We start from the raw sequence: 52,069 nt of genomic DNA, 5'->3' as shown, positions 1-52,069 counted from the left end.
CAAGGCCGCTGACGTCGGCGCCGACCTCGTCGGCAAGGTCGAAGCGGGCATTCCGGAAGACGATCCTCGCAACCCGGCCACGATCGCCGACAACGTCGGCGACAACGTCGGCGACGTCGCCGGCATGGGCGCCGACCTCTTCGAGTCCTACGCCGGATCGATCATCGCCCCGGTTGCTCTCACCGCCTTCGCGGGTGGCGGCCTGGCGGCTGCCGACGCGGACAACGCCGGCATCATCGAGTTCCTCGTGTTCCCGATGGCGATCGCCTTCGTGGGCATGGTCGCCTCGATCATCGGATCCTTCCTGGTGAAGGGCGGCGACAGCACCGACAGCAAGGCGCTCAGCAAGGCGCTGCACATGGGCACCAACGTGGCCATGGGAATCACGATCGTGGGAACGATCGGTGTTGCGTACTGGATGTTCGGTGACATCGCCGATACCGCCGACGGCAATCCGATCGGTCTTGCGATCAGCGTGATCGGCGGCCTCGTCATCGGTTGGGCACTCGGCAAGACCGCCGAGTACTACACCTCCGATCACTTCGGCCCGGTCAAGAAGATCGCCGCGCAGACCGAGACCGGTCCTGCCACGACGATCCTCTCGGGCATCAGTGCTGGCATGATCTCGGTCGCTACTTCGGTCGTGTTGATCCTTGCCGGTGTGGGCATCGCCTACTGGGGCGGCGAATTGACCCTCGGTGACGGTGGCGGCATCTACGGCATCGCGGTAGCCGCCATCGGCATGTTGGCCACCACCGGCGTGGTTGTTTCGGTCGACGCCTATGGCCCGATCGCCGACAACGCCGGCGGCATTGCCGAAATGGCCGGGCTCGACCCGTCCGTGCGTGAAGTGACCGATGCGCTCGACTCCCTCGGCAACACCACCGCGGCAATCGCCAAGGGCTTCGCCGTCGGCTCGGCGGCGCTCACCGCACTGGCGCTGTTCAAGAGCTTCGAATTCGCGGTCCTGCAGGAGGGCGGCACGCTCAACCTCGACATCGGCGAGGTCGACGTTTTCATCGGCCTGTTCCTCGGCGCCGGTCTGCCGTTCCTGTTCGCGGCCCTCACGATCGACGCCGTCGGTCGCGCTGCCGGTGTCATGATCGAAGAGGTTCGTCGACAGTTCCGGGAGATCCCGGGCCTGCGTGAGGGCAAGGAGGGCGTCGTGCCCGACTCCGCCCGTTGCGTGGCGATCTCGACCGACGCCTCACTCAAGGAGATGATCATCCCCGGTGCCCTCGCCGTGGTCGTCCCACTCGCCGTCGGCTTCATCGACGTCGATGCCCTTGGTGGTCTCCTCGCCGGCGCGCTGGTGACGGGCTTCGCGCTCGCCATCTTCATGGCCAACGCCGGTGGCGCGTGGGACAACGCCAAGAAGTACATCGAGGCCGGCGCCCATGGTGGCAAGGGCAGCGAGCAGCACAAGGCCGCCGTGGTCGGCGACACCGTCGGTGATCCGTTCAAGGACACCGCGGGCCCGGCGATGAACATCCTCCTCAAGGTGATGACCATCGTCTCGTTGGTGTTCGCCAGCGCCTTCGTCTGAGCCGACCGGCCCGACGAACCGATCTGATCCACCGGACGGGAGCCCCCCGGGGGCTCCCGTCCCGCGTTCGGGCCATTCGGCCCCTTTCACGTTTGGCCCACGCCGCTACCGTGCGAACGGTGAGCGACACCGCAGCGGCCCGCCAGGCGATTCGACGTGCGCTGCGACAGCAGCGGGCCGACCTCGACGACGACGACCAGGCGGCCGCCTCGATGGCCGTGATGGCGCGACTGGCCCGTGTCCCCGTGCTCCGCCGGGCCGACACCGTCGCCGGCTATCGCGCCGTTCGAGGCGAACTCGACATCGACGCGGCGCTCATCCTCGTCGCCGAACGCGGCGCCACCGTGACGGTGCCGCGGGTCATCGGTGAGCACCTCGAGTTCGTCGTCTGGGACACCGATCACGTCCTCGCCGATGGCGCGTTCGGCATCCCCGAGCCGGCGCACGGCCCGTTGCTCGCCCTGCGCAACCACGACGTCGTCCTCGTACCCCTCGTGGCCTTCGACGGCGCCGGCCATCGCCTCGGACAGGGGGGCGGCTTCTACGACCGGGCCCTGGCCGGTTGCGGGGATCGCCGCCCGACGGTGATCGGCATCGCACACGGCTTCCAGGAGGTCGATGCGATTCCGACAGAAGCCTGGGACATCGGGCTCGACGCGGTGATCACCGAGGACGAGGTACGCGAGTTCCGGCCCGGCGCGCTCGACCCCGCGGTCCCGGACCCCGGGATCTGACCCGAGCGACGCAGAAGGGGCTAGAAAAGAGCAGTGCACGTGATTGTCGTCGGAGCCGGTGAAGTCGGCTCGTATGTGGCCGAACGACTCAGCCGCGAGGGCCACGACGTCGCCGTCGTCGAGCTCGACGCCCTCCGCCTCCGTGCACTCAGCGACGATCTCGACGTCCTGACGGTCCAGGGGAGCGGCACCCATCCCGCCACGCTGCGCCGTGCCGGAGTCGAACAGGCCGAGCTCCTGGTCGCCGTCACCAGCAACGACGAGGTGAACCTGATCTCGTCGCTGCTCGCCAAGTCGCTCGGCGTCGAGCGCACCATCGTGCGCATTGAGGCGCCCGAACTCCGCGGCGCCGACGCCGAGGGCGTTCGCCTGGCGTCGGGCGCCGATCTCGTGATCGATCCCGACGCCGAGGCGGCGGCCGAGGTCCTCGAGCTGCTCGACTTCCCCGGGGCCGATGAGGTCGCCTACATGGCGGGCGGTGAGGTCATCGTCATCGGCGCCCGCCTCCCGGCTGACGCACCGCTCATCGGACGCTCCCTGAAGGACATCGGCGAGGAGTTCGAGCCCGACTGGGACTTCGTCGTCGGTTCGATCGGTCGTGGTGAGGAGACCGTCATCCCTCGCCGAGACCACCGCCTGGAGCCGGGCGACCACGTTCGTGTCGCCATCAAACGGCGGGCCCGACGGATGGTCACCGAGCTCCTGGGGCTCGAACGGGCCAGCCTGAACCGGGTCATGCTCCTGGGCGGTGGCCGCACCGCCGAGATCCTGGCCGAGAAGCTCACGAGCCGAGGGGTCGAGGTCGTCATCGTCGAGCGCAACCCGGTTCGGGCCCGCGTTCTCGCCGAACGCCTCGACGACACGCTCGTCCTCGAGGGCGACATCGCCGATGCCGACCTGCTCGAGGAGGCCGACGTCGGCCGCTACGACATGGTCGTCGCCCTCACGGGTGAAGACGATGCGAACATCCTGGCCTGCCTCTATGCGAAGGCTGCGGGGGCAGGCGAGACCGTCGCCGTCGTGCACCGCCTCGCCCTGCTCACGCTCCTCGGCCAGGCCGGCATCGACGTCGCCCTCTCTCCTCGCACCGCCACCGCCAACGGCGTGCTGCGATTCGTTCGGGGCGACGTCACCGCCGTCGCCACCTTCCTGCAGGGCGACGCAGAGGTGATCGAGCTCGAGATCGCCCCGAAGAGTCCCGCCGACGGCGCCCTCGTCAAGGACCTCGGCCTGCCGAAGGACGTCCTCATCGGTGCGTTCGTGCGCGACGGGAAGGCGCAGATCGCCCGCGGTCGTAGCCGCCTTCGCGGCCGGGACCACATCGTGGCCTTCGCCATTCCCGGCGCGGTCGACGAGGTTCACCGAGTCCTGGGGTGAGCAAGCGCAGCCTGCCGGGCACACCGAGGGACCGGCTCGCTCTCGGTCGTCCGGTGCGCTCGTCCTACACGCGCCTCGCCATCGCCGACGGCGTCTACGCCCTGGGCTTCCTCAGCGTGGTCTGCGGGCTCCTCGGCGCCTGGGACGACGCAGGCGATGCGCTGGTGCTCGTCATCGCCGGCGCCGGCGCGCTGCTCGTCGGTCATCTCACCCGTGGTTCGCTGTCGCTCGCCGCCCGTCCGGTGCCGGGTCGGATACTCGTAGCCCTCGCCCTCAGCTGGCTCGTTCTCGTGGTCCTCGGCACCCTCGTGTATCTGGCCACCGGCACGATCGAGCGCGTCGACAACGCCTTCGTCGAAGCGGCGGCCGGCTTCAGCACGGTGGCGATGACCACCGTCGACCCCACCGAACTCACCCTGCCGATGCAACTCTGGCGGGGGGCCACACAGTGGCTCGGCGGCCTGATCGGCGTGGTGGTCGGCGTCGTCGCGCTGCCGCTCGCGTTTCGCGGCACCCAGCTCAACGCGACCGCATCTCATCAGACGTCGGACCGACTGGCGCCGACACCGACCATCGGCGGCCGCCGCGTCGCGATCGTCTACTCGCTCCTCACGGGTGTCCTCGGCATCGGCTATATCGTCACGGGCCTGGGCCCCCGCGACGCCGCCGTGCACGCCATGACCACGATCTCCACCGGTGGCTTCTCCTCACAGCTCGACTCGTTCGCCGGATTCGGCACCGGACCGCGCACCGTCGCCACCCTCGGCATGATCGTCGGCGGATCCAGCTTCTTCGTGATCTGGTGGATCATTCGCGGCCGACTCCGCCCGGTCTGGCGCAGCACCGAGCTTCGGCTCTACCTCGGGCTACTCGCGTCAGGTGCGATCACGATCGCTCTCGGCGCCGACGACATCAGCATCCTCGACGCGAGCTTCACGGCCGCCTCGGCGCTGAGCACCACCGGCTACGCGGTGGGCGACTGGACCGTGTTCGACGACGCGCTGCTGGTGGTCCTGCTCGTGTTGATCAGCACCGGCTCGATGGCGTCCAGCGCCGGTGGCGGGCTGCGGGTGGTGAGGGCGTGGACGCTCGTCGGGTTCGCCCGACGCGAGCTGCGTCGTCAACTCGACCCGCACTCCATCGTCGTGGTGAAACAGGCCGATGCACCCATCGGGGAACGAATACTCGAACGCACCACCGGATATCAGATCGCGCACATCGGTTTGTGCGGCGTGGCGGCATTCGCCCTGGCAGCCGCCGGTCTCGACGTGGTGGGCGCGATCTACACCGGTGCCTCCGTGATCTCCACCCACGGCCCCGGTGTCGGCGCCGGGCCCTACGGCGACATCTCCGACTGGTCCCCGGCCGCTCGCCTCCTCCTCACACCCTTCATGCTGGCCGGCCGGATGACCATCCTGCCGCTGTTGCTGGCGGTCTCGTCGATCTTCGCGGCCCGCAGGGCCGGCGTTCGCCAGGCTCGTCGGTTCATGGCTCGCCGGTGGCGCCGATGAGGACGGCCTCTCGCTCCGGCACGAACCCGGTCGAGCTCATCAGCCGTCTCAGCGACGAGCCGCGTGGGTTGCCCAACACCGCACTGCACGTCAGCGGCATCGCGCTCTCGTTCGTGGCGCTCGGAATGGGCCTGTCCACGATCGTCGAATGGGCGTCGACCGACACCGACACCACGGCCATGCTCGCGTCCACGCTCATTTGTGCCGGGATCGGCCTCGGCCTGTGGCGAGGAACGCGGGCCGACTCGGTCCGCACGCGGGCGATCTTCGCCGCCGTCGGCTGGACCTGGCTGATCGTCACGCTCGGTGGGGCGATTCCCTACGTCCTGGCCGGGACCTTCGCCACGACGGGGGACGGCCTCGTCGAGCAGATCGTCAATGCCGTCTTCGAGTCGGCCTCGGGATTCAGCTGCACGGGATCGACGGCACTCAACGACTTCGAATCGCCCGGCCGCGGCCTGATGATGTATCGCCAGTCGACCCAGTGGTACGGCGGCATGGGCATCGTGGTGCTCGCCGTCACCATCCTCCCGTTTCTGGGCGTGGGTGGTCTCGACCTCATCACGGCCGAGGCCCCCGGCGAGGCCGGCGACCGCCTCACCCCGAGGGTCTCGGAGACGGCGCGCAATCTCTGGACCATCTATGTGGTCTTCACCATCCTGGTCACGGTCGCCCTCTTCGCGGTGCCGGGTCCGAGCTTCTACGACAGTGTCGCGCATGCGCTCACCACCACGTCCACGGGCGGGTTCTCGCCCTACGGCCAGTCGATCGGCTACTACGACAGCGCCATCGTCGAGCTCGTGATCATCGCGGGAATGCTCTATGGCGGCGCCAACTTCGCCCTGCACTGGCGCGCGGCACAGGGCGACATGTCGGCGTATCGCCGCGACCCGGAGTTCCGCGGCTATCTCGTGATCGTGGCCGGAGCCGTGATCGTGGTCAGCACGATCCTGCTCCTCGATTCGGACTACTCGGCCACGACCGCGATCCGCACCGGCGCCTTCAACGTCGTCTCCCTCGGCACGAGCACGGGGTACGGAAACGCCACCTCGTCGGGCGCCCCGGGGGACTTCGTCACCTGGGCCCCGGCCGCGCAGATGGTGCTGCTGTTGCTCTTCGTGTCGGGTGCGTCGACCGGCTCCACCTCGGGCGGTATCAAGGTGATGCGTGTCCAGGTGCTGTTCGCGCACACGATCCGGACCATCCGTCGCACCGAGAAGCCCCGCGCCGTGCTCCCCATCAAGCACGGAACCACGGCGGTCGCCGAGGACATCGTGTCGCGAATGGCGGGCTTCTTCGTCCTCTACGTCCTGATCGTCCTGGCCGGCGTCCTGGCCGTGACCGCCCTCGGTGGCGATCTCGACGCGTCCATCGGCGGCGTCATCGGTTCCCTCGGCAACATGGGACCGTCCCTCGGCAACGCGGGACCCACGGCATCGTTCTCGACCGCGTTCTCGCAGCCCGCTCGTCTCGTCCTCGCGCTGCTGATGCTCGTCGGACGCCTCGAGATCTTCCCGATGTTGCTGATGTTCGCGGCGCCCTATCGCGTCGTGAAGGACGGTCTCAGGCGCTGAGCAGCGCCACGATCGCGGCCTGGAACCACGCCGGGTCGTGGCTGCCGGCCATCTCGCGGGCCGAGTGCATGGCGAGCTGCGCACACCCGGCGTCGACGACGGCCATCCCGAGCCGGCCGGCCGCGGCCGGGCCGATCGTGGAGCCGCAGGCAAGGTCGGTACGGGTGACGAATCGCTGCATCGGCACCTCGGCACGCTCACAGGCGAGGGTGAACGCGGCCGCGGTCTCGGCATCCGTCGCGTAGCGCTGGTTGGCGTTGACCTTCAGCACCGGGCCCGCGTTGACCGCCACCATGTGGTCGGGCTCGTGGCGATCGGCGTAGTTCGGGTGCGTCGCGTGGGCGCCGTCGGCGGAGAGCACCAGGCTGTCGGCCCGGCTCCGGGCGCGGTCCTCGAGGTCGCCTCCGAGTGCGGCACCGATGCGGTCGACGATGTCGCCGAGCAGGGGCGATGCCGCGCCGGTGCTGCTGACGCTGCCGACCTCCTCATGGTCGAAGAGGCACAGGACCGGGATCGACGGGCCGGGGGCGGCGGCCACCTCCCGCAGGGCCTCCAGGCCGACGAAGCACGACAGCAGGTTGTCGATGCGGGCGGACGCGAGGAACTGCTCGTCGAGACCGGTGAGCGCCGCCGGGGTGAGGTCGTGGGCCATGACCTCCCACGACACGATGTCGTCGGGGGCGACATCGAGCTGTCCGGCGAGATAGCTCGAGAACGACGGTGCGTCCTGACCGGCCGCCCAGATCGGGGCCATGTGGACCTGCTTGTTGAGCATCAATCCCTTCTCGTGGATCTCACGGTCGAGGTGGATGGCCAGCTGGGGTAGCCGCAGCAGCGGTCGATCGTCTCGCAGGAGGCGGGTGGACACCCCGTCGCCGTCGCGCACCACGACCCGCCCGGCGAGACCGAGATCACGGTCGAGCCACGAGTTGAGCAGTACGCCGCCGTAGATCTCGACACCGAGTTGGCGCCACCGCTCATCGCCCGAGTCGGGCTGGGGCTTGATCCGAAGGTTGGGGCTGTCGGTGTGGGCGCCGACGACCCTCACCGGGCTGGACGCATTGTGGGCTTCGTCCACCACCCACGCCACGAGGGCACCGCCTCGCCGGACGAACGAGCGGCCCCGGACGGGGATGGCCGTGCCCGCTGCGATCTCGGAGAATCCGTCGTCGGCCAGCACGGCGGCGGCGGTTGCGACCGCGTGGAACGGGGTGGGGGAGTCGTCGAGGCGGCCCAGAAGCCGCCGGGAAACCGAGAGGTCAGGTGCTCGCATCGGCCTATGATGACCCACCGACGGCCCGAGTTGGTCGTCCCTGATGGGGAATCGCTACGGTTTCTCGTCCTGGAAGCCGGGCCAACGTCGTCCCTGCTCCACACATGTCCGGGCCCGCGCCCGGACGCTGGAGACCCTGAGGAGACCAATGGCCGGCGCCCTGCCACCCCGTCAAGGACTGTATGACCCCCGCAACGAGCACGACTCGTGCGGCGTCAGCTTCGTGTGCGACATCCACGGCCGGGCCAGCCACGACACCGTGCTGAAGGGCATCGGTGCCCTCTGCAACATGGAGCACCGCGGTGCGCAGGGAGCCGACATCAACACGGGCGACGGCGCGGGAATCCTCATCCAGATCCCCGACCGCTTCTATCGCGACGTGCTGTCGTTCGACCTTCCGCCGAGCGGCGAGTACGCCACCGGCATCGCGTTCCTACCCCAGGACGACGAGTCCGCGTCCGTCGCCGAACGGGCCGTCGAGGCCATCCTGCGCGACGAGGGACTCGAGGTGCTCGGCTGGCGCGATGTCACCGTCGACGAATCGATACTCGGATCCGCGTCGCTGATGACGATGCCGACGTTCCGGCAGGTCTTCGTGGCGGGCAGGGCGGCGGATGGCAGTCCGCTCACGGGCCGAGGACTCGATCGCCTCGCCTTCATCGCCCGAAAGCGCATCGAGCACGAGACTTCGGTGTCCGCAGGCCCCGACGAGGTCAACGAGGCGATGGGTGGTGCCTCCGAGGCCCACGACGGCGTCTATTTTCCGTCGCTCAGCAGCGCCACGATCGTCTACAAGGGCATGCTCACCACCCCGCAATTGGCGGCGTTCTACCCCGATCTCACCGACCGGCGCGTCGAGAGCGCGATGGCGCTCGTCCATTCGCGCTTCTCCACCAACACGTTCCCGTCCTGGCCGCTCGCCCACCCGTATCGGATCGTCGCCCACAACGGCGAGATCAACACCATCCAGGGCAACCGCAACTGGATGCGGGCCCGAGAGGCCCTCCTCTCGACGCCCAACCTTCCCGGACTCGAACGTGCCTTCCCGATCTGCACCCCTGGTGCGTCGGACACAGCCGGATTCGACGAGGCCCTCGAACTCCTCGTCCTCGGCGGCATTCCGCTCGAAGAGGCCGTGCTCATGATGATCCCGGAGCCCTGGGAACACCACGAGGAGATGGGCGAAGCCCAGAAGGCCTTCTACCGGTACAACGCCGCTCGGATGGAACCGTGGGACGGGCCGGCCTCGATCGCCTTCACCGACGGCCGGGTCATCGGGGCGGTCCTCGACCGCAACGGGCTGCGCCCGTCGCGCTACTGGGTCACCGACGACGGCCTCGTGATCATGGCCAGCGAGGTCGGCGTGGTCGAGATCCCCCAGGACAAGGTGGTCGAGAAGGGCCGTCTCCAGCCCGGCCGCATGTTCCTCATCGACACCGAAGAGGGTCGCATCGTCCGCGACGACGAGATCAAGCAGCGCATCGCCGACGCCCGGCCCTACGGCGAGTGGATCGACCAGCATCTCGTCACGCTCGCCGACCTTCCCGAAGGCACCCCCCGTCCGCGTGGCGAGGGTACGCTCGTCCAACGCCAGCAGACCTTCGGCTACACGCTCGAGGAGAAGAGGCTCCTCATCGCGCCCATGGCCATCGACGGCAAGGAGGCGATGGGTTCGATGGGCACCGACACGCCGATCGCCGTGCTGTCCACACGGTCACGCCAGCTGAGCGACTACTTCCAGCAGCTCTTCGCGCAGGTGACGAACCCGCCGCTCGACGCCATCCGCGAGAAGATCATCACCTCGACATTCGCCCGCGTCGGCCCCGAAGGCAACCTGTTCGATCCTCAGCCGGACTCGTGCCGCACGATCCATCTCGACAACCCGGTCATCAGCGACAGTGACCTCGCTCGCCTCGTCGCCCTCGACGGTGGCGACGGCCCGGGCGGCTTCCGTACCGAGGTCCTCTCGGCGCGGTTCCCGGTAGCCGAGGGCGCCGACGGTCTCGCTGCCGCGCTCGCCCGTCTACGGTCCGAGGCATCGGCCGCGATCGACGCGGGCGCCACGGTGATCGTCCTCTCCGATCGTGGCACCGACGACACCATGGCGCCGATTCCGTCACTGCTCGCCACCAGTGCCGTCCATCACCATCTCGTGCGGGAGAAGTCCCGCAGCCGCGCCGGACTCGTCGTCGAGAGCGGCGACGTGCGCGAGTGTCATCAGGTCTGCTTGCTGATCGGCTACGGGGCCAACGCGATCAACCCCTATCTGGTGTTCGAGACCATCGAGGACATGATCGCCAACGGCGACCACGGACTCGACCCCTCGATGGACCCCGACGTCGCCCACGCCAACTTCGTGAAGGCGGCCGGCACGGGCATCCTCAAGGTGATGTCGAAGATGGGCATCTCGACGGTCGCGTCCTACACCGGGGCCCAGATCTTCGAGGCGATCGGCCTCGATGCGAGCGTGGTCGACGAGTACTTCACCGGCACCGTCAGCCGTCTCGGCGGCGTCGGACTCGACGTGCTGGCCGAGGAGATCGCCTCGCGCCACCGTCTGGCGTTCCCGATCAACGCAACCGAGCGAGCGCACCGCACGCTCGAGGTGGGCGGCGAGTACCAGTGGCGCCGCGAAGGGGAGTATCACCTCTTCAATCCCGAGACCGTCTTCAAACTCCAACACGCCACCCGCGAAGGCCGCTACGACGTCTTCAAGGACTACACCGGCCGGGTCAACGACCATGCGACGGATCTCGGCACCCTCCGCGGCCTGTTCAAGTTCCGCACCGACGCCCGGCCGTCGGTACCCCTCGACGAGGTCGAGTCGGTCGAATCGATCGTGCGCCGCTTCTCCACGGGAGCGATGAGCTACGGCTCGATCTCCGCCGAGGCGCACGAGACGCTCGCCATCGCCATGAACCGCATCGGCGCGAAGTCCAACACCGGGGAGGGCGGCGAGGACGCCCGCCGTTTCGTCCCCGACGAGAACGGCGATCTGCGCCGCAGCGCCATCAAGCAGGCGGCCAGCGGGCGTTTCGGCGTGACCAGCGAGTACCTCGTGAACGCCGATGACATCCAGATCAAGATGGCCCAGGGCGCCAAGCCCGGTGAGGGCGGTCAGCTGCCCGGCCACAAGGTGTACCCGTGGATCGCCGAGACCCGACACTCCACCCCGGGGGTCGGGCTCATCTCTCCGCCGCCGCACCACGACATCTATTCGATCGAGGATCTCGCCCAGCTGATCCACGATCTCAAGAACGCCAATCCGAAGGCCCGCATCCATGTGAAGCTCGTGGCCGAGGTCGGCGTGGGCACCGTGGCCGCCGGAGTGTCGAAGGCGCATGCCGACGTGGTGCTGATCTCCGGTCACGACGGCGGCACCGGCGCCTCACCCCAGACCTCGATCAAGCACGCCGGCGCGCCCTGGGAGCTCGGCCTGGCCGAGACCCAGCAGACCCTGCTGCTCAACGACCTTCGCGATCGCATCGTCGTGCAGTGCGACGGACAGCTCAAGACCGGCCGTGACGTGATGATCGCCGCGCTCCTGGGCGCCGAGGAGTTCGGCTTCGCCACGGCCCCTCTCGTCGTCATGGGCTGCGTGATGATGCGGGTCTGCCACCTCGACACCTGCCCGGTGGGCGTGGCCACGCAGAACCCGGAGCTTCGCAAGAAGTTCTCCGGTTCGCCCGAGTTCGTGGTCAACTTCTTCGAGTACATCGCGGAGGAGGTCCGCGAACTCATGGCCGAGCTCGGATTCCGCAACCTCGACGAGGCCGTCGGCCAGGTCGAGGTTCTCGACGTCACCGACGCCGTGAACCACTGGAAGGCCGACGGGCTCGATCTGTCGCCCATCCTCCATCTCCCCGAGATCGCCCGCGAGGCACGTCGGCACCAGTGGAAGGACCAGGACCACGGCCTCGAGGCCGCCCTCGACCAGACGCTGATCCAGCTGGCCGAGGGCGCCCTCGACGAGGGACGCCCGGTCACGATCGACATCCCCATCCGCAACGTGAACCGCACGGTCGGCACGCTGCTCGGGTTCGAGGTGACCACCCGTTACGGCAGCGCCGGCCTTCCCGACGACACGATCGTCGTCAACTTCACCGGATCGGCAGGCAACAGTCTCGGCGCGTTCCTCCCGAAGGGCATCACCCTCCGCCTCAGCGGCGACGCGAACGACTATGTCGGCAAGGGGCTGTCCGGCGGGCGCGTGGTCGTGCGACCGCCCGACGACGCCCGGTTCGTGGCCGAGGAGAACGTCATCGCCGGCAACGTCATCCTCTACGGCGCGACCGGGGGAGAGGTGTTCCTGCGCGGCGCGGTCGGTGAACGGTTCTGTGTCCGCAACTCGGGGGCCATCGCCGTGGTCGAGGCCATCGGTGACCACGGATGTGAGTACATGACCGGTGGTCGAGCCGTCATCCTCGGCCCGACCGGGCGCAACTTCGCCGCCGGGATGAGCGGGGGAGTGGCGTTCGTCCACGACCCCACCGGCGTGTTCCCGAAGCGGCTCAACCGCGAGATGGTCGAGCTCGAGAGCCTCGACGACGAGGATCTCGGCTGGCTGCGGGACCGCATCGAGAAGCACCGCCACGAGACGGGCAGCGAGGTTGCCGCTCGAATCCTGGCCGATTGGGGCACCACCGCCGGCGAGTTCGTCAAGGTGATGCCCACCGACTACCGACGGGTGCTCGAGGCCGCGGCCGCGGCCCGCGAATCCGGCGGCGACGAGACCGAGGCGATCATGGCCGCCTCCCGGGGCTGAGGACGACACATGGCTGATCCACGAGGTTTCATGAAGCACGACCGGGAGCTGCCGACGCGGCGACCGGTACCGGTGCGGTTGAAGGACTGGAAAGAGGTGTACGAGCCGTTTCCCGAGGAGAAACTGCGCGAACAGGCGAGCCGTTGCATGGACTGCGGCATCCCGTTCTGCAACAACGGGTGCCCGCTGGGCAACATCATTCCCGACTGGAACGACCTCACCTATCGAGGCCAATGGCGTGACGCCATCGATCGCCTCCACGCGACGAACAACTTTCCGGAGTTCACCGGTCGACTCTGTCCCGCACCCTGCGAGGCAGCGTGCGTTCTGGGCATCCACGAGCCGCCCGTGACGATCAAGCGCATCGAGGTCGAGATCATCGATCGCGCCTGGGAAGAGGGTTGGGTCACGCCGGAGATGCCCGTCACGACCACCGGCAAGTCCGTCGCCGTGGTCGGGTCCGGTCCGGCCGGTCTCGCGGCCGCCCAACAGCTCACCCGGGCCGGCCACGATGTCGTGGTCTACGAACGGGCCGACCGCCCCGGCGGACTCCTGCGCTACGGCATTCCCGAGTTCAAGATGGAGAAGCGCCACCTCGACCGTCGACTCGAGCAGATGGAAGCGGAGGGCACCGAGTTCCGCTGCAACGTCAGCGTCGGCGTCGACGTCACCGCCGATCAGCTCCGAGCCGAGTACGACGCCGTCGTCCTCGCCTGCGGGGCGACACAGGCCCGCGATCTGCCCATCCCCGGCCGCGAGCTGAACGGCATCCACCAGGCGATGGAGTTCCTCCCCATCGCCAACCACGTGCAGGAGGGCGACCTCGACGCCCCGACCCTGAGCGCCGAGGGCAAGGACGTCGTCATCATCGGCGGCGGTGACACCGGCGCCGATTGTCTCGGTACCTCGCATCGCCAGGGCGCGGCGTCCGTGCACCAGTTCGAGATCATGCCGCATCCCCCAGAGGAACGGCCCGCCGCCAACCCGTGGCCGACCTGGCCGATGATCTATCGCGTCAGCTCCGCCCACGAAGAGGGCGGCGAGCGCGAGTACGCCATCAACACGGTCGAGTTCGCGGGCGACGACGACGGCAATGTCGCCGTGCTGCGCACCGTTCGTGTCGAGCAGGTCTTCGAGGACGGCCGCATGTCCTTCGAGCCCGTTGCCGGCTCCGAGAAGGACTTCCCGGCCCAGCTCGTGCTCCTCGCCATGGGCTTCACCGGACCCGAACAGGGGGCGCTGACCGAGCAGTTCGGCGTCGACCTCGACGGTCGAGGCAACGTCGTGCGCGACGATGCCTGGTCGACCAACGTCGACGGCGTCTTCGTGGCCGGCGACATGGGCAGGGGCCAGAGCCTCATCGTGTGGGCGATCGCCGAAGGGCGCTCGGCGGCCGCGGCCGTCGACTCCTGGTTGATGGACGACACGCAGCTCCCGGCCCCCATCCGACCGAGCGCCGCGCCCCTGCGCTGAGCCGGCCCCTCCCGGCCGTCCGACCCCGGGGAGGCGAGTCCTCCGACCCGGACTCCTCAACATCCATCCGCATCCGCCGACCTGATTCGGGAGGCACCCACCACGGGTGCCCCGACGCTCAGAGGCCGTCCGTATGCTCAAGAGGATCAAGGTTCGAGGCAAGCTGTTCTTGCTGCTCGCGACACCGCTCATCGCGGTTGCGGTTTTCGCCTATTCAGGCATCGTGGACCGCACGGAACGCACCGCCTTCCAGGAGGGCGAGGTCCGTATCGCCGAACTGGCCGACGCCGGTGCAGACCTCTCGCTCTCGATCCAGATCGAGCGAATCCGCGTGCTCGAGGCCGACCGCATGCTCATCGACGCCGAGGTGTTGGCGGCCGAACGGGCCGAGACCGACGCTCAGCTCCGCCGTTGGGTTGCCGCCATCGGCAACGCCCGAGGCGACATCGGGGATCCCGAGCTCCTCGCCGAACTCGACGATCTCGCCGAGCGCCTGCCCACCACGCTCGCACCCGATCGAGGCACCGATGCAGTGACCGGCACGCTCCTCGCCGGCGCCAGCCGTGCCGTCGACGACGCCACCACCGCGCTCGCGGCCCAGGCGGACGACCTCGACCTCTTCCGAGCGCTCAGCGACCTGAACGAGCTCACCCGGATCCAGTCCGCCTACTCGACGATCGCCTCGGTGGGCTCCGAGGCCATCGGGGAGAACTCGCTGAGTGCCGTCGCCGTCACCCTCGTGTCCGACGCCGAGCGCACCGCGGAGACCAGCCTCACGGCCTTCTCGGCCTCCGCCGACGAGCGGTACCTGACCAGCCTCGAGCGCCTCAAGAACAGCGGTGTGCTGCCCGCCGGCACGACCGGTGGTGACAGCGTGGCCGAAATCCAGACGTACATCTCCGATGCCGAGAACGGGGGAGTCATCGCCTGGTTGGAGCGTGGCGAGGCCCAGCTCCGCGGTCTCAACGAGATCAGCGGCAGTCTGGTGGCCGAGGCCACCGTCAGCGCCCAGCAGGAAGCCGCGGCCGCCAATGAGGAGGCCCGCTCCTTCCTGATCCTCGCCGGATCCGTCGTGCTGCTGGCGCTCCTGATGGCCGTGATCATCGGCCGCTCGATCAGCCGACCGCTGACCCGACTCACCCGCAGCGCCGAGCAGCTCTCGGCCGAGGAACTGCCCGCCCTGGTCGAGTCGATGCGCAGCGCCGGCCGTGCCGAGGCTCCGGTGCTCACCCCGATCGAGGCGAAGGGCCGCGACGAGGTCGCCCAGCTCGCCCACGCGATCTCCGAGATCCAACAGGTGACGATGGACGTCGCCGAGGAGCAGACCGAACTGCTCCGGCGCGGCATCTCCGACATCTTCGTGAACCTCGCCCGCCGGAACCAGAGCCTGCTCGACCGCCAGATCGACTTCATCGACCAACTCGAGTCCAAGGAAGAGAATCCGGACCAGCTCGAGAACCTCTTCCGCTTGGACCACCTCGCCACCCGCATGCGCCGCAACGCAGAGTCGTTGCTCGTGCTGGCCGGTGCCGAGCCCACCCGCCGTCGCGGCCGCCCGGTGGAGATCGCCGACGTGCTCCGTGTCGCCATGGGCGAGATCGAGGACTTCAGCCGCATCCAGCTGCTGGCCGTCGACCCGTCGACGGTCGCCGGCTCGGTCGCCGTCGACCTCGCGCATCTGATGTCCGAACTGATGGAGAACGCCGCCCAGTTCTCGCCGCCCGACGTCACCGTCGACGTGGTCGGCTACCGGATCGCCGACGACAGTTATCAGCTGACGCTGACCGACCGAGGCATCGGCATGAGTGCCGAACAGATCGCCACCGCCAACAAGACGCTGGCCGAGCCCCCGCTGGTGGGCCTCGATCTCAGCCGCTCCCTCGGATTCACCGTGGTCTCCCGGCTCGCGCACCGCCTCGGTGTGGTCGTGCAGCTGACCTCCGGCACGGAGGGCGGTGTCACCGCCGTCGTCACCATTCCGTCCGAGATGGTGGGTCGCGTCGACCTCGAGGGCCCGGCCGACACCCCGGCCGAGATCGAGGAAGTGCTGGGCGAACCGGAAGCGGTGGCGGACGACGTCGCGTCCGTGCCCGAGCCGGTGCCGACCCCCGACACGATGGGGAACCCGTTCGCCGACTCCGGCCCGGTCTTCCACGAAGAGTCGATCGCTCCCGCCACGGTGAACGAGGCGACCCCGGCACCGGATGCCGATGCCGATGTCTCGGAGCCCGTCGCCGAGAGTGGGCCGGCCAAGCTCCCGACCCGCCGCCCCAAGAAGCCGGTCGACGCAAACTCGACTGCCGACGCATCACCCGAACCCACACCGTCGCTCCCGGAGAGAAACAACGATCTGTTCTCGGCTTTCGGTGGTGCCCCCGGCGTGCCCGCCTCCCCGAGCGACCCGGGCGCCGACCTGTTCGCACCGATCGACTCCATCGCCGACCTTCCGACCCGCAATCCGGAGCCCGAGGCCCCCGAGAGCGGAACCGGTCCGACCGCGATCGACGACGGTGGTGCGACGCCGGAATCGGCCCCGACGGCCCTCCCGACCCGCGACCCCGCGGCTGTCGGCGCCATGCCGCCGCAGGTCACCAGCGCTGGACTCGTCCGGCGCACGCCCAAGCAGGTCGATGTGCCCGACGAGTCCAAGTACTCGCCCGGCGCCACCCCCTCGCAGCCGGACGCACAGATCGCGCCGGCCGCCAACCGTTCCCCCGAGGAGGTGCGCCAGATGCTCTCTCGCTATCGGGCCGGCCTCCGCAAGGGACGGGCCCCCGAACCGGGCGCCGATGATCAACCGAACCGACGGAGCTGAGGAGCCCCGATATGAGCAACATGAGCAGCGCGGCGACGAACGTCAACTGGTTGGTCGCCAACTTCGTCGAACGTGTCCCCGGGGTCAGCGAGGCCGTCGTGGTCTCCTCTGACGGACTCCCGATGGCGATGTCCGGCGGACTCGACCGCGACGCCGCCGACCGGTTCGCCGCGGTGGCCTCCGGTCTGATCGGTCTCGCCTACGGCGCCGCCGGCCGCTTCGGCGGTGGCCGCGTCAACGAGATCATCGTCGAGATGGAGAACGCATTCCTCTTCGTCACCGGCGTGAGCGACGGTTCGTGCCTCGCCGTGGTCTCCGACTCCGACTGTGATGTCGGACTCGTCGGCTACGAGATGGCCGTCCTCGTCGACAAGACCGGACCCTTCCTGACCCCCGAGCTGCGCGCCGAGCTCCAGAGCGCGCTTCCCCGATGACCGACCAGCCCCGCGACTCCCGGCTGCGTGTACGCCCGTACGCGCTGACCGGTGGACGAGTTCGTTCGTCGACCGAGCTCGCGCTCGAGACGATCGTCCGCGTCACTCCGCGGGGCGAAGACGATCCGGGCACCCTCCCCTCGGAGAAGCGGGACATCCTGCGACTCTGCGCCGATCCCACCTCCATTGCCGAGGTGTCCGCACACCTCCACCTTCCGTTAGGGGTTGCCCGCGTCCTCGTGGGTGACCTGGTCACCGAGGGGTTCCTCGACTCCCATGCCAATCCGGCATCGGACGAAGAGGGCTCCCGCCCCGACCTCCGACTCCTCGAAAGGGTCCTCGATGGTCTTCAAGCGCTCTGAGAAGAACACTGCTGCTCCCAGCGGCAACGTTCCCCTCCCCGTCAAGATCGTGGTGGCCGGCGGCTACGCGGTCGGCAAGACCACGTTCGTGGGGTCGATCTCCGAGATCGAACCGCTCACGACCGAGGCGTCGTTGACGTCGCACAGCCAGGGCGTCGACATCGCCGGCGAGGCGGCCAAGAAGTCGACGACCGTGGCGATGGACTTCGGTCGCATCAGCCTCGGTGACGACCTGATCCTCTACCTGTTCGGCACGCCGGGACAGGACCGGTTCCACTTCATGTGGGACGACCTGGTCCGCGGCGCCATCGGTGCTGTCGTGGTGGTGGACACCTCGCGTCTCGAGGACTGTTTCGCGGCCGTCGACTACTTCGAGTCGGCCGGCATCCCGTTCGTGGTCGCGGTGAACGCGTTCTTCGGCCGGATCCACCACTCCCTCGAGGACGTCCGTGAGGCGTTGGCGATTCCCGCCGATGTCCCGATGATGACCACCGATGCCCGGGATCGGGCGGCGACGAAGGCCACGCTTCTCGAGCTCGTGCAGCATGCGCTGACGAAGGCGACGACCGCCGTCTAGTCCCGTTCGGGTCGCACCAGCGACACGACATAGTCCGCCGCCAACAGCAACAGCGCGACGACCCCCCACACGTGGAGGTCGGCGAACTGCTGTGGCCAGCCGAAGTCCGGGGGATACCGGAAGCGCTTCTGCGCGACCATGATCGCAACGGACGTGAATCCCAGGACCACCGCCGCCATCGTCGCGGGGCGCAGCCAGCCGAGCCGATGCCGGAGCATCAGCGCGACGACGAACCCGACCACCACGGCCAGCCCCGGCAGGCGGGGGAGGTTGAGCCAGGAGAACCCGGCGACGACGAACCCCGCCGTGGCGACCACCCGGGCCGACGCCGGTGGACGTCGGCGTGGACGATCGATGAGCGGAAGGGACCGCAACGTCGGCTGCTCCGGACCGTCGCCCCGTTCGGCGAGCGGGGGAGCGCCACGGCCACCCCGGCGCAACGCCAGCGCCAGCACGACGAGCACGGCCACGGCCGACAGCCACAGGCTCCACCCGACGAGGCGCTGTGGTGTCCAGTCGAGATCGACCTCCACCGCGGGTCCCGCGGGCAGGCGCCAGCCGTTGGCGAAACCGTCGATCAGCACCGGCTCGCCCAATGAGGTCCCGTCGACGGTCGCCTCCCACCCGAGGTTGTGGCTCTGGCCGAGCACGAGGAAGCGATCCTCGTCGGCGGCCGGCACCGTCAACGAGTAGTGCGTGTCGTCGCTCGAACGCACGTCGACAGGGCCGGGAGCGACCGTCGGGATCTCCTGCGGAGCCGGGCTGCGAAACACGAGCTGGTCGAGGTCGAGACCGAACGGTCGACTGGAGGTCGCCATGACGAGGCCGCCGTCGGTGGCGAGCTCCGTGCAGCCGGTCACGGCGAGTTCCCGCCGTTCGAGCGCGTCGTCGGCCGAGCCGGCCACGGCCACGTCGACGACGGCGCCATCGATCGTCAGGAGGGGGACACAACCGGTGTCAACGGCGTCGGGGGCGCCGAAGAAGGCGACGCCGTCGAGCTGCACTTCGGCGATCGACACGGGCATCGCAACGAAGTAGTTCGCGTACCAGTCCTGGGTGACCCGCTCGTCGACCGCCCTGACCCTGATCTCGAGTCGCGACCCCCGGCCGGCGACGGGCAGCTCCACCCGCTGGACCGACCCCCGTGGCTGATCGGCCTGGACCAGCCCGCTGGGCACCACTCCCACCGAGACGCCGTCGACCACGACGTCGAACTCCGTCGGCACCGAGTGAAGCGCATCGACCACCACGTCGACGGCGACCGACTCGAACGCGAAGGGCTCCTCGAGCTCGATGCCCACCCACTGGTCGGCCTGCGGACCGAAGCGGCCCGTCCACGCACTCGAGGGATCACCGTCGAACGCGAACGACGCGATGCTGCGGAGGTCGCCGGGCAGGGGACCGGACGACGATGCCTGCGCACCGATGCCACCCGTGGTGACCTCCCGGCCGATCAGTCCGTCGACGGCCGCCTCGGGCACGGCGGCGGAGACTCGGGCGCTTCCCTCGATCGTGAACTGTCGTTCGGACGGCAACTCCACGACGCGACGCATCTCGGCTTCGGGGTCCTCGCGGACCGGCTCCTGGGGATTCGAGCGCTCACGGGTCACGACGACCGCGAGCTCGTGGCGGTCGAGGTCGTCGCCGACGCGATCGGTGAAGGCCACCGGGAGCCGGAGGTACTCCTCGACGGGAGCCGCGTCGCCCATCACGACCTCGGCGAACCCGACGGGCGACACGCCGCCGTAGGAGGGCTGCGGCGGGAGCGACAGGTCGGTGAGTTCTATCTCGTACACGAGTGCCGGATCATGGGCCGGCAGCGCCACCATCTGGCCGGGCGCGGACCACGATGCCGGGCCGAGGGCGACGACGGCCAGCTCCTGGCCGTCGGCCCGCACGGTGACTTCGGTGATCTGCCGGTTCGAGTCGGTCTGTGGTTGCAGCAGGGTGATGCGAGTGATGGTCGTCGGCTCGTCGTAGACGAACTCCAACCACTCACCTCGTGCCTCGGAGAACGCACCGACCACCCACGCCGTGTCGTCATCGCCGTCGATCGCCAGGGCCGGGCGGTCGTCGTTCGTGTAGGTGACCGGGTTGCCGTAGTTCGAGGCGCGCAGGTCGAACGGCCCGTCCTGGCGGCTCACCGTGCGGGCATCGTCGGGGTCGACGCCCGCCGCGGCGAGATCGGGGAAGATCTCGAGGCGGTTGTCGGTCGGGTCGTCGACGAGGGGGGACTCTCCCGGTCGCTCGGTGTAGCCCAGGTTCTCCCGCAGGGTGCCCCACCGCCTCGCCCGCCGCTTGTTGGTGTCCGTGACCACGATCGTGGCCGGCGACTCGAGCACGTCGACGCGGAGCGCCTCGTCGGCGGCGAGGTCGGCGCCGAACCAGATCGGCCGTTGCGGATCGAGGAGTCCCGCCCCGGCCGTGTCGACCAGCCCTGCGCCATCGCCGACCACCACGAGGGAGCCGACGAGGGGCCTGGTGCGGACGATGTCGAGCGCCTCCGGCACGCCATAGGTCTCGACCGCCGCGGGCTCGCGCAGCGACGGGTCGGTGGCGAGGTGGACCTCGTCGAGCAGGGTCTGTTCCGGTCCCGCGATGTTGGCACCGACCGGACCGAACCCGGCGCCGAGGTCGAGGCCGGGGGCGCGGTCGAGGAGGTCGGCAGTCGGGGCCGGGCGCGGTGTGCGGAACCGTTCGTAGGTCAGGTCGGCCCGGTGCACGAGATCGTCCACCGACATCAGTTGGGCGACCGGCACGATCGAATCGAGGTCGACCGAGTCCTCTTGGAACCGTCGATCGAAGGCAGTGAGCAGGTCAGCCGACTCCGGGGAGCCGAACGGCACGAGTTCGCGAGCGACATAACCGCGGTCGAGGAACGCCGGGGTGATCGGATCGACCGTGTTGCCCCACCGATACGAGGCGAAGTCGCTGCCCGGCACCTCCATGACCCGACCGTCGTTGCCGTTCCCGTTCAGGGAATCGATCGCGTCGAGCCAGTACTCCGGCAGGTCCTCGTCGCGCTGGAGGTGCTCCTCGATCATGCGGATACGCCACATCGCGGGGTTGTTGAGCACCACCGCGATCAGGACCAGCGCCGAGAACCCCCGGGCGAACGTCGGCCATCGGCCATCGACCGCATTGACGAGCGCCCCGAGCAAGACGGCGGTGGCCAGGACCAGCATCGGCAGCGCCCGCGGGGTCGAGCGCAGGGCGAGGCCGGCGTCGGTCGCGGTGAAGTCCTTGAAGATCGACCCCAGCGGTGACGGCGCGTCGAACGGGTGCCCGCCGATGGCGATGAAGCCGGCCAGGACGATGAGCAGCACGAAATAGCTGCGGTGGCGCCAGCGCACGAGGGCGGCGCCGAAGAGCGACAACACGACCAGACCGAAGCTGATGAAGAGCAGCCAGACGCCCTGGGTGTACTCGATGCTCGGTTCGATCCACTGTCCGAACTTGTCGTTGCCGTAGAAGAACCAATAGCCGAGACCCCGGAACACCTCGGGCGCCGTCGATGACGAGGCCACGGTCTGGTACGTCTCCGTGTAGCGAGTGACGGGAAGGCTGTAGCCGCCCTGGAGCACGAGCCCGGCAATCCACCAGATCGACACGCCGAGGCTCAGCACCCCGATCCGCAGCGCCGCAGCGACGGCCTCTCGCGTGCTCAGCGACCGCTCGGCGAGCCGGGCATGGACCAACCACGCCACCGGCGCGAGACCGACGAGAATCAGGGAGGTCGCGTTGACCGAACCGACGGTGAGCACGACGAGCGCGAACGCGGCGGGGTGACGCCACGTCTGTGACCGGGCGGCCCGGATCGTCAGGGCGATCATCCACGGCAGCCCGGCCCATGGCAGCAGCACTGCGGAGATCCGTGCGCTGTAGTCGAGCAGGTACGGGCTGAGCTCGTAGGCGAGTACCGCCACGAGCATTCCCCGTCCCTGCCAGTCCAGCGTCTTCAGCAGAAAGTGGACACCGGCACCGGCGGCGAAGAGCAGCGTGCCCAGCCACAGCCGTTGGGCGAACCAGTCGGGGCTCCCCAGCGTGTCGAACACCCAGTAGAAGGGGCCCATCGGCCACAGGTAGCCGATGTTCTGATGGGTCACGGTGCCGAGTGCGACGTCGCTGTCCCACAGGCTCGCGGCGTCGCGCAACACCCCCCCGGGGTCGAGGTAGAGGTAGGTCTTGGTGTCGGCACCGACCACGCCGGGACTGGAGAGCACCACCGGCACGTAGGCCGCCAGTGCGGCGACCAGCACGACCCACCAGCGGCGGATCAGTGCGCCGAACTCGTTCCCCACCCGGCAGTCCCGGCTCAGCCGGCGCGACGATCGGTGGTGCCGGCGAGCACTGAAAGGGTCTCGTAGGCCGTGCGATCCCACGTGAGCGCGGCGGCCGTGCGGAGGGCGCCGTCGCTGAGCCGCGCCCGGAGATCGTCGTCGCGCAGCACCTTCGTGAGGGCGGCCGCCAGTTCGTCGTCGGTGTCGACGAGCAGGCCACCGACCCCGTCGCGTACGGCATCGAGATGACCGGGAATCCGGGTCGCCACAGCCGGCGTGGCGCAGGCCGCCGCCTCGGTCAGCGTCATACCCCAGCCCTCGCTGCGCGAGGCGCTGGCCACGACCCACGCCCGGCGATAGTGATCGACGAGCTCGTCGTCGTCGACCCGGCCGGCGAGCGTGCACCATTCCTCGGCCCCGAGAACGGCGATCTGGCGTTCGAGGTCGTCGCGCTCGTAGCCCTCGCCGACGATCACGAGCCGGGCGGGCACCTGGCGGCGGACCTCGTCGACCGCGGAGATGAGCGACCCGAACGCCTTCGAGGGCATCAGTCGTCCCACCGCGAGCACGGTCGGTTCCGGGCTCTTCGCCGAGCCGGGGGTGAAGCGGCCGTCGATGCCGGGAGGCACCACGTGGACGTTGTGCTCCGGCAGCCGCAGCCGGGACAGCAGGTGCTGCTTCGACGAGTCGCTGAGCGTGATGACGGGGGTGCGCCGGTAGAACGGCGGCGCGATGCGGCGCTCGAGAAGCTGACCGGCCCGGGCGAGACTCGGCGGAAGGACGAGCGGCCACATGTCCTCGTGGACGTGGTGCAACCAGGTGACCCGCGGGCCGCGCGCCCAGAGCGGCGAGAAGAAGGGCACCCCGTTCCAGATCTCGACGAGACCGTCGCGCCGACCGTGTCGTCCGGCGATCTCGGCCATGACGGCCCGCGGGAAGATCAGATAGCGGCCGGCGCGGCGGATGACGACATAGCCGTCACGGGTCGCTTCCGGCGGCGCGCCCTGCGCATACGAGGTGCGCATCGTGACCTCGATCCCGGCGTCGGCCCATCGAGACGCCACCATCGACGCATGGAGTTCGGAGCCCCCGGCCTCGACGTCGGCCAGATCGCGCCAGGCCAGCATGTGTATGCGTCGAAGTCCCGACTCGGCAACGAGATCGCCGAGCTTGGCGGGATGATTCGGGTTGTCACGGTCCCGATTGTCACTGTCACTGCCGCAAGGGCCGGTCGACTCCACCGGCGCATGTTAGCGGCGGGGTTGCCGACCGATCGCGACCGGGTGCACACTTCGCCCCGATGTCCCCACCACCCGTCACGGTCGTCGTGATCCACCGAGACCGTCCCGACGCCGTGGGGCGCACCGTCGACGCCTTCCGCAACCAGTCGGTCCCCACGCGGGTGCTGGTCGTCGACAACGGCTCGTCCGCCGAGACCCAGGACGCGTTGCCGAGCCTGGTCGGCGACGCGGAGGTCATCCTCACGGGGGCCAACCTCGGGTTCGGTCCGGGCGGCAACGTCGGTCTCCGTCGATTCCTCGGCGACGGCATCGGGGAGTGGGTCGCCATCGCCCCCCACGACGCCCTCCCCGACGCCGACACGCTCGAGAAGATGCTCCACGCGGTCGACGACCGGCCGAGCGTGGGACTCATGAGCGCCGATGTCGGCGACGGGATGCGCCCGATCATCCAGCCCTACCTCGGCACGATCGATGCGGCGCCGACCGTCGACGCCGGCTTCGATCCCGCCGACTATCCCCACGGCACGCTCATGATGTGCCGGCGGGCGTGCCTGGAGGAGGTGGGGCTCTTCGACGAGCGCTACTTCGCCTACTGCGAGGAGAGCGAGATCGCCATCCGGGCCGCCCGGGCCGGCTGGAGTTGCGGTGTCATCCGCGGCGCGATGGTGAGGAATCCGGGCATGAGCGCATCGATCGAGCGGGTTGCCTACCTCCAACTGCGCAACACACTGCTGATGTTGAAGGAGCACTACGGCCGTCGAAACGAGCTCTTCCGGATCGCGGTGGCGCTCGTCCAGATCCCGGTCGGGGTGGTCCACGCACCCTCACGAGGCCTTCACTGGTCGCCGGCCGGTCGACTCAAGGGCATTCGCGACCATCTACGCGGCCGCTACGGACCCCCGCCCGCCGACGTCGCCGGCTGAGTCGGGATCCGCTCAGGCCGGAGTGACCGGCGCCGTGCTGCGTAGCTTGGGGAGCACGACGGGGGCCGACGCCGCCGCGGCGACCTCGACGGTGGTCGGCTTCGACGGGGGAGCGGCGGGTGCCGTCCCGCCCGCCTCGGCACTGCCGAACTGGCGTGACAACAGGCTGTCGATGATCGTCGGTGGCTGCGGCTCCGAGAAGAAGAAACCCTGGCCGAGCTCGCATCCGATGTCGAGCAACCGGTCCACCTGGCCGGCGTCTCGCACACCCTCGGCCACGGTGGCGATACCGAGGCCCCGGGCCAGCGAGGCGACGTGGCGCACGATCGCTTCGTCGATCGGCCGCTCGCCCAGACCACTGACGTAGCTGCTGTCGAGCTTGAGAAGCTCGAAGTCGAAGTTGCGGAGATGCGTCAGCGACGAGTAGCCGGTGCCGAAATCGTCGAGCGCCATGCCGACGCCCAGCTCGCGGGCTGCGGTGAGCGCCGTCCACGCCGCTCGCGGGTCGGCGATCAACGACGCTTCGGTCAGCTCGAGATAGATGAGCGACGGGTCGACGCCGCTCGACTCCAACGCGCTGCGCAGGTCGTCGGCGAAGTCGGCCTGGCCGAGCTGGCGGGGTGACACGTTGATGGTCACGCGCAGGGGTGTCTGGCCGGGCGGGGTCTGGCCGGCCCACACCGCCGCCTGACGGCACGCTTCCTCCAACACCCAGCGGCCGACCGGCAGGATCAGGCCGGTCTCCTCGAGCGAGGAGAGAAAGTCGCCGGGAGGGATCATCCCTCGTTTCGGATCGTCCCAACGCAACAGGCCCTCGCAACCGACGATCCGGCCGCTACGCAGCGCCACGATCGGCTGGTACAAGAGTCGGAACTCACCGTCGTCGAGTGCCCCCTGCAGGCGCCGCTCGGCGGTGGCGGGCGTCAACCGGGCTCGCATCGCCTCCGAGAAGACCGCCGTGCGGTTCTCGCTGTGCTTGGCGTCGTACATCGCCGTGTCGGCGTCGCGAAGGACCTCGTCGGGGTCGTCGGCCGTGTCGCCGTAGGCGATGCCGATGCTCGCCGAGATACCGATCCGGTCGGCTCCGAGCTCGAACGGCGTCTCGATCACGCCGATCAGCTCACGGGCGAACCGAGCGGCGTGGTCGAGTGTGGTCGGCGCCGGGTCGATGATCACGAACTCGTCGCCGGCGTACCGGGCGACCCAACGGTCGGGCCCGATCGAGCGGGAGAGACGCTCACCGACCGCGACCATCAACCGGTCGCCGACCTCGTGTCCGTAGGTGTCGTTGACCGACTTGAAGCCGTCGAGGTCGACGAACAGCACCGCGGCACGAGTGTGGAACCGGCGTGCGTGCCGAAAGGCCTCGGGCAGCACTTCGCGGAGGTGGCGGCGGTTGGGCAGGCCGGTCAGGGCATCGTGCAGCGAGAGGTGGGTCAGTTCTCGTTGTGCCCCGACCGCATCGCGGTAGCGCCGATAGGCGAAGGCGGTCGCCCCGAGGGGAACGACGGTGGTGAGCGCCAGTACGCCGTTGACGTTGAGTCCGCTCGTGTCGGCCACGCGGTCGAGCACCGCGTCGGGTACGGCGAACGCGATGGCGAGCACACACAGGATGGTGCCGAACACGACGATCCATGCGAGATCGACACCGGCCTTGTGCTCGGTCTCCACCAGATGTTCGATGCGCAGCGGATTCGTTTCGACTTCCTTCTTGCGGGCCATCTGGTTCACCTCCATCGGACGACGTCTGTCGACTCGGTGCACGCCGCGCGCTTGCGCGCGTGACGTCGATGTAGTCCAGTCGGCGCATGTCCACCAGGTCTTGAGGCCCTGGAGAAAGCTGTAATCGAACCGATGTTCAGCGATGGCGGGGCACGGCCCGTCGTGGCGACCCGAGCAGGGCCACGAGCAGTCGTGCGTAATGGTACGCCAGCCGGAACGGACGCTGCGACGGCACCCCGCCGGCACGCTCGCGCATCAGCGTCGGCACCTCGGTCACCTCGAAGCCGGCCCGGCACGCGCTGACCAACGTCTCGACGGAATCCATGTACTCGACGGGATACTCGCTGGCGAACACCTCGAGCAGGGGACCCTGGACGGCCCGGAAGCCCGACGAGGTGTCGGTGAAGCGACGACCCGTGAGCAGGCGCACACCGACGCGGAGGAGCCCCATCGCCCAACCCCGACCGCGGCCGACGTCGTAGCCACCGGCCGCGAAACGGCTACCGCAGGCCATGTCGGCGCCCTCGTCGAGCGCCGCCAGCAGCACACCGATCTGGTCGGCTCGGTGCTGCCCGTCGGCGTCGAACTGGACCGCCCGGTCATAGCCGCCATCGGCCGCGAAACGGTAGCCGGCCCGCAAGGCGCCGCCGATTCCGAGATTGAAGGGCAGCGACACGCAGGGAACCCCGGCCTCGCGCACCACCACGGCCGTCGAATCGACCGAGCCGTCGTCGACCACGACCACGTCGAGGTCGGGAACCTCGTCGGCCAGTTGGCGCAGGACCGCCGGGAGCGATGCTTCTTCATTGAAGGCAGGGATGACGACGATGGTGCGTCGGTCAGAGCCCGATGTCATCCGTCGGACCCGCGGAGTTCCTCGTGGTACTCGGCTTCGACATTCACGTCCCAGACGTCGTGGGTCGTGCCCCGCACGATGTTCTCCACGGTGAGCATGGCGGTGTACATCGAGTGATCCTGGTTGTTGTAGCGATGCATGCCGTTGCGGCCCACCGGGTGCACGTTCGAGACGTTGGCGGCCAACCAGGCGCGGAGGGTGTCGACGTTGTCCTTGTACTGGGCGTCGTACATCGGATACGCCTTGGGCATCCGGACGACATAGCCCTTCTCCACGCGACCCGGGGCCAACAGCCCGAGCGTGACCATCTCGGCCTCGGCCTGGGCGATCAGGTCCTCGTCGTCCTTGACCCACAGGTGGTCGCCCTCGTTCACGAAGTACTCGAGCCCGAGGCAGGTCTTGCCGGCATCGGGAATCATCTCGGGCGACCAGGAACCGAAGTTCTGGATGCGGCCGACGTCGACCTCGGGGGCGTGGATGTAGATCCAGTTGTCGGGGAAACCGTCGGCCTCGGGAACGACGATGGCGACGGTGAGGAAATCACGGAACTCGAGCGATTTCGCGGCCAGGAGGACCTCTTCGGGGGCCGCGGGCTCCATCGCCTGCACGAGACGGGGGATCGGCATCGACGAGATGACCTCGGTGCAGGGGTGGACGACATCGCCGGCTGCGCTGCCGGTGACGACCTCGAACGCCGCGCCGTCGCGATGGCGGACCGTCTGGACCGGCTGGTCGAAGTGGACGGCGCTGCCCTGGCCGACCACGAGTTCGTGGCACCGTTCCCACATCATGCCGGGACCGTGGCGGGGGTATTCGAATTCCTCGATCAGGCTCGTGATGTCCTTCTGATTGCGATTCGGGGTGACCGCGTTCCAGATGGCGCTGAACAGGCTCAGGTTCTTGATGCGCTGCGCGGCCCAGTCGGCTTCCATCTCATCGGCGGGTACGCCCCACACCTTCTCGGTGTAGGTCTTGAAGAACGTGCGATAGAGCCGCCAGCCGAACTTGGCCGCGACATAGCCCTCGAACGTCGACTGGTCCTTGGGCGGGTTGATCCGCACCCACACGTAGGACAACACACACCGCAGCGCTTCGATGATGCCGAGGTTGCCGAGGGCGTTGAAGGCCTTGAGCGGGTAGTCGTAGAACTTGCCCTGATAGTAGATGCGGCTCATGCGGGGCCGCAGCAGGAAGTCCTCGTCGGGGAGGATCTCGTGCCACAGCTCCGAAACCGGCTTCACCTTGGTGAAGAACCGGTGGCCGCCGATGTCGAATCGCCATCCGTCGCGCTCGGCGGTCTGCGAGATGCCACCGACGACGTCGGTGGCCTCGAGCACCGTGGCCGTGCGCCCCGCCTTGCCCAGCTGGTAGGCCGCGGTCAGCCCGGCCGGCCCCGCGCCGATGACCACGGTCCGCGCCGCCGAATCGTTGCTCTCGAACTCGCCCATGCGACGTTTCCCTCCCCGGGATGGCGGATCTTACCCGATTCCGCGAATCACCCATCGTCTGCGCGACACTGCACCCATGGACATCACCTGCCCTCGCTGTGGCACCGCCGTCGCCGTCGACTACTACGCGCCCTGCGACGATTGCCGGGGGCAACTCCGGGCCACGATGGGCTCCGACGGCGGGGGAGCGGCCGACGCCGTGGAGTACGAGCCGAAGATGAATGTCACCCCCAACGCCGTGGCCCTCAAGGACGACTGAAGCCCTTCGGGTTTCTCGGAGTTCGGCTCCGCCGAACTCCCTGCGTCGACAACTCCTGCGCCGACGACGTGACAAAAAGGGACAAGACCCCGAGTAGCCTCCCGGCTCTCACCGGTCAACTCCTCGGGGCCTCGAAACGGCTCCTTCACCTGGCCGGCCGCCCCGTCGGAACGTCCTGACCATATGGGACCGGCCTTTGCGGGGCCTGTCCTGACTCCCGGTCCCGATCGTCTCGGTTCCGTTTGCCTGCATCGACCATCGGTACCCGGCGGTACCGGCCCGCTTCGACCCGTTGCCGCCCCCGTCGGAGCGACTGCGTTTCGATGCGACCCTGACACGTGCCCTCCGTCGGGTGTATTCCCCCTCCCGGCCGCACACCCCGCGGTGTGCACCTGACAGTGGCGGACCCTCCGGCTGGTGGTGACCCGTCCTTCGCCTCCGAGCGGCCCCCGTCGGGAACCCTCTCGACTGCTCCGTTCGGGCACCTCCGTGCCTCCGGTCGATCCGCCGGTTCCCTTGCGGGTCCCGGCCTGATCTTGCCGTGTCGCTGCGCTCACTCCCGCTCCGAGGAACCCGTCCGGTGCTCTCGGGGCTTGCGCCCCTCGAGTCCGTCTCGGCAATCCCGGAACGCTCGTTCCTGCGTCGACAAGATGCATCCTGCGACCCGACCCCCGGCGGGTCAAGGGGCTGCGACGAAATCCCCAACCGGGGGCGCGATACCCACCGTCGGTCCCCAGTTCACTCGGGGTTCTCCACAGATTCAGCCACAGGCTCGGGCGTCGCGGGCATGTCGGGGAGGCGGAAGTCGGCGTAGTCGTCGGCATGACCGATCACGTCGTTCACGTACGCAGTCGAGTTGTTGTAGCCGAAGTAGGCGGACCGAAGAGCCGAGCGCGCCGACAGGTCGCCCCCGAGAGCACACAGGTAGCGGCCCGCGCTGTACGCGGCGTCGTAGAGGTTCTGCGGATCGGCCCAGCCGTCGCCGTTGCCGTCGCGGCCACGCCGGCTCCACGTCTCGGGGATGAACTGGAGCGGACCGACGGCCCGGTCCCATTCGACGTCGCCGTCGTACTCGCCGCCGTCGGTGTCGACGATCGCCAGGACGCCCGGTCCGCCGTCGAGCGCGATGCCGATGATCGGCCGATCCGCGCGCCCGTCGGCGCGCAGGCTGCGACCCCCGTAGCGCCCGTGCCAACTCTCGATTCGCGCGACGCCCGCGATCATCCACCATTCGAGGTCACAGGTGCTGAAGTCCTGGGCCAGCAGGTCCTCGGCGTTCAGATAGGCATCGAGGGCCACCACCGAGAGGTCGGTGCCGGGGAGGGTGGCAGACCAGCGAGCGGAGCGGACCGCTTCGGTCGCGGCGACGACCTCTCGTTCGAGCGCATCCACCGAGGCCAGTCGCTCCTCGATCACGGACCGGGTCGAACCGATCTCCGCAGTGAGCTCGACCGACCGACCGAGCAGGTGACGCTGTTCCTGATCGGCGTTGCGCTGACGTTCCAGGATCTCTTCGCGGGTGGAGAACTGCACCTCGTCGACGCGCTCGCCGAGGGCCTCGCTTCGGGCCAGCTCGGTGGCGTCGGCGGGGTCGTCGAGTCCGAGCAGCGGATCCGAGCCGAAGTTCACGTAGCGGTCGAGCGCCCGCGCCGCGAGGACGGCCTCGACATCGGCCAGCCGTGTGGCGAGACCTTCGGTCTCCTCGGTGACCGCGCGCAGACTGACCGCCACGTCGGCGGACTCGGAGGTCAGCGTGTCCATCCGCCGGGTCGCGCTGGCGAGGTTCCGGTCGTTCTCGGCCTGGGCGAAGAGCGCCGCGTCGAGCCGGGCAACGGCACGATCCCACGCGGCACCGCGCAGCTCGAGACCGGCGATGCGAGGATCGAGGCGGTCGTCGGGGACCAACACCGCGACGGCGGCCACGGCGTCCTCAGCGACGCCACCCTCGCTCACCGCACTGCTCGCCCCGGCCCGGTCGGGGGCGTTCGGCGACGTCGCGACGACCATGGCCAGTCCGCCCGTGGCGAGTCCGGCGATCAGGACGACGACGACCCAGTTGCGCAGTCCCAGACTGCGGTGATGTCGGTTGTCGAACACGGGCATGCCACCTCAGGAGCCCAATGGCCCCGGATCGCCCGCGTGACCCGAAGAAACACTCTACCCGTCGCCGAGCCCGTGGGGGTGACGCTCGGCGGTGCTCAGCGATCGGCCCAGTGGCCGCGCTCGACGAAGACCTCGCGGAGCAGTTCGGTGTCGTCGGTCATGACACCGTCGACGCCGAGATCGAGGAGTTGCTCCATCTCCTCCCGCTCGTTGACGGTCCACACGTGGACCTGGATGTCGCGAGCGTGGAGGTGGTCCACGAAGCGGCGGTTCACGATGGGCACGCCCTTGGAGCGAGCCGGCACCTGGGCGGCGTGGACCCAGTCGGTGCGCACCGGCAGGCCTCGGCTCTGAGCCACCAGCCGGGCCACCAGCCTCGGACCGGCGCTGACCGCCAACCCCGGACCGACACGCCGTCGCACGGCCGCGATACGGGCGTCGCTGAACGAGCCGATCATCACCCGGTCGACCGCGTCAGCCCTGGTGATCGCCGCGGCGAGGGGCTCCACGGCGGCGTCGTGCTTCGGGTCGAGGTTGACACGGGCGGTGGGAAAAGCTTCGAGGAGCTCGGCCAGTTGCATGATCGCCTCTGTCCCGCCGACACGGGCCCGCCGCACGACCGACCATGGCAGCTCGGCGATGACACCCGTGGCATCGGTGACCCGGTCGAGCACGTCGTCGTGAAAGGCCACGGCGACACCGTCGGCGGTGACGTGCACGTCGGTCTCGAGATGGGTGTAGCCGAGCTCGATCGCGTGCCGAAACGCCCGCTCGGTGTTCTCCGGGTGGGCCATGGCCCCGCCACGATGGGCGAAGGCGATCGGGTGGCCGACGGCGAGATACGGGTGGATGCTCGACACGTGGTCACCGTAGTTGGCTACGGTCGCCGTGTGAGCCCTGCGCATCGCCTGACCGAGATGATGTCCGGTGAACGCGAGGCGCCGCTCGACGAGATGCTCCTGCTGTTGGCTGCCGCCCGGCCGGACGGCGCCGACGTGGGGCGCGGTATCGCCTCCCTCGACGAATTCGCGGACTCGTGTCCGGATGCGACGGTCGGGTCCCTCGTGCGCCACCTCTACGTCGGCGAGGGTTTCGGCGGTGACCGCGCCGACTACCACGACCCGCGGAACTCCTACCTCGACCAGGTCATCCGCCGCCGCGTCGGCATGCCGATCACCCTCGCCGTCGTCGTCATCGAGGTCGGGCGTCGGGTCGGCGTCGATCTCGTCGGGGTGGGAATGCCGGGCCACTTCCTCGTCCGGGAACGAGACGACGTCGACGGCTTCATCGATCCGTTCCACGAGGGCACCCGCATCTCGGCTGCTGCCTGCGAAGCACGGTTCCGGTCGCTGCACGGTGCCGGCGCAGTCTTCCATCCGAGTTATCTGGCGCCGGTGCCGGCCCGTTCGATCGTGCAGCGGGTGCTCAACAACCTGACCGTGAGCTTCCGCAACCGCAGCCCGCGAGACCTCGACTGGCTGCTCGACATCCGGATTCGACTCCCGGCCGAGCCAACGGACCTCCGTGCGCTCGCCGAACTGTGCGAACTGCGCGGCCGCTACGACGAGGCGGCGAGCCTCCTCGAGCGGGCGGTCGACCACGGACCGCCCGACGCGACCGCGGACCGGGCGCGCGATCGGGCCGGCCGCCTCCGGGCCCGCCTGAACTAGAGACGAACAAGTCCCCGAGGTGGTCCGAGGCCGAAGGTGGGCCGGGCTACCCTCGAACCATGCACCGCCGCACCAAGATCGTCGCCACCATCGGGCCAGCCTCACAGGACGAGAGCACCCTGCGGGAGATGATCCGGGCCGGCATGGACGTCGCCCGCATCGGCCTGGCCCACGGCACGATCGACGACGGACTCGAACGCTTCCACCGGGTCCGCAAGGTCGCCGCCGACGAAGGCCGTCGGGTCGGCATCCTCGTCGACCTCCCCGGCCCGAAAGTGCGAGCCGCGTCCTTCGCCGACGGCGGCGTCGACCTGCCGACCGGCCACACCGTGGAGCTGCGCACCGGCACCGACGAATCCACCGCCGCCGTGATCGAAGTCGACTACGAGGGCCTCCTGACCGACGTGCAGCTCGGCGACCGGGTCACGGTCGGCGACGGCGGGGCGGTACTCGAGATCACCGAGAAGTCCGCGGAGAAGCTCCTCGCGACCGTGATCGCGGGCAGTCGGCTCCGGGGCCGGCCCGGCATCCACGTACCCTCCGACCGGCTCCAGATGGCCACGCCCACCGAAGAGGACTTCATCGCCCTCGATGCCTTCGTCGACGTGGGTGTCGACATGATCGCCATCAGTTTCGTGCGTTCGGCCCATGACATCCGCCGGGTCGGCACCGAACCCCACCCACGCGGCCCGCTGCTCGTCGCCAAGATCGAGACCCGCGCCGCGGTCGACAACCTCCCCGGCATCATCGAAGCGTCGGGTGCCGTGATGGTCGCTCGTGGCGACCTCGGCAACGAGTGCAGCCTCGAGGACCTCCCACACCTCCAGAAGCGCATCATCCGCGACTGCATCGCCGGCGGCCGCCCGGTGATCACGGCGACCCAGATGCTCGAGTCGATGGTGACCAGCCCGGCGCCCACCCGGGCCGAGGCGTCCGACGTCGCCAACGCGGTGTTCGACGGCTCCTCGGCGGTGATGCTGTCCGGCGAGACGGCCATCGGTGTCGACCCGGTCAACGTCGTGCGCACGATGAGCCGCATCGCCCGCCGCGCCGACGAGGAGATGGATCACGAGCAGTGGGCGCAGATGCTGGCCGACTTCCGGATGACCGACGAGGAAGCGGGTGCCGCGTCGGTCACCGACGCCATGACCATGGCCACCTGGCGCGCCACCCAGGAACTCGGCATCGAACACGTGCTCTGCATCTCCGGGTCCGGCTTCACGGTCCGCTCGATCGCCCGCTTTCGCCCCGAGGCCCAGATCCTCGGATTCTCCGTCAACGAGGCGACCGTGCAGCAGCTCACCCTCAGCTGGGGCACCACACCGATGCTGATCCAACCCCGCGACAGCAACGAGGACATGGTTGCCGAGGCGGTGCGTCACGCCAAGGCCGAAGGCCTCATCCGCTCGGGTGAGTCCGTCGCGGTGCTCGCCGGCTCCGACAGCCGCAGCCGTTCCACCAACGTCCTTCGCATCGAGCGGGTGCCGTAGCCCCGCCGTCGGCCGTCAGGCATCGGTGCCGACGAGCGGTCGGCAACCGACTTCGCCATCGGCGAGACGCACCCGCACATCCTCGGGCAGCTGATCCCACGGAACCTCGACGGTCTGCCCGTACAGGCTGCACTCGCACGTGCGGGCGCAGTGGTCGAGGTCGCTGCGCTGCACCCACAACGACAGGCCGAGTCCGGCCAGCGCGACGAACAACACCGTCTTGAGGGCCACCCGCTGGATGAACCGGACCACGACGTACATCAGGTAGATCAGCACGACGATCACCACGAGGAGGATCCAGGTGAGCATCTCGGGGTCGAGCCATTCGGGAAGGGCGGCCAATTGCACGGGACGACTGTAGGCGTGCGATCCGAGGTCGAGGGACCGCGTCGCTAGGCTCCTGCCATGACCGACGTGAACCTGTACCGAGAGGGCCCGCCCGACACGGTGCTCGCCCCCGAACCGCCCGAGGCGCTGGCCGCCCTGGAATCGGCGCTCACTGCCGACGAACCGGTCGCCGCGATCGGCGCGGTCTGTGCCGAATGGCCGATGTTCCTGGCCGCCTGGGCGTCGCTCGGCGACGCCGTCGACGAACCGGCGCTGGCCTACGCCGCGTACCGCACCGGCTATCACCGCGGACTCGACCGTCTGCGGGCCAGCGGATGGCGGGGGAGTGGCTTCGTGCGGTGGCGCAACGAGACCAACCGCGGGTTCCTGCGGGCGCTCAGCGGACTCCAGCGCATGGCGGCCGAGATCGACGAGACCGACGAGGACGAGCGCTGCGCCCTCTTCCTCAAGCAACTCGATCCCGACTGGCCCCCGGCCGAGTGATCGCACCGGGCCGCCTCGGCGGCACCGGGTTCGGAGGGACAGTGCTCGCCGGCGGACGGTCCCGCCGCATGGGCACCGACAAGTCGCTCATCACCATCGACGGTGTCGCACTGGTCGAACGGGCGGTCAGCGCCCTGACCGCCGCCGGTGCGGATCCGGTCGTCGTCGTCGGCGGGGATCGGGCGGCGCTCGAACGTCTCGGTCTCACGGTCGTCGACGATCGGTGGCCGGGGGAGGGTCCTCTCGGCGGGATCATCACTGCGCTGTCGGCGCTCGACACCGAGCTGGTCGCGGTGCTGTCGTGTGACCTCACCGATGCCTCGGCGAGCGCGGTCGCCCGCGTCGTCGGCGCGCTCGGTACGGCCGATGTGGCCGTACCGGTCGTCGACGGCCGGACGCAGTGGATGCACGCGGTGTGGCGGCGATCGGCGCTCCCGGCCCTCAGGGCCCGATTCGAGGCGGGCGTGCGGGCACCGAGGGATGCGGTCGACTCGCTGGAGGTCGCCGAGGTGCTCGGCGGCGATCCCGCCTGGTTCCACGATGCCGACCGACCCGAGGACCTCGCTAGCATCGCTCGAATGGACATGCCGGAAATCGACGTCAACGACCTCGCCCGCAAGCTCGACGAAGGTGCGCCGGTGTTCGATGTGCGCGAGGACGACGAGTGGGAGGAAGCCCACATCGACGGCGCCACGCTGGTTCCGCTGGGCACGGTGACCGATTCGGTCGAGCGGTTCCCCAGCGGCCGACCCGTCTACGTCATCTGCGCCAAAGGCGGCCGCAGCGCCCGCGCGGTCGAGTTCCTGCGCTCCCAGGGCGTCGACGCCGTCAACGTCGCCGGGGGCATGGGCGCGTGGATCGAGGCCGGACAGCCCGTCAGCGCCGGCGACAGCTGATGAGCCGAGCGGCCGACTATCGCATCATCGATCGTCAACAGGATCTCGACGCCGTCGTCGAAGCCCTGCTCGCACAGCCCCGCTACGCCCTCGACACCGAGTTCCATCGCGAACGCACCTACTGGCCGAAGGTGGCGCTGGTGCAGATCGCCTGGCCCGGTGATCTCGTGCTGATCGATCCACTCGCGGTCGATCTGGCCCCGTTGCGCCCGGTGATGGAGAGCGACACCTTGGCCGTGCTCCACGCTGCATCGCAGGACCTCGAGGTGCTCGAACTCGCCACGGGGGCCGTGCCCCGACGGCTGTTCGACACTCAGATCGCGGCCGGCTTCCTCGGCATGTCGACCCCGTCGTTGGCCTCGTTGCACGAGCGCGAACTGGGTGTGCAGCTGCCCAAGGGAAATCGGATGACCGACTGGCTCGTCCGTCCCCTCGGCAAGGCCCAGCTCGACTACGCCGCGTCGGATGTCGAACGCCTGCTCGAACTCCACGATCGCCTCGTGGAACAGCTCGAGTCCTTCGGTCGCGTGGCGTGGGCCGACGACGAGTGCGAGATCATGCGTACCCGGTGGCGCGGCCCTCGCGATCCCGACGAGGCCTGGCGAAAGATCAAGGAGGCCCGCCACCTCAAGGGCAAGGCGCTCACGGTGGTGCGGGCGGTGGCCGGCTGGCGCGAACGCCGCGCGGCCGAGATCGACCAGCCGGTGCGATTCGTGCTGTCCGACATCGCAGTGGTGGGCGTGGCGCAGGCCGCCCCGACCGACCTCGATGCGCTCGCGCGCGTGCGCGGCGTGGACAAGGGCGTCGCGAAGGGCTCGATCGGCCCGGCGATTCTCGAGGCCGTCGCCGACGGCGTGGCGTCGGACTGGCAGCCGCCCCGACCCCCGCGCCGTGCTGCCGACACCCGTGACCTCCGGCCCGCGGTCGCCCTCGTCGCGGCGTGGGTCAACCAGTTGGCCCACGACCGCTCACTCGACCCGGCCCTGTTGGCCACACGGGCCGACGTCGAGGCCCTGGTGCGGGGCGACGACGATGCCCGGCTGGCTTCGGGATGGCGGGCCGACCTCGCCGGGGGACCGATTCGGCGGCTCGTTTCGGGCGATGCCGCCCTCGCGTTCGAGGCGGGCGCCGTCGTTCTCGAAGAACGTTCCGGTCGACCTGTCGGCTGACGTGGGTGGATGACGTCAACGGGGGCTACAATCGGTGGTCTTGACGTTGTCGAATGGGAGCTCATCAGGTGAAGAAGGGGCGACACCGGCGCTATGAAGAAGCCCGTGAGCTGAAACGCTCACACGATGGCGACTTCGACGCTCTCCTCGACAGTTTCGACGATGGCGAAGGGGGAGAGCTCAAGCCCGAGCATCTCGCCTGGGCCGACGAGTTCGACGACTCGGCCGCCGACGACACGGAAGACAGCGCCGACGGCGACTGATCAGCCGCCCGTCTCGTCGAGGATCTCGTCGAGCTTCAGGATCTCGTCGGCGGTGACCACGCCGACGAAGTTGCCGTCACCATCGGTGACCGCGAGGACGTCGGTGCTCGACATCTCCATCGCGGCCACGGCGTCGCGCAGCGTCCACGACGGTTGACCGGTCGGCAGGTCGGTGTCCATCGACTCACCGACCGTCGTGTGCTCCCATTGGTCGCGATCGAGCCCGGAGATGTCCTCGAGCCGTGCCATGCCCTTGAATCGGCCGCCGTCGACCACGGGCACGATGCGCTCGCGTCGGCCGAGGACGTGCACGTAGACGAACTCCGACACCGTGGCGTCGGAGGGCACCGTGAAGACGTCGGTCGACAGGATCGAGGTGAGCGGCAGCGTGAAGCGTCGTTCCAGGTGGCCGAGCCGTTTCGCCCGCTGATAGTCGGCCACCGAGACCGGGCCGGCAACCACCTGGCTCACCGCCGCAGCAACCAGCGCGGGGACGACGAACGAACCCACTCCACCCGTGGATTCGGCGACGAACATGACCGCCGCGATCGGGGCGCGATAACCGGCGCCGAGGAAGGCCGCGAGGCCGAGGATGGGGTAGAGGGTCGTGTCGGTTTCACCCAACGCGACGCCGACGAACTCGCCCAGGACCACGCCGAGCACGGCCAGGGGGATGAACATGCCACCCACGCCGCCCGCGAAGGCCGTCGCCATCGTGGCCGCGATCCGCAGACCGAAGAGGAGCGCGATCAGGCCCATCCCGCGACCACCGACCACCCAGCCCATGGCCTCGGTGCCCGGCCCGAGGGTGAGCGGCTCGCCGAAGGCCTCCTGGCCGATCCAGGCGAGTGCGGCGAGCGCGACGCCACCGGTGGCGAGACGTGTGGGCAGCGGGACGGTCTTGGCCCCGGTCTTCGCCTTGCGGATCAGCCAGGCGAACCCTCGGCCGCCGAGTCCGGCGGCGATGCCGATGGCCAGCGCGCCGAGAAGGTCGACGAGATCGACACCGAGCACCGAGACGCCGCCCTCCTCCTCGAGGAAGACGCTTCCCTCCGCGAAGAACGGAATGACCGGCTCGGTACCGACCAGCGAGACGTAGGTGGCGTAGCTGGCCGCCGCGGCCAGCAACGACGGGAGGAGGGCTTGCGGGGTGACGTCGTCTCGATAGGGCGCCTCCATCGCGAAGATGACGCCGGTCGCCGGCGCCTTGAAGACGGCGGCCACGCCGGCCGCAGCACCCGCCGTGAGCAGCATCCGGGCTTCGTCGCGATGCAGGAACCCACCCGTCTTCTCGTGCACCCAGAGGCCGAGCGACGAGCCAGCATAGATCGACGGGCCTTCGAGCCCCATCGCCCCACCCATGCCGATGGTGGCAACGCCCGCGAGCAGCTTCCCGGGAAGTTCGGCGACCGGGAGTCGCGGCTGTCGTTCGTGAAAGACACGGATGTACTCGTCGGACGTCGACGTCGACGTGCCCCGACCGACGTAGCGCAGGATCAGCTGCGCCACACCGATTCCCACGATCGGCGCGGCCATGAGCACCGGTAGTGACTGGTCCAGGAGCCACTCGAACAACACGGGCTGCGTGAGCGCCTCGAAGATCGCCACGATGACCGCGACGATGACACCGGTCGCAACCGAGGCAGCCAGGAGTCGGACATCGTTGCCGCCTCGAGCGGCGGCGAGATACTTCTTCACGTCGCCCCTTCCTACACCGGAAGGCGGCGGGTGACACCGATGGGGCCGGCTCAGCCGCCCCGAGCGGCGATCACGGCGACGTCGACCGCGTGCACGATGTCGTCGGCATCGACGATGGGCACCACCCGCCGACCGTGGGATCGGGTCCGCAACTCCGCCTCGGCGGCGGCACGATCGAGATTCTTGAGACTCTCCGGCACGTCGACGAGGACGTTGCCGATGAGGAGCCCGTGCAACCGTGAGCGATCACCGCGTCGGCGCGGATGGATGAACTCCACCGGCCCGGCGAAGAGCGAACCGCCCTCGGCCCGCAGGGCCGGAACGCGCATACCGCGGGACTCGAGTTCCTCGACGACACCGATCAGCACGCCGTGCTGCACGCGGGTGCGGCGGTCGCAGTACGGCGACAGCTCGTCGAGCGAGAGGGGCTCGTTGACCCGCTCGAGCATGGCCAGCGCCGGCCGGTAGGCGGCGCTGGTCTTTCCACTACGTGTGCGCTTGATGGCGCGGGGACTGGGCCGGCCCTTCACCTCGATCGCCTCGAGGGTGCGGTGATCCAGGTAGCGGCGGGCCACTTTGGCGTTGTGGCGGGCCCGGCGCAGTCCTTCGTCCTCGTAGGAGTCGTGGCTCACGATGTCCACACCGGCGCCGGCGCGGGCAACGGCCTGGAGGGCGCCGACCAGCACCTGATTCTCCTCGATGTCGTACGCCCGCCGGGTCGAGGAGCAGACGAAGACGTCGCGGTTCCCGAGACTCGAGGCCTGGGCGGCCAGCGTCTCGGACCACTGCACCGGTCCGCGGAGTTCGCCGATGCACCGTTCGTTGTTCGAACCGACCGACGTCTTCAGCGTGCGGAGAATCTTCGGCATGCCGTGGAGGAGCGTCTCCGCCTCGTCACACGTGGCGACGAGCACACCCACGAGTTGTTCGACCACGTCGGTCGAGAGTCCGAGGAGGGCATCGACGGTGTGGCCCATGTCGAAGGGCCGGGCGAGCCGGCTCCACAACTCCGCGGTGGCCTCGAGCGTGCCGGCGAAGGGATCGATTCGAGGGCCGGTCACACCACGAGCTCGACACCGAGGATGTCGCTGATCGTCCGCTGTGCCTCGAGCTGCTCCGCGGGTTCGAGATGCTCGGCCACGGTGCGGTAGAGCGTCATCGCCCGGCGTTCTTCCATGCCCTCGAACTGGGGGAGGAAGTAGGCGTAGAAGACTTCGTAGATCAGGCGGGACTCGGAGATGCCGTCGCGGGCTCGACGGGCCGCGTACTTGGCGGCATCGAGGTAGACGGCCGGGCCGAGATCGGTGAACTGGCGCAGTCCGAGCAGACGCTGCACGATCTCGCCCTTGCCCTGGAGGAGTTCCCGATAGGCGCCCTCCGGCGGTGTGCCGACCTCGATGAACGCGAAGCGGCGCATGAGGGCGTAGGACATCTCGAACAGCAGATTCTTGTCGAAGACGTTCATCGTGGCGATGATGCGCCAGTTGGCCGACACCCGGATGACGTCGGTGTCGTCGGGCGCCTCGACACCGCTGGGCACGAGCGACAGCGGCTGGGGCGAGCCCTTGCGCTTGAACGGGAGCACGACGGCCGAACCCGACAGCACGGTGAAGAGCTGACCGAACGCACGGTCGAAGTTCGAGCGATTCAGCTCGTCGATGACGAGCCAGCGTCCGGTCTCGATCGCTTCCACGAAGAGGCCGGGGCGGAAGATGAGTCCCTCGGCGGTGGGCTGGAGGCCACCGATCGTCTCGAAGGTCGTCCACTCGGTCGTGGCCGTGGTCGGCAGATAGCCGGTGCAGAACATCGCCTTGCGGGCGACCTCTGATGCCATGTAGGCGAGCGTGGTCTTGCCGGTGCCGGGCGGTCCGGTGAGGATCACGTGTTTGCCGGCGTCGATGGCGGCGACCAGCTGGTCGATCACGTAGGCGGGGAAGATCATCCCCGCTTCATCGGCCGCGGCATTGAGGTCGTCGCTGGTAAAGGCAGTCACGACGCTCCTTTCGGCCGCAAGCGGGCCGACCTGAGCGTCAGATCGAGGGATTCTCGTCGCGGCGGCGAACCTGGGGGTGAGGAAGGAACACCGGTGCCTCGGGGTGGGTGGCCTCACGGTGGACGAGGTAGTCGACCAGCTTCTCGTAGGGACCCTCGCCCACGAGCTCGACGATCTCGTCGCGCAACGACCGCCAGACCGGCCGATCCTCGTTGAACGCGAGCGGATCGTCGGTGCACCACCAGGCGAACTCCGCTCCGCCTTCGCCCCAGTCACGGCGTTTCCACTCGCGCAACAGGTACGTCGTGTGGTCGTTCTGGTCGGTCCACTCGTCGAAGCGAAGTGGCAGCTGCCAACAGACCTGCGGTTTCCAGTCGAGGGGGCGTTCGTCACGAGCCACGGCCGCCTGATGGAACGCACACCCCGCACCGTTGGCGAAACCGGGCCGATTCAGGAAGATGCAGGCGTCGTCGACGGTCTGGGTGACCCAGTCGCCGTCGTCGTTCTTCACCAGCGGGCCGCCCATCTCCTCGGCCCGATCTCGCAGTTCCCACTCGTCGGGACCGAGCTCGGCCGCCCGGGCCAGGGTGGCCTGACGATCGGCCTTGTCGACGAAATGAGCACCATAGGTACAGCAGCCGTGCTCGTATTCGGGGGCGAGTTCGGTGAACACCCCGGGACAGCCTCGACCGTAGATGCAGCCGTAGTTGCTCATCATGAAGGTGACGTCGAACTGCCAGCTGTTGCCGTCGTCGTCAGTGAAGGTCACCCACTCGTGGAGTTCGGCCGCGTCCATTGTGCGACGGTAGCCCCGGCATCTGCCGATACGGTCTCCGGCGTGGCAGGAGAATTCGACGAGATCCGGAGTCGGCTCGAGATGATCGCCGAGGAGCTGGCCGACCTGGCCATTCAGCGGCTGCGCGAGTCGATCGACGCGGGGGGCCAGGAGCTGCCGGTCGACGAGAAGCGCCTGACCCGCGCTCGGCGGGCAGTGGAGAAGGCGATCCATCTCCTCGACGAACCGAACGACGATCCTTTCGCCTAGTTCGCCCGCTCAGGTGGCATCGTTGAGGGCGTCGATCATTCGACGCACCCCGGCCCAACTCCGTCGATCGAAACGAAAGGCGATGCGGTGGAGTTCGATGTGGTCGGCGTCTCGAACCTCGGCCTCGGTGGGATCGATGCGCTCGATCTCGCCCTTCGCCACGACATGTCCGAAGTCCTCGTTGAGACGGGCGAGTTCCTCGTCGCCGATCTCGCGCTGCAGCCGGAGCACCAGGCGCGAGCCGACGAACCGGATCGAGTGATACGTCCGGTAGAACCGGCAGATCTCCTCGACGGCGGCGTCGATCGAGTCGGTCACCATCACGAGGGACAGGTCGTCGGGTGCGATCAACCCGTTGTCACGGAGCTCGATCTCGACGAACTCCTTCCAGAGCTTCCAGTACGTGCCGCCCGGAGGGTCGAGCAGGACGATGGGCGCGGGCACGGATTTGCCCGTCTGGATGAGGGTGAGCAACTCGAACGCCTCGTCCATCGTGCCGAATCCGCCCGGCAGCATCACGTAGCCGTGCGACTCCTTGACGAACATCACCTTGCGGGTGAAGAAGTACTTGAAGTTGATGAGCTTCGGGTCGTCGAGGATGACCTTGTTGGCCATCGCCTCGAACGGGAGGACGATGTTGACACCGAAGCTCATCTCGGCCCCGGCCCCTTCGTGGGCCGCCTCCATGATCCCGGGTCCGGCGCCGGTGATGACCATCCAGTCGTGCGCGGTGATGGCCTGGGCGAAGTCGTGGGCCGCGACGTAGGCGGGGTCGCCGACCTCGGTGCGGGCACTCCCGTAGACCGTGCACTTGCGGATGCCGTCGTAGGGTGCGAACACGCCGAACGAGTAGCGGAACTCCTTCACGGCAGCGGACACCATCTTCAGCTCGCCGCGGTCCACGTCCTCGCGGGAGAGCCGGAGGGCCGAGACCATGAGTTCGAACACGTACTCGTGGTCGGCCGGATCGACCTTCTCGAGCAGTTTCAGGAGCTCCTGGTCGAGCTCGTCGTCGCCCGTTCGGTAGCGGGAGGGGAATTCGGTCACCGTCCGAAGCTAGCGCTCAGCTGGTGCGTAGCTCGCGACGCACCACGAGCTTGAGGCCGGACCAGTCGTCGTCGACCGCGCAGACCTTCACGTCGACGAGTCCATCGGGCAGCACGACCTCTCTGACCTGGTCTTCTGTGAGGTCGACGAACAACGGACTGGATTTCTTGGGCCAGCAGATCCACACCGATCGGTCAGGGAACGCGAGTGTCCAGAGCTGACGGCGACGACGGTCGAGGGCGCGACGGGTGGTGCAGAAGACGAGGCTGACATCGGGGGTGCCACGAGCGGAGTTGCGTACCACGACGTCTTCCGGCAGGGGCGCGAGGAGCTCGGCCAGATGGGTCGGTGCGTCGAGCGCCGCGACGGTGTGCCCGTCCTTGATCCCGAGCTTCTTCGCCAGGGGCGTTCCGCTGTAGCCGGCCGAAGCCATGGCGCCATCGTAGACGCCGTCCGTCGAGCCGTCGTTCGCCCGCCTGGTACGGTCGTTGGCATGACCTTTCGAGTGCGAGTCCTCAGATTCGTGAAACGACTGCTCAACGTGGGCGGCAAGGGTCAGCCGATCGGCTCGCGACGGGCGGTCAGCACTGCCAATGAGGCCACCGCCGGCCACGCCGAGTTCCGAGCCCATGCCGAAACGGGTAGTGGCGGCCTGACCGGGCTCTAGGCGCCGGCCACCGGGATGACCGTGCGGGTCCGCCGTGTGGTCGCCAGGGGCAACACATCGAAGTCCGGTCGTCCGTAGAGCGTGGTGCGCTGCACCAGACGGCGGCCGAGCGGCTCGACCACCCGCCGGAAGTCCTCGGCGGTGACGCCGGTGCCGTGATCGGCACCGGCGGCGCGCGAGATGTTCTCGTCGATCAGAGTGCCGCCGAGATCGTTGGCGCCCGCCTGCAGCAGCTGGGTGATCGAGCCGAAGCCGAGTTTCACCCAGGAACCCTGGATGTTGTCGATACGACCGCGATAGGCGATACGGGCAACGGCGTGCATCAGCAGTACCTCGCGCCACGTGGGACCCCGACGGGCCATCTTTCGCAGGTAGATGGGTGACGCCATGTGCACGAACGGGAGACCCACGAACTCGGTGAACCCTCCTGTCTCCTCCTGGAGCGCACGGGTTCGCAGGATGTGGTGGACCCAGTGCTCGGGCCGCTCCATCGAGCCGAACATGATCGTGACGTTGGACCCGAGCCCGACCGAATGGGCCACACGATGCGCTTCGAGCCATTCGTCGGTGTCGATCTTGTCGGGGCACAGGGTCTCACGAACCTCGTCGACGAGGATCTCCGCGGCGGTACCCGGCAGCGAACGCTGACCGGCGTCCCGGAGGCGGGAGAGATAGTCGACCAGGGGCTCTCCGTTGCGCTTGGCGCCCTCGGTCACTTCGAGGGCCGTGAACCCGTGGATGTGCATCCCGGGCACGGCGGCATGGACGGCCTTGGCGACGTCGATGTAGTAGTCGCCGTCGAAATCGGGATGGATACCGCCCTGGAGGCACACCTCGGTCGCGCCGAGTTCGGCGGCTTCGATGACACGCTCGGCGATGTCGTCGAGCGTGAGCAGATACGGCGTGCCCCGCAGGTTGAGCGACAGCGGGCCCTTCGAGAAGCCGCAGAAACGGCACTTGAACGTGCACACGTTGGTGTAGTTGATGTTGCGATTCGCCACCCAGGTGACGTCGTCGCCGACGATCTCGGACCGGAGCTGATCGGCCACCGCGGCGACCGCGGCGACCTCGGGCCCCCGGGCTCGGAACAGCGTCAGGATTTCGTCGAAACCCACATCCTGACCAGCGGAAACACCCTGGAGCACCTCGTCCACGGCACCCTTCGCAGCATTCGGGGCGAGACCGGGGACGAGCACCTGCGGATCGCCGCCGGCGCCGACGTACCACTGGGTCGACACGGTGCCGACGAGATCGAACTCGGCGCCGTCGCCCACCTTGGCCTTCTCCATGGTGCGTTCGGGCCAGACCGAGCCCGGGTCGTCGCGGGCGAACCCGTCGCTGTCGGAGCGATCCATGACCGCGAAGCGGAGCCCTTCGTCGATCCAGTTGTCGGGATCGCACACGTAGCGCGGATGGGCGGTGAGCCGCGGCGCGAGCATGTGGCCGTGGGCCTCGGTCACCTCGCGCAGCCGGTCGAGATCGGGCCAGGGGCGTTCGGGGTTCACATGGTCGGCGGTGACGGGGGAGACACCGCCCCAGTCGCTGACCCCGGCCTCGAGGAGATCGCCGAACTCGTCGGACAGGTTGGGTGGGGCCTGGACGTGCACCTCGGGGGGAAGGATCAGGCGGGCGAGGGCGATGGCCTCGAGATAGTCCGGTCGGGGGCAGGCCGGCGCCTGGTGCATCGCCGTGCCCTCCTTGGGCAGGAAGTTCTGCACGATCACTTCCTGCACGTGGCCATGGCGGGCGTGCGAGGCGGCGATGGCCTCGAGCGCCTCGACTCGGTCTTCGCGGTTCTCACCGATGCCGACGAGAATGCCGGTGGTGTAGGGGATCTTCTGCTCGCCGGCCCACTCGAGGGTGTCGAGACGGCGCTGCGGCACCTTGTCGGGGGCTCCCCGGTGGCAGTCGAGATCGTCGCGCAGCGACTCGATCATCATTCCCTGGCTGGGCGACACCTCGCGGAGGCGGGCGAGCTCGTCGGCGTACATCGCCCCGGTGTTGGCATGGGGGAGCAGGCCGGTCTCGTCGAGGACGAGCCGGGCCATGGCGACCACGTAGTCGACCGTGGTGTCGTAGCCGTGCCGTTGGAGCCAGTCCCTGGCCACCGGGTAGCGCTTCTCGGGACGTTCCCCGAGGGTGAACAACGCCTCGTGACAGCCCATCTCGGCCCCCCGCCGGGCGATGTCGAGCACCTGCTCGGGTTCGAGGTAGGGGGCGTCCAGGCGGGCCGGCGGCTGGGCGAACGTGCAGTACCCGCACTTGTCCTGACACAGCATCGTGAGCGGGATGAACACCTTGGGGGAGAAGGTGATCAGCGTGCCGTGAACGCCGTCTCGCACGATGCGGGCCTGCGCCATAAGCGTGTCGAGGGGGAGCGCCAGAAGGTCAGGACGCGGCATTGATCGTCTCCTCGGTGGTCTGGCGGCCGGGACCCGGCCGTGACGAGATCTCGGTGGGGGAGACGGGCGAATTACAGCTGGTGCACCACGGCTGAAGCTCGAGGCGCGTGCCGCAGTCGTCGTGCACCAGCTCGGTCGGGGCACCGTCGTCGCCGCACCAGGCGTCGCCCCACCGCATCAGCGCGAGGAGCGCGGGGGAGAGGGCCCGCCCCTTGTCCGTCAGGCGGTACTCGTGGCGCACCGGACGGTCCTGGTACGGGACCTTCTCGACCACGCCGGCCTCGACCAGCGCGGCAAGGCGGTCGGTCAGCAGGTTCTTGGCGATGCCGAGATCGTTCTGGATCCGGGAGAACCGGCGCACACCCCGAAACACGTCCCGCAGGATCAGCAGCGTCCATCGATCGCCGATCACATCCAGCGTGCGCTGGATGGAACAGTCATGTGCCCCGAGAGGCGGGGACGGTGGGCGGAGGCGAGGAGACATGGCCCACGGACTCTAGATTCAGTGGGTTGCGATTCGCAACCAACCCCCGGGTCAGTACGTGAACACGTGGGTCGCGTTCCAGCCGCCCCCGTCGGTGCGCCAGAAGCCCACCCCGATCGACGAGTAGTCCGGGTTCATCATGTTGGCGAGGTGCGGCGGGCTGTTCACCCACATGCCGTGCATCTTGTCGGCAGCGTCGCCGGGTCCGGCCGAACCGGCACTCCACCACGCGATGTTCTCGCCGTAGGGGAGCGAGCTGTGCTCGAAGACGCCGGTGCGATCCATCGTGGCCGACCAATCACGGGCTTCGGCGTCCATCGCCGGCACGCGGATCAGCGGAGCGAGGCCGCCATCGACCCGGAGCTGGTTGATCAGCTCGAACGAGTACGCCTCGGCAGCAACCAGCTCGGGGACCTCGGCGGCCTCGGTGCACACACCGGCTTCGGCCACCGTCACCGTCGGGCTTCCGGCCGCTCGATGGAGAAAGGCCGCGACCTCGCCGCGGGTCACCGGTCGATCAGGCGAGAACGAGGTGGGCGACGTGCCGGTGGTGATCCCCTCGGCGACCATCCAACCGACGGCATCGGCGTAGAAGTCGCCGGTGTCCACATCGTCGAAGAACTCGGCCCCGCTCGAGGGTGAGCCCGCAGCCCGGTGGAGGAAGGTGGCCAGTTCGCCACGGGTGACCGGCCGCTCGGGGGAGAAGGTGCTCGGCGTCGTGCCCGTGGTGATGCCCGCGGCGACCATCCAACCGACCGCGTCGGCGTAGAAGGCCTGGTCGGCGACGTCGCGAAAGCCCGAGCGGGCGGCGGGCGGCCGGTCGGCCACACGGTGGATGAACGTCGCCACCTGACCCCGGCTCGTGGCCACGTCGGGAGAGAAGCAACCGGGCGCGGTACCGCCGGTGATGTCGTTGTCGACCATCCACTGCACGGCTTCGGCGTAGTAGTCATCACCGGCGATGTCACCGAACCCGGCGACCGATGCCTGCGAGTCGGTCGACAGCAGAAGAATGACGACCGTGGAGATGGCGGCGCAGGCGGTCGGGAATGTGCGGCGCATGGATCACCCTCTGGTCGCGCGGGACGTCCATTCGGTGTCGACGGCCGGGGCCCGTTGCTTGATAGTTCGCGCCGGCCCCGAGGGAAATTGGGCCGATCGACCTATGTCGAGGTCGGGTCGTCGAGATCACCGGCGGCGGCCAGCGCGCCGGCGAGGAACGCCGCCCGCTCGTAGACCATCGAGAACCAGTGTTCGGCCGGCGTTTCGTTGCCGGTCAGGGGCGGACGACCGAGTGAATGCAGCACGGCCCGGACGTCGGGTGAGTGCTGGAGCCCGTCGATGCGGTCGGGGAGCCGTTCCGGGTTGCCCCAGAACTCCTCCGGGTCGACCTTCGGCGCGGCGTTCTTCTGTCCGCCCTGGTTCTTCTGTTGGGGCGAGCCGCCCCGCGATCGCGACCGGTTGCGCTTCCGGCGAGGCTGGTTGCGTTCGTTCACGAGCCGACCTCCGCGGGCAGCGATTCCTCGGCCAGTTCCTCGTCGACGTCGAGCAACAGCGAGGCATCGATACCCAGGGCCATCTGGAGTTGGCTCGCATCGAGATCGGCGATCGAGCTCGACTTCGGCAGCGTGAGGTTGGCGATCTGGCGCTTGCCGGCCACCACTTCCTCGACCCGCTCGTCGATGGTGCCCGGGCACACCAGGCGATGACAGATGACGGTGTTCTCCTGGCCGATGCGCCACACCCGGTCGCGAGCCTGATCTTCCACCGCAGGGTTCCACCAGCGGTCGTAGAGCACGACGTGATTCGCGGCGGTGAGGTTGAGGCCGGTGCCGCCCGCCTTCAGCGACAGCACCATCGCGCCCGCGCCGGGGGCCTTCTGGAACTCGTCGACCAGCTGGTCACGAGCGCTGCGGCCGAGGCCGCCGTGATAGCACTCGATCTTCTTGCCCGTGCGTTCGCTGAGGTAGTCGGCCAGCGTCACGCCCCAGGTGGCGAAGTGGGTGAAGACCAGGACCTTCTCGTTGGCCGCGAACACGTTCTCGATGATCTCGTTGAGTCGCACGAGCTTGCCGGAGCGACCCTCGATGCCGCGGTCGTCGGCCTGATAGTTCACCGGGTGGTTGCAGATCTGCTTGAGAGCGGTGATCGCGGCGAGCACCGCGCCCTTCCGCTCGGGCGTGCCCGGCTCCTTCTGCTGACTGTCGGCGATGAGGGTGTCGATGACCGCCTGGTACAGGCCGATCTGCTCGGGGGTCATGGCGCAGTGCTCGAGTTCGTCGATGCGGTCGGGCAGTTCGGCCGCGATGGCCGGCTCCGACTTGGTGCGGCGGTACACGAGGATGCCGTTGAGCGCTCGCAGGGCCTGCTCGCCGTCGTTGGATGCCTGGCCGTTCAGCTTCTCGGGGGTGAGCTGCGACACGAAGGCCGCGCGAGGGCCGAGCAGGCCCGGGTTGGCCCAGTCCATGATGGCCCAGAGGTCGCCGAGGCCGTTCTCGATCGGCGTGCCCGTGAGGGCGATGCGGGTGTGGGCATCGAGCCGACGGAGTTCCTTGCTGGTCTCCGCCGCCGGGTTCTTGATGGCCTGGGCCTCGTCGATGACGACCTTGCCCCACTGGTACTCGCTCAGCTGGTCCATGTCGCGAACGGCCGTGCCGTAGGTGGTGATCACCAGGTCGGCCTTTCGGATCGCCGTGCCGAGGGACGGCCCCTTGGCGCGGTTGGCGCCGTGGTGCACGAGGACCTTCAGGTCGGGAACGAACTTTCGTGCCTCGCTGGCCCAGTTGCCGACCACGGCGGGGGGCGCGATCACCAGGCCGGTGCCGAGGTCGCGGTTGGCGTAGATGTTCGCCAGGGTCGTCGGGGTCTTGCCGAGGCCCATGTCGAGGGCCAGACAACCACCCAGTCCGGCGTCGCCGAGGAAATTCAGCCAGGCGAGGGCGTCGGCCTGATAGCTCCGCAGCTCGCCCTCGAAGCCGTCGGGCGTGGTCTCGGGCGACTCGGGCAGCGATTCGACGCTGCGGAGGAGCTCGGCCGCCCACCCCTCGCCCACGATGCTGACGCCACCGGCGAGGGGCGAACCCTCGAGTCCCAGGGCATGGCGGAGCATGTCGGCGCCCGTGAGCCGGGTCTTGTCGGCCCGCTCCGCGAGCGCGGCGGCGGCTTCGACCAGGTCGGCCTTGTCGAGCTCGACCCACTGGCCGCGTGACTTCACCAGCGGGCGGGCCTCGGCGGCGAGACGGGCGATGTCGGCCGCCGAGAGCTCGACCTCGTCGAACACCGCCGACCACCGCACGTCGGCCAGCTGCTGCGCGCCGACGACACTGTCCTCGGCCTCGGAGGTGAGACGGAGCGATGCCGTCGCCTTCTGCCGTCGGAGTTCGGGAACCCGCACGTCGAATCCGGCGGCCCGGAGGATGTCACCCGATGTCGTCATCAGGTTCCAGGCCTCGTCCTGGGAGAGGATGACCTCGCCGCGACGACGCCCGCCGAGCCGCAGGAGCTCGGGGAACAGGCGTTCGAGGCGGGCCAGCTGCGCGGCGGTCTGCTTCGCCCGGGTCTTGCTGCCGGTCGTGACGGCGACCTCGACCGGTTCGAGATTGCCTTCCTCGGAGGGCGCCAGCACAGCGACGTGCCACGCACCGGCCGGATCGGGCGGATCGAGCTGCACCACGAGCCGCCGACCGGTGGCCCCGAGAACGGGCTGTGCCCATTGACTCATCCGGCGGACGAGCTCGCCCCCGGCCTTGGTCGGTGCCACGAACGGTTCGCCGTCGAGCTGACAGAGCGCCGCCTCGGCCACGTCCTGCTTCGTGGAGATCTTCGGGGGAAGCGCGGGGGTCTCGAGCTGGCCCGCCGCAAACGAGACGATGGCGTCGGTGAGGTCGGTGAGCGCCGCCATCGCGAACTTGTCCTTCTCCTGCTCGCGACTACCGAGCATGGCCGCACCGGGGACCGACGCAACCAGACCATCGAGTACGTCGTCGTCGACCAGGGCCGGACTCCACCGCATCCGGAACGTGCCGGTGTCGGGGGCCGACGGATCCTTGCGCCGCCGCTTCTGCTGCACGAGCTGGGGCACGTAGCGGCCCTGCATGACCATCTCGATCGCGGCGGCCGTGGCGATGCCCATCCACGCCACGCTGGTGCCGACACGATCGTCGTCGATGGTCGATCCGAGCGGTGCGAGCCAGCCCAGCACCTTGCCGAGTGGCGCCGACACCGTGGCGACCCGGCCGTTGCCGGGGATCTTCACGGTTGCGCGCTCGTCCCAGTCGTCGACGACGCCGCCGAGATCGCGGATCCGCTGCAACACCTGTTCGTCGGATTCCGCACGCTGACCGAGGCCGGAGGCCCAGGCCACGATGCGGCCGTCGGACCGTGACAGGTGCAACTGCACGGCACCGACCGGCGTGTCGGTCGGGGTCTGCTGCGGCGACGAGCGCTGGCCCTCGGTCGGCGGTTGCAGCTCGGATTCGTCGGGCTCGCCGAGGAGCTGGGTGAGCACCTCGTCGATGCGCCAACAGTCGCGGTCGAGATCAGCCAGTACCAGGGCCCGCTCGGCCCCGCGCAGCTCGCGACGCGCGGTGGCGAGGCGCTGTTCGGACTCGTCGAGCAGACGCCAGAGACTGGCGACCCAGGCGGGCTGACGTTGTTCGAGATATGCGGTGTCCTCGGCGGTCGCACGGCCGTCGAGGTGGGCTTGGACCAGACGATCGAGCTGGCTCGATGTCAGGACGGCCCCGTCGGTGTTCGTAACTGTTCTCTCCTACGGCGGGCGGGACACGACCTCCCCTGCGGGAACGTGTCGATCCGGCGTCGCGCCTTCGTGACCCGCAGGGAGTCACGCCTGACACGACCATCCGATGTCGGCTCCGTGATCCGCATCGGACTCTGCTGGTATGCCCTTCGGCAACAACAGCCTGCACCTGAGTCTACGACAACGGGGCCGAACCCCACCCCATGGCCGGGAGGCGCAAGGAAACCGCCGGGCCGGGCTCGGCGAACCGATCCGTCAGCGCAGACCCTCGGCCTTGGTCGCGAGCGCGGTCAGCAACTCGTCGAAGCTCTTCTCGAAGGCGGCGACGCCTTCGTTCTCGAGCTGCTGGGTGACGTCGTCGAGGTCCACCCCCACCGTCGCG

42 protein-coding genes (1 of these 42 cut by a window edge) are annotated in these 52,069 nt (G+C 68.9%); 21 read left to right on the top strand and 21 right to left on the bottom strand.

The features are described 5' to 3' along the window. The 5 genes from RIB98_10790 to RIB98_10770 all read left to right on the top strand — a co-directional run. A partial coding sequence (locus RIB98_10790; protein MEQ8841461.1) for a sodium-translocating pyrophosphatase occupies window positions 1–1,546 on the top strand: 1,546 nt, incomplete at its 5' end. Between the two features lie 119 nt (window positions 1,547–1,665). Next, on the top strand, window positions 1,666–2,280 hold the full coding sequence (locus RIB98_10785; protein ID MEQ8841460.1) for a 5-formyltetrahydrofolate cyclo-ligase: 615 nt from the start codon (window positions 1,666–1,668) through the stop codon (window positions 2,278–2,280). A 39-nt stretch (window positions 2,281–2,319) separates the two neighbouring features. After that, entirely contained in the window at window positions 2,320–3,657 is a 1,338-nt protein-coding gene (trkA, locus tag RIB98_10780) for a Trk system potassium transporter TrkA (protein MEQ8841459.1), read from the top strand. Beyond that, a complete protein-coding gene (locus tag RIB98_10775) occupies window positions 3,654–5,168 on the top strand; it encodes a potassium transporter TrkG (GenBank protein ID MEQ8841458.1) in 1,515 nt (504 codons plus the stop codon). Before trkA ends, RIB98_10775 begins: the two co-directional genes overlap by 4 nt. Beyond that, window positions 5,165–6,742 carry a TrkH family potassium uptake protein gene (locus RIB98_10770; protein MEQ8841457.1) on the top strand — a complete coding sequence of 526 codons (1,578 nt, stop codon included), beginning with the start codon at window positions 5,165–5,167 and terminating at the stop codon, window positions 6,740–6,742. Before RIB98_10775 ends, RIB98_10770 begins: the two co-directional genes overlap by 4 nt. Here the strand turns inward: RIB98_10770 and RIB98_10765 are convergent. Beyond that, complete coding sequence (locus RIB98_10765) at window positions 6,732–8,015, bottom strand: M18 family aminopeptidase (GenBank protein ID MEQ8841456.1); 1,284 nt, start codon at window positions 8,013–8,015, stop codon at window positions 6,732–6,734. The two genes, RIB98_10770 and RIB98_10765, sit on opposite strands and share 11 nt — an antisense overlap. A 148-nt stretch (window positions 8,016–8,163) precedes the next feature. Between RIB98_10765 and gltB the strand changes: the two genes are divergently transcribed. The 6 genes from gltB (at window position 8,164) to RIB98_10735 (ending at window position 18,441) form a co-directional block, all read left to right on the top strand. Further along, window positions 8,164–12,780: a glutamate synthase large subunit gene (gltB, locus tag RIB98_10760; GenBank protein MEQ8841455.1), complete on the top strand. Its 4,617-nt coding sequence runs from the start codon at window positions 8,164–8,166 to the stop codon at window positions 12,778–12,780. 9 nt (window positions 12,781–12,789) lie between these two features. After that, the gene (locus tag RIB98_10755) at window positions 12,790–14,253 is read left to right on the top strand and encodes a glutamate synthase subunit beta (GenBank protein ID MEQ8841454.1); all 1,464 of its coding nucleotides are present in this window, start codon (window positions 12,790–12,792) and stop codon (window positions 14,251–14,253) included. Between the two features lie 133 nt (window positions 14,254–14,386). After that, the gene (locus RIB98_10750; protein ID MEQ8841453.1) at window positions 14,387–17,068 is read left to right on the top strand and encodes an ATP-binding protein; all 2,682 of its coding nucleotides are present in this window, start codon (window positions 14,387–14,389) and stop codon (window positions 17,066–17,068) included. An 11-nt stretch (window positions 17,069–17,079) separates the two neighbouring features. Beyond that, window positions 17,080–17,502 carry a roadblock/LC7 domain-containing protein gene (locus RIB98_10745; GenBank protein ID MEQ8841452.1) on the top strand — a complete coding sequence of 141 codons (423 nt, stop codon included), beginning with the start codon at window positions 17,080–17,082 and terminating at the stop codon, window positions 17,500–17,502. Continuing rightward, window positions 17,499–17,864, top strand: coding sequence for a DUF742 domain-containing protein (locus RIB98_10740; GenBank protein MEQ8841451.1), 366 nt, complete (start codon window positions 17,499–17,501; stop codon window positions 17,862–17,864). Before RIB98_10745 ends, RIB98_10740 begins: the two co-directional genes overlap by 4 nt. Beyond that, the gene (locus RIB98_10735) at window positions 17,845–18,441 is read left to right on the top strand and encodes an ATP/GTP-binding protein (protein ID MEQ8841450.1); all 597 of its coding nucleotides are present in this window, start codon (window positions 17,845–17,847) and stop codon (window positions 18,439–18,441) included. Before RIB98_10740 ends, RIB98_10735 begins: the two co-directional genes overlap by 20 nt. On the opposite strand, the gene RIB98_10730 is transcribed toward RIB98_10735, so the two are convergent. Next, entirely contained in the window at window positions 18,438–22,742 is a 4,305-nt protein-coding gene (locus RIB98_10730; protein MEQ8841449.1) for an alpha-(1->3)-arabinofuranosyltransferase family protein, read from the bottom strand. The two genes, RIB98_10735 and RIB98_10730, sit on opposite strands and share 4 nt — an antisense overlap. Window positions 22,743–22,756: 14 nt before the next feature. Continuing rightward, window positions 22,757–23,962, bottom strand: coding sequence for a glycosyltransferase family 4 protein (locus tag RIB98_10725; GenBank protein MEQ8841448.1), 1,206 nt, complete (start codon window positions 23,960–23,962; stop codon window positions 22,757–22,759). Between the two features lie 59 nt (window positions 23,963–24,021). Here RIB98_10725 and RIB98_10720 point away from each other — a divergent pair, with 59 nt between their 5' ends. Continuing rightward, window positions 24,022–24,885: a glycosyltransferase gene (locus tag RIB98_10720; protein ID MEQ8841447.1), complete on the top strand. Its 864-nt coding sequence runs from the start codon at window positions 24,022–24,024 to the stop codon at window positions 24,883–24,885. Window positions 24,886–24,897: 12 nt separating this feature from the next. On the opposite strand, the gene RIB98_10715 is transcribed toward RIB98_10720, so the two are convergent. The 3 genes from RIB98_10715 to RIB98_10705 all read right to left on the bottom strand — a co-directional run bounded on the left by RIB98_10715 (window position 24,898) and on the right by RIB98_10705 (window position 28,911). Beyond that, window positions 24,898–26,622, bottom strand: coding sequence for an EAL domain-containing protein (locus tag RIB98_10715; protein ID MEQ8841446.1), 1,725 nt, complete (start codon window positions 26,620–26,622; stop codon window positions 24,898–24,900). A gap of 121 nt (window positions 26,623–26,743) precedes the next feature. Further along, complete coding sequence (locus tag RIB98_10710) at window positions 26,744–27,463, bottom strand: glycosyltransferase family 2 protein (GenBank protein ID MEQ8841445.1); 720 nt, start codon at window positions 27,461–27,463, stop codon at window positions 26,744–26,746. Further along, the gene (locus RIB98_10705) at window positions 27,460–28,911 is read right to left on the bottom strand and encodes an NAD(P)/FAD-dependent oxidoreductase (GenBank protein ID MEQ8841444.1); all 1,452 of its coding nucleotides are present in this window, start codon (window positions 28,909–28,911) and stop codon (window positions 27,460–27,462) included. Before RIB98_10705 ends, RIB98_10710 begins: the two co-directional genes overlap by 4 nt. A 76-nt stretch (window positions 28,912–28,987) precedes the next feature. Here RIB98_10705 and RIB98_10700 point away from each other — a divergent pair, with 76 nt between their 5' ends. After that, window positions 28,988–29,170, top strand: a complete 183-nt coding sequence (locus RIB98_10700; protein ID MEQ8841443.1) for a hypothetical protein — start codon at window positions 28,988–28,990, stop codon at window positions 29,168–29,170. A 738-nt stretch (window positions 29,171–29,908) separates the two neighbouring features. Here the strand turns inward: RIB98_10700 and RIB98_10695 are convergent. Then, entirely contained in the window at window positions 29,909–31,267 is a 1,359-nt protein-coding gene (locus tag RIB98_10695) for a lytic murein transglycosylase (protein ID MEQ8841442.1), read from the bottom strand. A 101-nt stretch (window positions 31,268–31,368) separates the two neighbouring features. Then, complete coding sequence (locus tag RIB98_10690) at window positions 31,369–32,133, bottom strand: glycerophosphodiester phosphodiesterase (protein MEQ8841441.1); 765 nt, start codon at window positions 32,131–32,133, stop codon at window positions 31,369–31,371. Window positions 32,134–32,163: 30 nt separating this feature from the next. On the opposite strand from RIB98_10690, the gene RIB98_10685 reads away from it, so the two are divergent. Beyond that, window positions 32,164–32,943, top strand: a complete 780-nt coding sequence (locus tag RIB98_10685; protein MEQ8841440.1) for a transglutaminase-like domain-containing protein — start codon at window positions 32,164–32,166, stop codon at window positions 32,941–32,943. Between the two features lie 59 nt (window positions 32,944–33,002). Continuing rightward, window positions 33,003–34,433: a pyruvate kinase gene (pyk, locus tag RIB98_10680; protein MEQ8841439.1), complete on the top strand. Its 1,431-nt coding sequence runs from the start codon at window positions 33,003–33,005 to the stop codon at window positions 34,431–34,433. A gap of 15 nt (window positions 34,434–34,448) precedes the next feature. Here pyk and RIB98_10675 read toward each other — a convergent pair whose 3' ends face one another. After that, window positions 34,449–34,781, bottom strand: coding sequence for a hypothetical protein (locus RIB98_10675; GenBank protein MEQ8841438.1), 333 nt, complete (start codon window positions 34,779–34,781; stop codon window positions 34,449–34,451). A 57-nt stretch (window positions 34,782–34,838) separates the two neighbouring features. Between RIB98_10675 and RIB98_10670 the strand changes: the two genes are divergently transcribed. Genes RIB98_10670 through RIB98_10655 form a run of 4 tightly spaced genes read left to right on the top strand, consistent with a single transcriptional unit; the run spans window position 34,839 to window position 37,592 of the window. Beyond that, window positions 34,839–35,264, top strand: a complete 426-nt coding sequence (locus RIB98_10670) for a DUF3151 family protein (protein ID MEQ8841437.1) — start codon at window positions 34,839–34,841, stop codon at window positions 35,262–35,264. Next, window positions 35,261–36,160 (top strand): NTP transferase domain-containing protein, encoded by a 900-nt coding sequence (locus RIB98_10665; GenBank protein MEQ8841436.1) that lies wholly within the window; start codon window positions 35,261–35,263, stop codon window positions 36,158–36,160. Before RIB98_10670 ends, RIB98_10665 begins: the two co-directional genes overlap by 4 nt. Continuing rightward, window positions 36,160–37,329 (top strand): ribonuclease D, encoded by a 1,170-nt coding sequence (locus RIB98_10660; GenBank protein MEQ8841435.1) that lies wholly within the window; start codon window positions 36,160–36,162, stop codon window positions 37,327–37,329. The genes RIB98_10665 and RIB98_10660 overlap by 1 nt, the downstream gene beginning before the upstream one ends. A gap of 53 nt (window positions 37,330–37,382) precedes the next feature. Next, window positions 37,383–37,592 (top strand): hypothetical protein, encoded by a 210-nt coding sequence (locus RIB98_10655; protein MEQ8841434.1) that lies wholly within the window; start codon window positions 37,383–37,385, stop codon window positions 37,590–37,592. Here RIB98_10655 and RIB98_10650 read toward each other — a convergent pair whose 3' ends face one another. From RIB98_10650 to RIB98_10635, 4 genes are read right to left on the bottom strand one after another with little or no spacing between them, the layout of a single operon-like run. Further along, window positions 37,593–39,290, bottom strand: coding sequence for a chloride channel protein (locus tag RIB98_10650; GenBank protein MEQ8841433.1), 1,698 nt, complete (start codon window positions 39,288–39,290; stop codon window positions 37,593–37,595). It lies immediately after the preceding gene. Between the two features lie 50 nt (window positions 39,291–39,340). Continuing rightward, window positions 39,341–40,351, bottom strand: a complete 1,011-nt coding sequence (locus RIB98_10645; GenBank protein ID MEQ8841432.1) for a hypothetical protein — start codon at window positions 40,349–40,351, stop codon at window positions 39,341–39,343. Then, complete coding sequence (locus RIB98_10640) at window positions 40,348–41,283, bottom strand: AAA family ATPase (GenBank protein ID MEQ8841431.1); 936 nt, start codon at window positions 41,281–41,283, stop codon at window positions 40,348–40,350. The genes RIB98_10645 and RIB98_10640 overlap by 4 nt, the downstream gene beginning before the upstream one ends. Window positions 41,284–41,320: 37 nt before the next feature. Continuing rightward, on the bottom strand, window positions 41,321–42,079 hold the full coding sequence (locus RIB98_10635) for a hypothetical protein (protein ID MEQ8841430.1): 759 nt from the start codon (window positions 42,077–42,079) through the stop codon (window positions 41,321–41,323). Between the two features lie 42 nt (window positions 42,080–42,121). Here RIB98_10635 and RIB98_10630 point away from each other — a divergent pair, with 42 nt between their 5' ends. Further along, a complete protein-coding gene (locus tag RIB98_10630) occupies window positions 42,122–42,328 on the top strand; it encodes a hypothetical protein (protein MEQ8841429.1) in 207 nt (68 codons plus the stop codon). A gap of 9 nt (window positions 42,329–42,337) precedes the next feature. On the opposite strand, the gene RIB98_10625 is transcribed toward RIB98_10630, so the two are convergent. Together RIB98_10625 and RIB98_10620 are read right to left on the bottom strand one after the other, a co-directional pair. Next, window positions 42,338–43,375 (bottom strand): LOG family protein, encoded by a 1,038-nt coding sequence (locus tag RIB98_10625; protein ID MEQ8841428.1) that lies wholly within the window; start codon window positions 43,373–43,375, stop codon window positions 42,338–42,340. A 16-nt stretch (window positions 43,376–43,391) separates the two neighbouring features. Continuing rightward, window positions 43,392–43,808: a DUF3052 domain-containing protein gene (locus RIB98_10620; protein ID MEQ8841427.1), complete on the bottom strand. Its 417-nt coding sequence runs from the start codon at window positions 43,806–43,808 to the stop codon at window positions 43,392–43,394. Window positions 43,809–43,868: 60 nt separating this feature from the next. Between RIB98_10620 and RIB98_10615 the strand changes: the two genes are divergently transcribed. Then, window positions 43,869–44,042, top strand: a complete 174-nt coding sequence (locus RIB98_10615) for a hypothetical protein (protein MEQ8841426.1) — start codon at window positions 43,869–43,871, stop codon at window positions 44,040–44,042. Here RIB98_10615 and cofH read toward each other — a convergent pair. The 6 genes from cofH to tal form a co-directional block, all read right to left on the bottom strand. Further along, complete coding sequence (cofH, locus tag RIB98_10610; GenBank protein ID MEQ8841425.1) at window positions 44,039–46,444, bottom strand: 5-amino-6-(D-ribitylamino)uracil--L-tyrosine 4-hydroxyphenyl transferase CofH; 2,406 nt, start codon at window positions 46,442–46,444, stop codon at window positions 44,039–44,041. The genes RIB98_10615 and cofH overlap by 4 nt on opposite strands. Beyond that, a complete protein-coding gene (locus RIB98_10605) occupies window positions 46,431–46,928 on the bottom strand; it encodes a helix-turn-helix domain-containing protein (GenBank protein MEQ8841424.1) in 498 nt (165 codons plus the stop codon). Before RIB98_10605 ends, cofH begins: the two co-directional genes overlap by 14 nt. 51 nt (window positions 46,929–46,979) lie before the next feature. Continuing rightward, complete coding sequence (locus tag RIB98_10600; protein ID MEQ8841423.1) at window positions 46,980–47,990, bottom strand: S-layer homology domain-containing protein; 1,011 nt, start codon at window positions 47,988–47,990, stop codon at window positions 46,980–46,982. 101 nt (window positions 47,991–48,091) lie between these two features. Beyond that, window positions 48,092–48,424, bottom strand: coding sequence for a hypothetical protein (locus RIB98_10595; protein ID MEQ8841422.1), 333 nt, complete (start codon window positions 48,422–48,424; stop codon window positions 48,092–48,094). After that, complete coding sequence (locus RIB98_10590; protein ID MEQ8841421.1) at window positions 48,421–51,435, bottom strand: DEAD/DEAH box helicase; 3,015 nt, start codon at window positions 51,433–51,435, stop codon at window positions 48,421–48,423. The genes RIB98_10595 and RIB98_10590 overlap by 4 nt, the downstream gene beginning before the upstream one ends. Before the next feature lie 507 nt (window positions 51,436–51,942). Beyond that, window positions 51,943–52,069, bottom strand: the 3' end of a protein-coding gene (gene tal / locus RIB98_10585; protein MEQ8841420.1) for a transaldolase. The gene runs 965 nt beyond the window's last position; only the last 127 of its 1,092 coding nucleotides appear in the window; its start codon lies off the right edge, out of view; its stop codon occupies window positions 51,943–51,945.

It is taken from the genome of Acidimicrobiales bacterium (assembly GCA_040219515.1).
Classification (GTDB): domain Bacteria; phylum Actinomycetota; class Acidimicrobiia; order Acidimicrobiales; family Aldehydirespiratoraceae; genus JAJRXC01.
This window is presented reverse-complemented; position numbering and strand designations above follow the sequence as displayed.

Coding starts and splice junctions, on each gene's coding strand:
- RIB98_10770 (MEQ8841457.1), top strand. CDS start 5,165: ATGAGGACGGCCTCTCGCTCCGGCACGAACCCGGTCGAGCTCATCAGC.
- RIB98_10765 (MEQ8841456.1), bottom strand. CDS start 8,015: ATGCGAGCACCTGACCTCTCGGTTTCCCGGCGGCTTCTGGGCCGCCTC.
- gltB (MEQ8841455.1), top strand. CDS start 8,164: ATGGCCGGCGCCCTGCCACCCCGTCAAGGACTGTATGACCCCCGCAAC.
- RIB98_10755 (MEQ8841454.1), top strand. CDS start 12,790: ATGGCTGATCCACGAGGTTTCATGAAGCACGACCGGGAGCTGCCGACG.
- RIB98_10750 (MEQ8841453.1), top strand. CDS start 14,387: ATGCTCAAGAGGATCAAGGTTCGAGGCAAGCTGTTCTTGCTGCTCGCG.
- RIB98_10745 (MEQ8841452.1), top strand. CDS start 17,080: ATGAGCAACATGAGCAGCGCGGCGACGAACGTCAACTGGTTGGTCGCC.
- RIB98_10740 (MEQ8841451.1), top strand. CDS start 17,499: ATGACCGACCAGCCCCGCGACTCCCGGCTGCGTGTACGCCCGTACGCG.
- RIB98_10735 (MEQ8841450.1), top strand. CDS start 17,845: ATGGTCTTCAAGCGCTCTGAGAAGAACACTGCTGCTCCCAGCGGCAAC.
- RIB98_10720 (MEQ8841447.1), top strand. CDS start 24,022: ATGTCCCCACCACCCGTCACGGTCGTCGTGATCCACCGAGACCGTCCC.
- RIB98_10715 (MEQ8841446.1), bottom strand. CDS start 26,622: ATGGAGGTGAACCAGATGGCCCGCAAGAAGGAAGTCGAAACGAATCCG.
- RIB98_10710 (MEQ8841445.1), bottom strand. CDS start 27,463: ATGACATCGGGCTCTGACCGACGCACCATCGTCGTCATCCCTGCCTTC.
- RIB98_10705 (MEQ8841444.1), bottom strand. CDS start 28,911: ATGGGCGAGTTCGAGAGCAACGATTCGGCGGCGCGGACCGTGGTCATC.
- RIB98_10700 (MEQ8841443.1), top strand. CDS start 28,988: ATGGACATCACCTGCCCTCGCTGTGGCACCGCCGTCGCCGTCGACTAC.
- pyk (MEQ8841439.1), top strand. CDS start 33,003: ATGCACCGCCGCACCAAGATCGTCGCCACCATCGGGCCAGCCTCACAG.
- RIB98_10670 (MEQ8841437.1), top strand. CDS start 34,839: ATGACCGACGTGAACCTGTACCGAGAGGGCCCGCCCGACACGGTGCTC.
- RIB98_10660 (MEQ8841435.1), top strand. CDS start 36,160: ATGAGCCGAGCGGCCGACTATCGCATCATCGATCGTCAACAGGATCTC.
- RIB98_10655 (MEQ8841434.1), top strand. CDS start 37,383: ATGGGAGCTCATCAGGTGAAGAAGGGGCGACACCGGCGCTATGAAGAA.
- RIB98_10635 (MEQ8841430.1), bottom strand. CDS start 42,079: ATGGACGCGGCCGAACTCCACGAGTGGGTGACCTTCACTGACGACGAC.
- RIB98_10620 (MEQ8841427.1), bottom strand. CDS start 43,808: ATGGCTTCGGCCGGCTACAGCGGAACGCCCCTGGCGAAGAAGCTCGGG.
- RIB98_10615 (MEQ8841426.1), top strand. CDS start 43,869: ATGACCTTTCGAGTGCGAGTCCTCAGATTCGTGAAACGACTGCTCAAC.
- cofH (MEQ8841425.1), bottom strand. CDS start 46,444: ATGCCGCGTCCTGACCTTCTGGCGCTCCCCCTCGACACGCTTATGGCG.
- RIB98_10605 (MEQ8841424.1), bottom strand. CDS start 46,928: ATGTCTCCTCGCCTCCGCCCACCGTCCCCGCCTCTCGGGGCACATGAC.
- RIB98_10600 (MEQ8841423.1), bottom strand. CDS start 47,990: ATGCGCCGCACATTCCCGACCGCCTGCGCCGCCATCTCCACGGTCGTC.